Raw genomic sequence first — 54,429 nt, forward strand, 5'->3', positions numbered from 1 at the left:
AGAGCGCCATGGTCGTGCCGAGCGATGGGAGCAGGACCAGCAGCTCGTTCTGCGACGCGGGCTGGGTGCCGGGGGCGAAGGCACCCCTGAGGCGTGGGATCGTCATGCCGTCTCCTCGCTGTTCGTGTCGTCGTCGGTGTCACCGTCGTGGCCGTTGGCCGACTCCCGGTACAGGAACCGGCTGATGGCGGCATTCACGACCCGGTTGGCGGCCTGCAGCGTGACCTGGTCGGCGCCCGCGACGGCGGAGTCGGCGAGGTGGTGGCGTGCCGTCTCCCGCTCGACCGTGACGCGGTCGAGCGACGCGGCAAGCCGCCTGGCGGAGACGCTGGCGAGCTCGAGGAGGCGGCGCAGCGCATCCCACTCGGCATGCCATTCGCCGGCCGGTCGCTCGTCTTGCGAGACCGCAGCGGACGCGACCGTCGCCAGGAGGCCAGGTGCCTGCAGCGCGTTCGAGACGACGACGATGGGGGCGACGGGGTTCTGCTTGTGGGGCATCGCGGACGACGTGCCGCCGCCGCCGAGCGAGAGCTCGCCGACGCGCTCGCCGGAGGCGGTGACGAGGTCGCGGCCGATGCGGCCGAGCGCTGTGCACACGGCCGTGGCTGCGCTGGCGACGGCGAGCACGGGGGTGCGCTCGGCGTGCCAGGCGCGGCGGGGGTCGTCGAGGCCGAGGCCGGCGGCGAGGTGCGCTCGCAGGATGCTGGTGGTCTGCGCACCGGACCCGAGGCGGTCGGCCGCCTCGCCGGTGCCGACCGCTCCCCCGAACTGCACGGGGAAGGCGAGGCCGTCGATGGCGGCGATGGCGGAGGTGACGCCGTCGAGCCAGCCTGCGAACTGCACGCCGATCGTGCTCGCGGCGGCCTGCCGGCCGAGGGTGTAGGCGACGCGGGGCGAGCGGCGTTCGGCGTCGGCGAGGCCTTGGAGGCGGGTGCCGGCGACGACCAGGTCGGCGCGCACGGCCGTGAGCGCGTCGCGCGCGTGCAGCATGCTCGCGGAGTCGACGATGTCCTGGCTCGTCGCGCCGGCGTGCAGGCGCGGGGCCTCGATGCCGGCCGAGGCGAGGGATGCGCGCAGCTGGCGCACGAGCTCCGGCACGATGACGCCGTCGGCTTCGATGCCATCGCGCAGCGCAGCGGCGTCGAGGTCGGCGACTTCGACGGCCGTCGCGGCCGCACTGGCGTCGCGGGACTCGAGGGACGCCCATGCGCGCAGCAGCTCGGCCTCGACGACGAGCATGCCCCGCACGAGGCTCCCGAGCTCGCCGGATGCAGCACCGCCGGTGCCTGGTCCAGGGGCACCTACCTGGCGGGAGCCTGCCTCGACCACGCTCACAGCTCCTGTCCGAAGTCGAAGAACACGGTCTCGCCGTCGCCTTGGAGGCGGATGTCGAAGCGGTAGCTGCCTGGCGCATCCGGGGTCGCGATGAGGGTCGCGCGGCGCTCGGGGGCGAGGCCCGCGAGCACGGCGTCTCCCTCGTTCTCGGTCGACTGGTCCGCGAAGTAGGCGCGGGTGAAGAGGTGGTGGAGGAGGCCGCGCGCGAAGATCGTGACGAGCAGGTAGGGCGCTGCGCCCGCATCCCGTCGTCCTGGCTTGATGGTCGTGAACGAGTAGTGGCCGTCCCGGTCGGCGGGGGTGCGTCCGAAGCCCGTGAACGTGTAGCCGTCGCGCTCGAGGCTGCCGCGCTGCGCGACCGGCTGGCCGTCGGCGTCGAGACCCCAGAGCTCGAGGATCGCATCCGGAACCGCCTCACCCGCTCCGTCGGTGACGGTGCCGTGCAGGCGGATCGAGTCGGGTCGCCAGGGTGCGGCGATCTCGCCGCCGCGCTCGTAGGGCAGGGCGTAGCCGTAGAAGGGGCCGACGGTCTGCGACGGGGTCTGGCCGAGCGGCGTGGGAGTTGTTGCCTCAGGCATGGTCGTCGTCCTCCGGTTCCATCCACGTGGACTTCGAGCCGGTGAGCACGATGTCCCACCTGTAGCCGATCGCCCACTCGTGCTCGCTGACGTCGTGGTCGTAGTTCGCGACGAGCCTCGCGCGCGCGGCGGGGTCGACGATGGACTGGTAGATGGGGTCGAGCGCGAAGAGCGGGTCGCCGGGGAAGTACATCTGCGTGATGAGGCGCTGCGTGAACTGCGTGCCGAAGAGCGAGAAGTGGATGTGCGCGGGCCGCCACGCGTTGCGGTGGTTCTTCCACGGGTACGCGCCGGGCTTGATGGTCGTGAAGCGGTACTCGCCGTCGTCACCCGTGATGATGCGGCCGACGCCCGTGAAGTTCGGGTCGAGCGGGGCGGGGTGCTGGTCGCGTTTGTGCACGTAGCGGCCGGCGGCGTTGGCCTGCCAGATCTCGACGAGCTGGCCGCGCACGGGGCGGCCTTCGCCGTCGAGGATGCGGCCGGAGACGATGATGCGCTCGCCGATGGGTTCGCCGTTGTGCTGGATGGTGAGGTCGGATTCCTCAGCCGCGACGTCCGTATGCCCGAAGGCCGGCGAGACGAGTTCGATCTCCTCGGGGTCGGCGCGCACGAGCTGGTGCGTGGGGTGGCGCAGCGCGACGGAGCGGTACGGGGCGAAGTCGCGCAGCGGGTGGCTGCGGGCATCGTCGGCGTGCGCGGTGTGCATGTCGGCGATCTGCTGGGAGATGAACGATTGCGTGACGAGCGAGCCGACGGGGCCGTCGAGCGTCTCGGGTCGTTCCTGCCCGGCGATCATCGTGCATCCACGAACGGGAGGCCGGCGTACTGCTCGGCGAGGCTGACCTGGGCGGCGTGCGAGGAGGTGACGTAGCGGATCTGTCCGAGCTGGCGCTGGAAGTCGAAGGCGCTCTGCTCGGCGGAGCCGTCGGCGGGGTGCACGTGGAGCATGTCGGTCATCCACTGCGAGAAGTGCTGCACCTTCCACTGCCGGTCGAGGGCCTTGTCGCTGTACTGCTCGAGGCCGGTGTCGTCGCCGGCGTAGTGGGCTTGGAGGGCTTCGGCGAGGAGGGCGACGTCGGCGATGGCCGAGTTGAGGCCTTTCGCGCCGGTGGGTGGCACGATGTGGCCTGCGTCGCCGACGAGGTAGAGGCGGCCGTAGTTGAGGGTGGAGACGACGAAGCTGCGCATGGGCAGGATCGACTTCTCGGTGATGGGGCCCTCGGTGAGGGTCCACCCCTCGGTGCCGAGGCGCGTCTGGAGGGCGGCCCAGATGCGTTCGTCGCTCCAGTTGGCGATGTCGTCGTCGGGGCTGACCTGCAGGTAGAGGCGGGAGACGGTGGTGGAGCGCATGGAGTGCATGGCGAAGCCGTCGCGGTGGAGGGCGTAGATGAGGTCGTCGGTGGAGGGGGCGACGTCGGCGAGGATGCCGAGCCACGCGAAGTCGTAGACACGTTCGGCGACGTCGAGGGTGCCTTCGGGGAAGGTGCGGCGGCAGACGCCGTGGTAGCCGTCGGCGCCGATGATGTAGTCGCAGTCGAGGGTGATGCGCTCACCGTCCGGGGCCGTGTAGGCGAGGGAGGCGCGGTCGCCGTCGTGCGTTGATTCGATGCGGGTCGGCTGCACGTCGGTGGCCTCGAAGATGAGCTGCGAGCCGAGGCGTTCGTGCTCGGCGACGAGGTGGTGGACGAGCGCCTGCTGGCCGTAGACGGTGACGGTGCGGCCGGTGAGCTCGGCGAAGTCGATGTGGTGGCGCTCCCCCTCGTGCTGGAGGTAGATGCCGTGGTGGGTGAGGCCGTTGGCCTTGAGGTCGGCGTCGAGGCCGAACTTGGCGAGGAGGTCGACGGAGTCCTGTTCGAGCACGCCGGCGCGGATGCGGCCGAGCACGTACTCCTTGTCGCGCGCCTCGAGGATGCGGTAGTCGATGCCCGCCTGGCCCAGGATGTGTCCGAGCAGCAGGCCAGCCGGCCCAGCTCCGATGATCGCCACCTGCGTGGACTGGCGTGCGCCGGTTTCCGCGCTCTGGGCGACCTGGCTGGGGCTCTCGTCGCTCGTCATCGAACGCCTCTCGTCGTTGGGAAGGATGAGACGAGTGTGCGGGGCGAGCGAATGCGATGGGCGGGGGTTTCCACTGAGTGGAAGTTTCGAGAAGGCGCAAGGGCGGGCGGATGGCGAGAACGAGGCGTCTTTCATGCCAGCTCAGCGCTGTCGCAAAACCGACGGCGGCTACGCGTTTTCGTCGCCGAAGTTGTGACACATAGTTTTGAGAATCGAGCCGCGCGGACCCGCGCGGAATCTGGGCCGGGGGACACTCCAGGGGTGAGACGTCTCGAAACCCTAGGGTTTTGCGGCTCCGATGGACGCACGTTCGCTGCGTCAGTGAGTTGGGTGCCAGGGGTGGCAGTGCCGGGCTGTGCTCGAATCGCGGACTGCTTCACCTGCTACGTTTCGCGCATGGGAACGAATGGCGAGCACAGTGCGTTGACCAGCTCGGACTTGCCAAAACTTCACACGGTGAATCCGGGCACTGTGTTCACCAGCTCCGATGGCAGGGTCTGGCAAGCGGGGCCGGGTAAGTGGGAGCTCCGAGCAACGGGTGCGGGTTCCGGGTTCGCTAGGAACAGGCGACGCGCTCATGTGCTGTACGGGGTCACGATTGTCTGCCTGGTTGTCCTCATCTTCACTGCACCCCTAATCGATGACTACTGGGGGCGAGTCTTCTTCAGCTCGACCTTCGTAATCCCCTTAGCGTGCGGGTTCTGGTTCAGTCGTCGCGCGTCGAAACCCGGGAGCGACGACTAAACACAGCCAAGTGTGGCCATCCATGGTCGTGGCCGTCGGCATCTGGGGAGTGAGGGCGACGTGCGGATGGAATCGATGTCGCACAGCGAGTCGTTGCTCTCCGGTGAGACATCTCAAAACCCATAGGTTTCGCGAAACGGGGTGCTGTCGGGTTCTCGGTCATGATGTTGTGATGGTGGGCCGCGAACCGAAGAAGCGCATTCTGCGCCTGGCCTCCAGCCCGCCGCGGCAGGGAGATGCGGGCTCGCCGGCATGGCCCCACGACGTCGACTTCGTGCTGAGCGAAGACCGGGTGTGGACTATCGGGCTCAGCGAGGGCGTGGGCCACGGCTCTGCCGGTCGCGTCATCAGCGTCGACGAAGCCCTGCAGACGCGCTCACTGGCGCACGTTGTGAAGGCCGACGGCAGCTGGCTGGTTCCGCACCTGCGGCGACTGCATGCTGGCGGGCGAGTCACCGAAGAGGAGCTCGTCGAGGACTACCTCAGTCGGCACGGCCGCCTTCCGCGAGTAATTGCCTAGTCGGAGCATCACGGCGACGGCCTCGTAGACTCCCACCGACCGAGAACGCTGTGCGAAGGAGGCGCTTGTGCTGCCTGACCGAGATTTTCGTGGTCCCGCGCTGACCTGGATCGAGAATGGGTGCGGGTCTTGCCGTGCCCGGTGGGAGCGTCGCGACGCGCGTGAGCCACGCGAACTCGGCTCGGTTCCCCTCCAGATGTCGGAGTACTTCCGCTGCGCCGTTTGCGGCGCCTACTGGGAATCAGGAGTTTCGAATCCACACGAGATCACCGCCGAGCAGGCCCGCCTGCGAGTCCCGGATCTCGCGGATCGGGAACGAGCCGCGGGGCTCAGGTAACCGCGCGCGCAACCCGGCAGGTCGATGATTGGCAACTTCGTGAGACGGACCGGGAGCCGTGAGTGTTCCACCTCGCGGCGGGCACCAACAGTCGAGTTTCCTCGGCGAGCGCATGAGCTGAGCCCGTATGATCACGCCTCGTGAAGAGCGTGAACGTTTCGATGATCGTCGATTCCAGCTCGTGGTGGGACAAGGCCGTCGAAGTGCCCAACATCGATCACGAACCTGCCGGACACGCGACCTGGCTTCGGGACCATCCATCGGTCTTCGACACCGACCACGACGAGACGCTCCTGTTCGTGGAGACCGGACGCGGGGTCTCCCGGTGCGGAACGGCCGACGACTTCAGGCAGGACGTCCTGTTCGAGAACGTGCCCATGGGGTACACCAGCCTGACGCTGCTCGAGAAGCGCGCGGTTGTCATGGGTGGTCGCGTTGCGCGTCTGTGGCCTGGTGAACGTCGACCGGAGGGATACGTCGCGGGCACGGTGGATGCGGCGGGGCGGCCTCTCGGGGCGGGTCACGATTCGATCCTCTGGCACAGCATCCACCGCGCGCTGCGATGGTCGGCGATCGTCCCGGATCGCCCGTTCACCGTCGGGGCAGTGCGCAGCTCGCAGGCCTGGCACTGATCGCCGTCGGCTCAACTCGACCGCATCCGCATCCGCATGCGGCTGCGGGTCAACCGGATTGGTGAGCCCGTTCGACTCGTCTCAGCTTCTTAGCCTGCGACCCACGGAGCCGTGAGGCCCGCACGGAGGGCACGATCGAGGTCGTCGAACGGACGACCGCTGAGCACGATGAGGGGCGCGTTGCGGGTGGTCTTCCGCCTGCTCCCCCAGGTCATTCCGACGAACGCCAGTTGGTCGGCGTCGGCGGTCCAGATGAAGACGACGCCGTCACCTCCGCGGGTCTGCTCCGGCAGCGGCACGTACCGGGTCGGGTCGCCGGATGTGAACGCCGCGTGGAGCCGCTCGAACGCGTCCGGGCTGAGCGCGTGGTACCCTTCGAAACGCTTTCGGAGTGGCGTGCCGGTCTGCTCGCGAACCCACACGCGCGTCCAGGCCCCAGTGATCGCCCCGACCGCGAAGACTCCGAAGGTCACGGCGAGGATGATGATCGCGATGGGAAGAACCCCCAGCCCCCGCATCGCCTGATATCGCGGGCGCGACGCTTCCTCAGCGCTCTCCTTTGAGTACTCCATCAACCCGGCGAAGTTCACCACCGCGAACACCACCGCTGCCATGCACAGCAGGAGCGCACCCGTCGCCACGATCGTGCGTGGCAGGGAACGCCGAGAGACGAAGCCAGGAATCCGCGAAAACGTCGCGTCGTAGAGAGCCACACCTCAGCATCCCAGGTCTGCAAGCCTGCTGCCTGAGCGCGTCGGTCAGCTGCCGAACGAGCCCAGCGGCGCCTGCTCCCCCACTCGTTCTCGCGTGATCCTGGGGAGGATGCGCACGAGGGCGACCATGCCCACGAGTTCGACGAGCGTCTGCGTCACGACGACCACCGGAGCCAGCGCGAGCGCTGGTGGCAGGGCGAGCGCGAGTGGCAGCACGACGAGGGAGTTGCGAGTGGCACCGCTGAACGCCAGAGCTCGCGTCGCGGGAACGTCGAGGCGGAAGACTCGTCCGACCAGGAGGCCGACGAACACCATGATCACGAGGAACGCGACGTAGATCGGCACGAGCATGAGCAGCTGCGGCCCGGCAGCACCAACCGCTCCGGCTTGGGATGCGACGACCGTGAAGAGGGTCGCCATCATGAGCGGCACCATCAGGTTCAGCATGCTGCGCTCGATCACCCGACCGCTGCGGCGTCGTTTCGCGAGGAGCTGGACGAGTGCGGCGGCACTGAGTGGCACCACGATCAGCAGCAGGAAGGCGCGCACGAACGGGCCGACCTCCACCACGGCCACCCCATCCGGGCCGAGGAAGATCAGCAGGTAGATCGGCAGGAGCAGCATCTGCGCGAGCATCAGCAGCGGGGCGGCTGCCAGCAGTCGGTCGGATGCGCCGCCCGCGAGGCCGGCGAACACGATCACGTAGTCGATGCACGGCGTGAGGAGCACCAGCAGCACCCCGAACAGCAAGGCCGGCTCATCCGCCACGAACCTCGAGAGTCCGTATGCGACGAGAGGCACGATCACGAAGTTCACGACTCCCACGGCCCCGAGGAAGCGACCATCGCGAAGTGACCTGCCGATGGCCGCGAACGGGACGCCCAGGAACGTCGCGAACAGCAGCAGCGCGAGCACCGGCTCAATCGCGAGTTCGAGGTGGTGCGCCCCGGGAGCGAGGAGGCCGAGCGCGCCGCCAGCTGCAATCGCCGCGAGGTACAAGGCGATCTGGTGGCGCTCCAGGACTGCGACGAGGCGCGTCACGAGACGGGGTTCGAGGTGAAGTTGATGGGCACGACCTGACGGTAGACGTTCGAGCCGCTCGAAGGTCAAGCCCGCTCCGCGCTCGTAAGCTCCCGGCATGCGTATCTCTGAGGTCAGCAAGCGGAGCGGGATCAGCGCGACCGCGCTGCGCTACTACGAGAGCATCGGCCTCGTCACACCCCACCGCTCCAGCAACGGCTCATTCGGGCGAGGCCGTGGTCGAGCCCCGGATCACGAAGCAGCTGATAGACCACTACGCCTCCGGAGGCTCGCATCTGCACCCAGAGAGCCCTGCGAGCCCCGTGGACGACGACCCGAGCTATCCGCTCGACCCGCTCAGCCCGCGCGAGCTCGAGGTGTTCGCGTGCGTGGTCGCCGGGCTCTCCAACGGTGAGATCTGCGAGACGCTCCACCTCTCCCCCGCCACGGTGAAGACGCATGTGAACCGCATCTTCGCCAAGCTGCACGTCCGCGACCGAGTTCATGCGGTCATCCTCGGGCACGAGCTGAAAAGGCGACGGTAGGGGCGGGGGCAGCACGGACAACTAGCGAGAAACGATCGTCCCCCGGTGGTATCGCCGGGTTGGGCCTCGCGTGTCCCAGAGCGACGTGTGCCGATGCGGTGCGCACCCATCTCAGTTAAGAAACGCGTGTACACTAACTTCATGGCCCGCCCGCGTCGACTCGAAGATGAACAGCTGCTGGCTCGGATCGTTGAGGCTCTGGAGCAGCGCACCGACTTCAGTCCGTGGTCGCTTGCGGATGTTGCCCCGGCGGCCGGTATCGGCGCCTCGGGCTTGGTCAAGCGCTTCGGCTCGAAGGCGGGGCTCGTCCAGGCCCTCACACGGCGGTGGGTCGAGCTCATCCCACAGGGACCTCCGCCCGCCGGAGTGGACCCTGGCGACGCGCTCCGCGAGTACGTGGGGCGCGAATTCGGCGCTGGCTCGGCGGCAGGCGCCCTGTACGCCCTGTCGGAGATCATCGGGGAACTTCGAGACCCGATGCTCAGCGCGCTGCTGGCGGAGGGCTGGGAGAGACAAGCCACCCGACTCGCTGAACTCCTCGAGGCGATGGACCTTCCGCGCCTCGCCGACGCGCGGGCCGGAGGCGCGGTGCTGCTCGATGCCCTGCACGGGTCCCTGCTGCGCACCGCAGTGAACCGCGAACCGGTTTCTTCCCTGATGACCCTCGATCGATTTCTGGAGATGTGGAAATGAATTCTCGTACTTGGCGCGGCCGCGTCTTCATCGGCGTGAGCGCAGACGGCAAGATCGCGCGGGAGGACGGCACACTCGAGTGGCTGACCGACCCGTCGCCCCGACCGCACGCGGTTAGTGGGAACAGCGACCGCCCCGCACTCGTCTGGGAGACATTCTCCCCGACCATCGACACGATCGTCATGGGGCGTGCAACGTACGAGTCGGTGCTGGGCTTCGACGGGTGGCCGTTCGACGGGAAGCGGGTGATCGTGCTCACCTCACGAGCAGCGGTCGAGGATGCGCGCGTGACGAGGGCCGAGTCCGTCGACGAGGCGACTCGACTCCTGGAGGAAGGCGGAGCGGCGGAGGTGTACATCGACGGTGGCCGCACCATCCAGTCGTTCCTTCGCGCAGGCCTCGTCGACGAGATCACCCTGTCGGTTGCTCCCATCATTCTCGGCTCTGGGCGATCACTCTTCGGTGCCATCGACGCCGACGTACTCCTCACGGTCCGGGGCAGTCATGCCACCGAAGATGGCCTCGTCCGAACCACGTACGACGTGACGACCCGGTGAGCTCAGCCGCTCGAGCCCGCACCGCCCATTCGTGGAACTGAGCAACCCTCACCGACCCGTCACACACCATCCCCCGCTCCCTCACCGAACCGCCTCCGGTAGCTCGACGGGGTGCTCCCGAATGCGGCCGCGAAGTTCTGCCGCAGGGTGACGGGGCTCCCGAATCCGCAGGCGGCGGCGATCTGATCGACGGACAGCTCGCTGGTCTCGAGGAGGGTTCGCGCCTCGTCGAGGCGGCGCGAGCGCACCCACGCGGCCGGCGTCGACCCCGTCTCCTCACGGAAGGCGCGCACGAAGGACCGCTCGCTGAGGTGCGCCGCTTCCGCGAGGCGCGCCACGCTGAGCTCCTCGGTGAGGTGCTCGAGCACGAACGCGCAGGCGACCGCGATCGCTCCCCCACTCGAGTCGGCGGGCACGGGCCGCTCGATGTACTGCGCCTGCCCACCCTCCCGATGAGGCGCGACGACCAGGTGGCGCGCGACGCGGTTCGCGACCGCCGACCCCAGCCGCGTGCGCACGATGTGGAGGCAGGCGTCGATACCGGATGCGGTGCCCGCCGAGGTCATGACGTCCCCATGGTCGAGGTACAGCGCGGACGGCTCCACCGAGATCTCCGGGTGGCGCCGCGCGAGCTCCTCGGTGCTCTTCCAGTGCGTCACGGCGCTGCGCCCGGCCAGCAGGCCCGCATCCGCGAGCGCGTTCGCGCCAAGGCAGAGGCCCACGATCGGCACCGCTCTCGTGTGACGTTCTTGGAGCAGCTCCGCGAGCGCGGGGCTCGGCGCGACTCCATCCTGAATCCAGGAGGGCACCACGATGAGATCAGCGTCGCGAGCACTGTCGAGCCCCTCGATGCCACCGAGCGTGTAGCCCTCCGACGTCGTCACCGAGCCTGCATCCTCGGAGAAGAGGGACGTCTGCCACGGCGCCGCCCCACTGCGCGCGACCTCGTCGAACACCAGATGCGGCACCGAGAGGTGGAACATCGAGGCCCCAGCGAAGGCGTAGACCGCGATCTTCATGCGTTCCCCTTTGCTTGGCGTGATCTCATCGTAAGCGTGCATTCCTGCCAGTGGCACCACGAGTCGCGGCGGCAGAACATGGAGGCACGGCGCGTGCCGTCACCAACGTCTGGAGCAGAAGATCATGACCTCCCCTCGCAGAGCCCTCGTCCTCGTCGACGTGCAGCAGCAGTACTTCTCGGGCCCCCTCGAGATCCAGTTCCCACCGCTGGCCGAGTCCCTGCCCAACATCGCCGCCGCCATCGACGCGGTGGTCGATTCTGGAGTCCCGGTCGTGGCGGTCCAGCACACGGCCGGCGACCAGGCGCCCGTCTTCAACCCCACGACGCCCGAGTTCGCCCTGCACCCAGAGGTGGAGCAGCGTCGGCAGCCCGAGTGGAAGAGCGTCGTCAAGCAGTACGGCTCGGTCTTCGCCGACACGGACCTGCTCCCCTGGCTGCGAGAGCAGGACATCGACACGATCACCCTCGTCGGCTACATGACCAACAACTGCATCATCGCCTCGGCCGTCGAAGCGGAGGCGCACGGGATCGCCGTCGAGGTGCTCTCGGATGCGACCGGCGCCATCAACATCGCGAACAGCGCCGGCTTCGCCCCGGCCAAGACGGTGCACACCACGCTCATGACTCTGCTGCAGTCGAACTTCGCGGCTGTCGCGACCACCCACGACTGGACGCAGGCACTCGCCGACGGCCAGCCGCTCGCGAAGGACAACCTCCCTTCATCGGCGATGTTCGGCGCAGAGCTCGCCGCGCGCGGGTAGATTTCGGTGGTGGATGCACCCAGGACGACCTCACGGCGGGCGGTGTTCCTCGACATCGACGGCACCCTGACGACGGACCTCGGCGAGGTGCCGGAGTCGGCGCACGCCGCCATCAAGGAGGCGCAGGCCAACGGGCATCTCGTGTTCCTCGCGACGGGGCGCAGCCCGCTGGAGATCGACCCGCGGGTCGAGGCGGTCGGCTTCGACGGCATGGTCGCGGGGGCAGGCGCGTACGTCCTCTACGAGGGGTCGTGGATCGTCGACAAGCATCTCAGCGAGGCGGAGGCGACCGCCCTCACGCGCGCCCTCGACGAGCTCGGCGTCGACTACAGCCTGCAGGGTCGGCACGCCATGCACACGACGGTCGGGCACCGGTCGCGGATGCGGCGCATCCTGACCCAGCTCGGGTTCAGCGACTTGGAGGAGTCGGGGCTGAGGCATCACGTCATCGACTCCGGCCCACTGGAGCTCGACCGGACCGCGAAGGTCGTGTTCAGCAGTGACGACCAGACGACGTTCGACCGGGTTCAGGCGCGGCTCGGCACCGAGTACGCGATCGTCGGCGGCACCATGCCCGGTCTCGGCACGGGCGGCGGCGAGATCTCCATGCTCGGGGTGCACAAGGCGGCGGCCATCGAGACACTGTTGCCATCACTGTGCCTCGGTATCGAGGATGCGATCGCCGTCGGCGACAGTGGCAACGACCTCGAGATGCTGCTCGCCTGCGGTGTCGGCGTGGCGATGGGGAACGCGACGCCCGCTGCCAAGGAAGCCGCGGACTTCGTCACCTCGTCCGTCGACGACGACGGCCTGCACGCCGCGTTCGTGCACCTCGGCCTCATCGAGGGCAGCTAACTAGCCAGCAGCGTCGAGCACCTCCCGCAGCTTCGCCGCGAACGCCTCAGGCTGGCCGGCGTAGCCGAACTCGCCACCCATGAACCCACCGTGATGGCTGGGGACGACCGTCGGTTCCTGCCCGGGACGCTCGGCGACGCCAATCGCGGGCCCGATCATCACGATCCTCCACCCTCTGGATGCGTGAGGCGTCGCGTCCGAACCCTGCGGGCGTGCGGCAAACCGCTGAGGCCCCTTCAGCGGAGCGAAGATCCGTCGATCCGACGCGTCGTCACGAGGTGTAGAAGGTGACCTTCGACCAGTAGCGGCCCTTCGCGGCGTCGTATGCGCAGGGCGTGTACAGCGCCGCCCGGTACCCGAAGGACCAATTTCGGATGTACGACTTCGCCGCCTGAGTGCACGAACCCGGAGTGGAACCCCACACATACTGATAGGAGGTCGCCGCTTCTGCGGCGGGGGCCGCTGCGACGTTAGCGCCTGCGCCGACGCCGACTGCTAGGGCGAGGCTGGCGGCGATGGTGAGGATCTTTTTCATCGGGGGACTCCTTCGGCTCGGTGGTCTCGAGTATGCGCCGTGCTGCCGACGCTTGCCATAGTGAGAAGTCCCCAATCCGCCGTGACCACAGCGCGGAACCCGCGGCCGTCGCGGTGTGAACACGCCGGCCGCTGTAGTCGCGCCGGTCAGTACAGCTCGAGAGCGAGTTCCTGCGCGAGCTCCATGCTCCGCCAGCGCGCAGGCGAGAAGTCGTACGGCATCATCTGCACGGCATCGACGAGACTCGTCGACCCGCGCGTCGCACCGGCGACGGGAGCTGGATGCGACTCCTCCCAGGCGTCGAACCGGTCGTTGTCGGCCTGCGCCAGGCCGGAGCTCTCGATGACCCCGTTGAGCTTGGCCTCGAATGCGGCCCGTTCGGCGGCCACCGCTGCCACGCGGGGGTCGTCGACGGCGACCGTGTCGTCGAGCGCCTCTTCGGCGGCGTCGACCCGGTCACACTCGTCCCGCAGATCCGGGTGAGTGGCGAGGGCCATGAAGCGTGAGGCCTGGACGGATGCGCCGAGCTCGCCGAAGATCCGCTCGGTGACGAGCAAGGCGTCCAGGTCGTCCTGCCGCAGAGCCCCGTCCGGCAGGTCAGCGAGGCGGTCGCTCACGACATCGGAGAGCAGCCCCAACCTGCTTCCCTGCGCGCGCATGCGCTGCACGGCCATCCGCTGCCGCTCGAGATCGGCCTGCCGGACGACGAGGGACTCCTCCAGTCGCTCCAGGATGCGCGCGACGTCATCGCCGTCGCCGTCGCCGCCCGCGTTGTCGGCGGAGTCGGCCGTGCCCGCGAAGGCGTCCCGGATGTCATCGAGGGCGATGCCGGCCTCAGCCATCCGGCGGATCCACAGCAGCTGGATCATCTCGTCGTAGCCGTAGCGGCGGCGATCGTCGCTTCCCCGCTCGGGCTCCGAGACCAGGCCGATCTGGTGATAGTGGCGGATCGCGCGCGGAGTGGTGCCGACGAACTCGGCGGCGCCCCCGATCGTGACCTGGCGCGGCGGGATGAACGACGAGAACATGTGCGGCCTTCCTCTGGGTGGGCGGGATTGCATCCACTGCACCACATGACGCTACGGAAGCTGCAAGTCCGGCTCGAGGCGACGGACCATCGTGCCACAGACGACGGGCCTAGAATGAGAACTGTTCTGGTGTTATGGTGTTTATGTACAGTGGAGTGCGCATGCGGAAAGTACTGATCTCGACAAGCGCCTCGGCGCCCATCTACGAGCAGATCAAGACGCAGGTACGGTCGGCGATCCTGTCCGGAGACGTGGCGGCGGGCGAGACGTTGCCGTCACTGCGCCAGCTTGCTGCAGATCTCCGAGTGAGTGTCATCACGGTGACACGCGCCTACAACGACCTCGTCCACGAGGGCCTGGTCCGCAACGAGCACGGCCGCGGATTCGTCGTGCTGGAGGTCGACCCCACGATCGCCTCCGGAGCCCTGGAGCAGCGAGTCGCCGCCGCACTGCAGGAGCTGCTCATCGCAGCCCGAAGCGCCCACATCGACATCGACGAAATGCACCGACGCCTCGATGAGGCTTGGAGGAACAATGACTGACGACGCAGCGCAGATCACGGACCTGCGCATCACCCGCCCCGACTTCACGGTCGAGGACATCTCATTCACCATTCCACGTGGTTCCGTGGTCGGACTCGTCGGCCCGAACGGCGCCGGGAAGACCACGATCATCCGCTCGCTGCTCGGCCTGATCACCCCCGATGCGGGACGTATCGAGGTGCTTGGCGGCCCCGCCGGCGCGAGCGCAGCCCTCGCGAAGACGGGCATCGTGCTGGACCGACCGACGGCCGCCGAAGACTGGCGCGTGACCTCGCTCGGCCGCAGGCTCGCGCCGTTCTACCCGAGGTGGGACCACACCCGCTTCGCGCAGCTGCTCGAGCAGTTCGCCATCCCACAGAAGCGACGAGTCGGTGAGCTCTCGCGAGGCCAGGGCGTGAAGCTCGCACTCTCGTGCGCACTGGCCCAGCGACCCGAACTCCTCATCCTCGACGAGCCCTCGAGCGGCCTCGACCCGGCATCACGCCGAGAGATCACCGACGTGATCCGCGAGTTCATGGTCGACCCGCAGCACGCGGTGCTGTTCTCGACGCACATCACGACCGACCTCGACGAACTCGCCGACGACCTCATCGTGCTCGTGGGCGGGCGCATCGCGCACCGCGGCCCGCTCCCCGACGTCAAGGAGAGCTTCGCCATCGCGCGCGGCACGGGAACGGTACCCGCGAGCGCCCTCGGCCCCCAGCACACCGGCCAGGGATGGTCCGCGCTCATCCGCGTGGACGACTCCCCGCTGTACGGACCTGAGGTCGTGATCGACGAGGCGACCATCGACGACATCATCATCCACCTGAACGCCGCGCACGAGGAGGCAACAGCATGACGCTCGCATTCACTCGCTTCGACCTGATGTCGTGGGCCGTCAAGAAGCAGACGCTCCTGCTGCTCGCGTTCATCGCCCTCGTCGGCATCGTGCTCCCGGTACCGGGAATGGCGATCGCCGCATCCGCGCTCGTCACCTCACTCATCCTGTCCGCCCCATTCCTGGGCGATGAACGCGATCGACTCGACACGCTCTACGGAGTGCTCCCGATCTCGCGGAGCTCAGTCGTCGTCGGCCGCGCGGTCGCAGTGCTCCTGTACGGCCTCGCCGCCGTCGCCGTCGCGACCGTCGTGACCTTCGTCATGGCGTTGGTGCGCAACCGCGAGCTCGCGCCAGAGCTCCTCATCGTGAGCTACGCGGCGGCATTCGCGATCGTCGGCCTGGCGGTCGGCGTGCAGCTCCCCGTGCTCTTCCGCGTCGGCTACACCCGCGGACGCTTCATGGTCTACGCGCCGGTGATCGTCATCGCGGGTGGAGCGTGGGTGGGCCAGGCCGCCGGCATCCTCGGCGACCAGACGTTCTCCGCACTGCCCCTCGAGGGTGTCGTCGCCGCGTGTGCCGCCATCGGCGTCATCGGCATCACCGTCGGCACGGGCCTCGCTGTGCGGTTCTACCGAGCGCGCGAACTGCGCTGACCCGGCCCGCCCCACACGCCATGCATTGCAATACCTTGCATTGCAAAGTAAAGTGCAATGCATGACAACCTCAGTCGGTGCGCAACTTCGCAAGGGTGTCGTCGAGTACTGCGTCCTCGGACTCCTCCAACAGGGGCCCATGTACGGGTGGCTGATCTCAGAACGACTGGTCTCCCTCGGGCTCATCGGCAGCATCGGAACGCTCTACCCGTTGATGACTCGCCTGCGCGAGCGCGGGCTGATCGCCGCGCACGCCGACGACTCCGACTCGGCGCGCCCACGGAAGTACTACGCGCTCACCAGCCAAGGGCATGCCGAGCTGGAGCAGTTCCGATCCCAGTGGGCACCGTTCGCCTCCGCCGTGGAGGAAGTCACCCAACCACGCACGACCACGACCACGACCACGAGCGACAGCATCGGCTCGCGCGATCAGACGGAAGCAGGAGACCAATGAAGCCTTTCGAATCGCAGAACGAAGTCGCAGGCAGCTACCTGAAGGAACTCCAGACCGCTCTCCGCGACGGGGCACCCCAGGTCAGGGACGAAGTGCTCAACGACATCGCGGACACGCTCCGCGGACTCGACATCGACGAGACCCGAGTTCGCATCCGGGAGCTCGGGGCGCCAGGCACGATCGCCGCCGACGCCATGGCGGAGACGGCGTCGCTCGAAGACACCGGGCCGAGCCGCGCGTACCCGATCATCACGTCCGTCGCCCTCATCGTCGGCTGGTACCTGGTGCCGGTCCTCGGCTGGGTGGCCGGCCTCATCATGGTCGGCGCGAGCCAGCACTGGTCGTCGCGCGTGCGCAGGAACGGCATCCTCGCGTCCGTGGCCGTCATCGTCGTCTCGACGATCGGGCTCTTCGCGTTCCGAGGGACAGACGCGTGGCTCGCCGGCGTCATCATCTTCAGCGTGCTGCCGTTCCTCGGCAACATCTTCGTCGCCGACTACCTCCGCCGCCGGTGGGCGCTGCCCGGCCAGGACCTGGTGTCGACCGCGCGATAGCCTGCCCGCATGAGAGGCAGCACGCTCCGATGGGCGACCGAAGCGGATGCGCGCGGTGTCGCGGTCGTGCATGTCGACTCGTGGCGGGCCGCGTACGCGGGCCTCATCCCCGCGGAGGTGCTGGCTGGCCTGAGCGTCGAGCAACGCTCAGAAGTCTGGAAGCGCTGGATCGTCGCATCGTCGCGCGGGGAGACCACGGACCTCGGCGCCCCGCAGCCTCACCGGTTGCTCGTTGCCCAAGAACGGGAACGCATCGTCGGTTGGGTCGCGTTCGGCCCCGGGAGAGACGCCGGTGAGGGCCACCGCGGTGAGCTCGGCGGCTTGTACGTGCATCCGGACCATTGGTCGACGGGGGTCGGCGCGTCGCTCATCGGTCACGCCGAGACGGAACTCCGCGCGGCAGGACACACGGACGCCTATGCATGGGTACTGTCGGGCAACCAGCGCGCGATCGGCTTCTACGAGCGCCAGGGTTGGCTCGCGGACGGCGCCAGCAAGGTCGCGGATGAGGGCAGCGCACGCGCGCTCGTCGAGCTCCGGCACACGAAGCCCCTGCCGTAGCCGCAGCGAACCCGGGCGGGGAAGGACCCTGACATCAACTTCGACACGATCCAGGCACCGCTTTCGATGCAGGCGCTGTGAACAGGGACCGAAGGTGCCCACCTCCAACGAGCCACCGCCCAACGTTCAATCGATGGCACCTAGTTCGGGATGATCGTTCCCTGGTGATATCGGAGCGTGGGACCTCGCGTGTCCCAGAGCGATGCATGCCGACTGTCATGGCCGGGCTCGTGGATCACATAGTTCACCAGCACAAGCTCCGCACTCACCCGATTGAAAAGCCACTCGGATGTGCGTGGGAGAGGGTGCTCCTCCTCGCTTCCCAGGGCGGCCACCGTTTCTGCAGAGGTCCAACGACGCCCTGATCGCCCGATCTCCGCGAAGTCGTCGGAGAGCAACGAGGACACCTGAGTGGAGTCGGTCCTGACGGAGGAAGAGAGCAGCGCGAGTTCAGCGTTCTTGATGTCCGCGAAGTCTTCGCTGTCCGTCTGCCACATGGAGCGACCCTACCGATGCGACGCGTCGTCATTCCTCAGCGGCGACGACTTCCCAGAGACCGAAGGGCGTGAAGCCCGCGGCGCGCGCCAGCGCAACGGACGCCACGTTGTCCACCTGGCAGCGGTACTGCGGCTCGTATCCCCGCGAGAGTGCTGCCGAGCTCGCCGCGCGGACCGTCGTGCGGCCAAGGCCTCGACCGCGGAACTCGGGGAGCGTGATCACGCCGAGGTCTGCCAGTCGAGTGCCGTCCCAGGGGTACATGCTCACGGCGGATGCGAGCCTGCCACCGACGAAGGTTCCGAACACAAGCCAGTGGTCGAGTTCGACGAACGCCTCGTCGAGATCAGCCTCGGGTGCTGCTGCTGTCAGTTCTTCGAAGGCGGGAGCATCCGCTTCCGTCAGCTGCCGGGTTCCCGGGCTGGGTGCCTCGCCGCGAAGCGCGGCCTGCGCGTCGAGCGTCAGATAGAAGAGATGATCCGCGCCGTTGAGCGTCACGCCGGCGCGCTCAAGGACGAGCCCGAGCGCTGCGTCGTCGATGCGGTCCCCCTCAGCAAGCGCGAGTTCACGGGCGCGTGCCGGCGTCAGCGAGACGAGCACCGGGCCTGCCTCCACACGCAGGCGCGCCACCGATCGACGCTCGGGCAGTGTCAGGTCGACCACGACGAGGGCAAGGTCGCTGGCGCCCGCATCCAGCACAGTCGGCATCCACTGGTCGGTCACGAGAGAGGAGAACACGGCATTCATACTGCCCGAGATTGGGGACGACGGCGCCAGCGGCGCTGATCACTCGCGAAGGCCAGCCCCGTCAGCGGCGACGTCCTGCGGCGATCGACGGGGCGGGGTCTACCACTCTCGGACCCTCCACGACGCGCTCCAGAGCACACGGAACCCCCGACCAAACGGCATCCAGGAAGCCTACCGAGCGCGGCTAGCCTGAATCCCTCATCAGGCGGGGCGTCCGCCCGCGTCGCACCTGGGCAGCCAAGTGTTCGTCATCTCAAGTTCTGCGTCGGACCCCCGCTGCTGCTGCGCACCACGAGCTCGGTCGGCAGGATGCGGTGCTCTCCGATCCGCGGCGACTCGCCTTCCGCGTTCGCATCCACTCGCCCGACGACCATCTCGACGGCGGCGGAAGCGAGCTGCGCGGGGTCCTGCGCGAGGCTCGTGAGCTGCAGGTAGGGCAGCTCGGCCTGCTCCGAGTTGTCGAAGCCGACGACGGCGAGATCCTCGGGGACGCGCTTGCCGAGGAGGCGCGCCTGCGCGACAACCCCCTGCGCACTGCGGTCGTTGAACGCGATCACGGCGGTCGTGTCGGGGTAACGCCGCAGCGCATCCTCGATGGCTTCCGCGCCCGCGGCTTCGGACGCTCCCCCAGCGACGATCGCGACCTCGTCTCCGAGCCCGGCCTCGGCCGCGGCTTCGAGGAACGTCTCCGTGCGCACCTCATCCCCCGAGACGCCCGGCGCCCCGAGGTACAGGATGCGCGAGTGACCGCGCTCGTGAAGGTGCTGGACGGCGAGCTCGGTGCCGCGTGCATCGTCCATGGAGACGCTGTCGAAGCGCTCGGACGAGTACTGACTGGCCACCGTCACGACGGGGACCTCGTCGGCGATCCGGTTCAGCTGCTGCTCGTCCAGCGATGCGCCGAGCAGCACGAGCCCCTCGACCCGCTCCCCCAGCAGCGCCTCGACCGCATCCGCCTCACCCCGCCGCTTGGTGACCGCGGCGAGCGACACGTTGTACCCAGCTGTCCGCGCAGCGAGCTGCAGCTCATCGATGAGCTGACCGTGGAACGGCTGCGCCGCATGGAAGACGATGCCGATGAGCCGCGACCGACCCTGCTTCAGCATGCGTGCCCGCTCGTCGCGCCGGTAGCCGAGGCGGGCCGCGACCTCAAGGACGTGCGCTCGCGACTCGGGACTCGCGCCCGGCACATCCCGCATGACGATCGACACGAGCGGCTGCGAGACGCCCGCCGCATCGGCGACGTCGCGCATCGTGACGCGCCTGCCGCCGCCCGGTCGTGCCGGGCGGCGGGCGTCTCGTGCGTCGGCGTCGCTCATACGTCGATGCTAAAGGCCTCCCGGAACCGACGCAGCGCGAGGTCGGAGTCGGCAGACGCAAACGCCTCCATCGCGACGACTCCCGTGTAGCCGAGCTCGTCGAGCGCACGCGCGACCCGCGGGTAGTGGATCTCGCCCGTCCCCGGCTCGCAGCGGCCGGGCACATCCGCCACCTGGATCTCGCCGATGTACGGCAGCGCGCGCCCGCACAGGTCGACGAGATCGCCCTCGCCGATCTGCGCGTGGTACAGGTCGAGGTTGAGGCGGAGGTACGGGCTGTCGACGGCCGCGACCAGCGCGATCGTGTCGCTCGCCCGGTTGAACGGCACCCCGGGGTGGTCGACGGCGTGGTTCAGGTTCTCGAGCGTGAAGACCTTGCCGTACTCCTCGCCGAGCTTCGCGAGCCGCTCGAGCGTGCGCAGCGCGGCGAGCCAGTCGGCCGGGGTCGTGTGCGCGCTCGGGCGTACAGGCAGGCCGTTGTCGTCGAGGCCCGTGCCGTGGATGACGAGGCGCGGCACGTTCAGCACCTGTGCCGCCTCGAGGGACTCGCGCGCCGTCTCTACGATCGCGTCGGCCCCATCCGGATCGATGAGCTCGCCGCGGACGTAGCCCGACATGGAGCCGAACGTCGCGCCGGTCGCGACCAGCGCATCCAGGTCCTTCTCCCACCAGCGCCAGATCTCGACCTCGAACCCGGCCTCATCGATGCGGCGAACGCGCTCCTCGAACGGCAGGTCGAGGAACAGCATCTCCGCGCAGGCGGCGAGCACAAACGGTGACGTGGCGGTGCCGGCATCCGCGTTTGCGCCTGCTCCGCGGCTCACGTCACCTTGACTAGCCGCAGCAGCCCCGCTCATCGGACGACCTCGACCGGTGCACCGGTCTTGACCGACTCGATGCAGGCGAGCGCGATGACCATCGCCTCGAGCGCGGCTTCCGTGCCCGGGCGAGGGCTCTCGACGCCGGCGACGGCGTCGACAAAGGCCTGCAGTTCGCCCGTGTAGGCGGCGCGCATGAGCTGCGTGTCGGCACGCACGGTATCGAAGGATGCGCCGGCCGCGCCGTAGACGCGGAGGCTGGACGCGGCGAGCTCGCCGGCCGTCGCCATGCCGGCGCTGCCGAAGACCTCGGCGCGGGTGTCGTAGCCGTAGGCGGCAGAGAAGTTCGCCTCGGCCGTGGCGATGGCGCCGTTGTCGTAGCGGATCGTGACGACGGAGGTGTCGAGCAGGCCCTTGTCCTTGAAGTCGGGGGCGACGAGCGCATCCGCGACCGCGTAGACCGAGGTCGCACGGGCACCCGGGTTGAAGAAGTTCAGGGTGTCGAAGTCGTGGATGAGGGTCTCGAGGAAGATCGTGAACGGCGGGATCGCGGCGGGGTTCGCGAGGCCAGGGTCGCGGGTCACGGAGCGCAGCAGCTGCGGGGTGCCGAGGGTTCCCGCGTCGAGGGCGGAGCGCAGCTCGGGGAAGCCGTTCGCGTAGCGGCGGTTGAAGCCCACCTGGAAGACGACGTCGTGGCGCTCGACGGCGGCCTCGACGCGGCGCAGCTCCTCGAGCGAGACGCCGGTCGGCTTCTCGCAGAAGATCGCCTTTCCAGCCGCGGCCGCCTGCTCGACGAGCGCGGTGTGGAAGCGCGGCGGGGCCGTGATGACGACCGCGTCGAGGTCGGGGCGGGCCAGCAGCTCGGCGATGTCCGTGTACGACTGCTCGACGCCGAGCGACTCGGCGAGCTTCGCCGCTGCACCCTCGACCGGGTCGGCGATGGCGATGAGCTCGGCGTTCGGGATGTCGCGGGCGATGAGCGCTGCGTGGTTGCTGCCGATGCGGCCGGCACCGATCAGGGCGACGCGGATGAGGGGGTTCGTGGTCATGGTGTTTCTCCTGGGGACGGCGGTGCCGACACGACACTGTGCTGCTGGGTGCGCCCAGCACGCAAAGACTATTACGTACTAGCACTCGGCGTCTAGTACGTATAAGGTTGCCTGCAATCGGCCGGTCGACCCGGCCCAGATCGCGGACAAAGGAGTTCTCATCACTTCCACGCACGGGGCATCAGCGTCAGAGACGGCCCTCCCCAAACTCACGCCAGGCCCGTACCGCAGGCGGCTCGGGCTCATCTCGATCGTCGCCTGCTTCGGCGGCCTGCTGTTCGGCTACGACACGGGCGTCATCAACGGCGCGCTGCGCCCGATGGCCGCCGAGATCGGCCTCGACGCCTTCACCGAGGGCGTCGTCACGAGCTCGCTCGTGTTCGCCGCCGCCTTCGGCGCACTCTTCGGCGGGCGCATCTCCGACGCCATCGGCCGGCGCAGGACGATCATCATCCTCGCCGTCCTGTTCTTCGTCGGCACGGTCATCGTCGTGGCGTCGCCGAACTTCGCCCTGCTGGTCGTAGGCCGCGTCATGCTGGGCCTCGCCGTCGGCGGCGCATCCACCGTGGTGCCGGTCTACCTGGCGGAGCTCGCGCCGTTCGAGATCCGCGGTTCCATCACGGGCCGCAACGAGGTCGCGATCGTCACGGGCCAGCTCTCCGCGTTCGTGATCAATGCGATCCTCGGCAACACGCTCAGCCACATCGACGGGGTCTGGCGCATCATGTTCGCGGTGTGCGCGATCCCCGCGATCTGCCTGTTCTTCGGGATGCTGCGCATGCCGGAGTCGCCGCGCTGGCTCGTCGAGAAGGGCCGCCACGCGGATGCGCTCGCCGTGCTCAAGACGGTGCGCTCCGAGGAGCGTGCGATCGCCGAGCTCGGCGAGGTCGAGCAGGTGGCGGAGGAGGAGCAGAAGGAGTCGAAGGTCGGCCTCGCGGCCGTGCTCACCAACAAGTGGCTCATCCGCATCCTGCTCATCGGCATCGGCGTCTCGATGATGCAGCAGCTCACGGGCATCAACTCGATCATGTACTACGGCCAGGTCGTGCTCATCGAGTCTGGCTTCGAGGCCAGCGCGGCCCTCATCGCGAACATCGCGCCGGGTGTCGTCGCCGTCATCGGTGGCTTCATCGCGTTGTACATGATGGACCGCGTCGACCGTCGGAAGACGTTCGCGATCGGCCTCACGCTCACGACCACGTGCCATCTGCTCATCGGCGCCTCGTCGCTGCTGCTGCCTGTCGGCAACCCGGCGCGCCCGTTCGTGATCCTCATCCTCGTCGTCGCGTTCGTCGCCTCCATGCAGACGTTCCTCAACGTCGCCGTCTGGGTGTACCTCGCCGAGATCTTCCCGCTGCACATGCGCGGCCTCGGCATCGGCGTCTCCGTGTTCTTCGGCTGGATGACCAACGGATTCCTCGCCCTCTACTTCCCGAGCCTCATCGCCGGGATGGGAATCAGCGGGGTGTTCTTCCTGTTCGCCGGCATCGGAGCCCTCGCGCTGATCTTCACGATCACGCAGGTCCCCGAGACCCGCGGCGTGACCCTCGAGAAGCTCGAGGTCGGCATCACGACGGGAGCCATCCACGTGCTCGGCAAGAGCCGCTAGACACCACAGAATTCAAGACTCGGCCGCTTCTGCGAGCGGCCGACCCGCCCGCGGGGATCGGCTTCGATCTGGACGTCCTGGCCGGACCCCGCGGGCTTTTCCTGTGCGCCTACCTGAGCGTCCGCCGACAAGCGCGAAGACGCGCATCCAATGTCGGAACGCTTTCGCCCGCCCGCGTGTTGACCTGATGTTGGAGAGGAAATACCCATGACGCAGTACACGAAAGACCAAGACGCCATCGCTCGCCTCACGCCTGAGCAGTACGCCGTGACACAGCAGTCGGCGACCGAGCGCCCCTTCGACAACGAGTTCTGGCACAACGACGACCGGGGCCTCTACGTCGACATCGTCTCCGGCGAGCCCCTGTTCGCCTCGACCACCAAGTACGACAGCGGATGCGGGTGGCCCAGCTTCACGAAGCCACTGAGCGCGGAGAACATCGTCGAGAACTCCGACACGTCGCTCGGCATGCGGCGCACGGAGGTGCGATCGGCGGCCGCTGACAGCCACCTCGGTCATGTCTTCGACGATGGCCCCGTCGACCAGGGAGGGCTGCGCTACTGCATCAACTCGGCTGCGTTGCGCTTCGTTCCGCTCGAGGACCTTGAGACGGACGGCTACGGCCAGTACATCGGACTGTTCGAGGACAAGGCGGGCATCTGATGACTGACGAGCGCGCGATCCTTGCCGGCGGATGCTTCTGGGGGCTCGAGGAACTCATCCGCGACCTGCCCGGGGTGTTCAGCACGCGGGTTGGCTACGCCGGCGGCACCACCCCGAACGCCACCTACCGGCACCACGGCGACCATGCCGAGGCCGTCGAGGTCGAGTTCGACCCATCGAAGACCTCGTACCGTGATCTGCTCGAGTTCTTCTTCCAGGTACACGACCCGACCACAAAGAACCGGCAGGGCAACGACCGTGGCGCGAGCTACCGCTCGGTGATCTTGACGCTCACCCCCGAGCAGGAGCGAGTGGCACGCGAGACGATCGCTGACATCGACGCATCGGGTCGCTGGCCCGGCAAGGTCGTCACGAAGGTCGAATCGGCCGGCGAATTCTGGGACGCGGAGGAAGAACACCAGAACTACCTCCGCAAGCACCCGGGCGGCTACACGTGCCACTACGTGCGCCCCGGCTGGGTGCTCGAAGACGCGGCTGCGACGAGCTAGCCGCGAGCTCGTCCAGGGGCCAGCTAGCCCGGATGCCCGCCGTCGGTTTCTCTCGACGGCGGGCACTGGACAAGCGCGATGGTTGCCCATCTCGAGCAGGTCGCCGTCAGCCGTTCGAGGATTCCCCATCCACGACCGCAGTGACCCGGTCGAGATACAGCGACACGAGCTTCGCCTCCTGCGGCGAGAGGTCTTCTGAGAGGTGACGGATCTGGCCGGTGACCGGGTCGATCTCATCGGCATCGAGGTCGGTGTCGACCGGGACGATCATCTTGCGTCGACGGTCATCGGGGTCAGGCATGGTGCGGATGAGGCCAGCTTCGGTGAGGCGCTGGACGAGCATCGTGGCCGACGCACTCGTGACGTCGAGGTACTCCGCCAGGGCGCTGGGGCTGGTCGTGATGCCGTCGCTGGTGCGCTCGAGAATGAACCTCATCGCAGACCGGTGGGTTTCGCTCAGCTCGCCGGTCGCTTGGCGCCGGCGGCCGAGGCGAGCTTCCGCGCGACGCAGTTCGTCGACGGCTTCCGAGGCGTCATCGCCCGGAGTGGGTGACGGATGCTCGCGCGTCGTCGAGCGGTTTTCGCGGCTCTTCGAGACGTCAGTCATCGGCGCGGAACCAGTCCGGGCTCAGAGGAAGGCGGAGACCGCGGCGAGGAAGCCGACGCTGAGCGTCGCCCCGATCGCGCAGAGGGCGAGGAACTCCTTGGGTAGCGTCCGCTGCTGGTAGGAGTCCCAGTACGTGTCCGAGGACGACAGCGCGGTGGACTTCTCGGGCGTGGTGGTGGGGGTCGCGGAAGTCATGTAGTTAGCCTAGCTACATTCATTGCCCGCCACAAGGAGCCTGGCCGCGCGAGCGCGAGGACGGACGCTCGAACCTGGCATCCGATCAGCAACAGATCCTCCAGACGTCCGGGGACAACGCAAACCGCCGCACCCCGTGGAGGGTGCGGCGGCTCTTCAGCATGGATCCGGTCTACGCCGTGTTCTTCCGGCGCAGCGCCAGAAGGCTCAGGGCGCCTCCGAGAAGCAGCGTCCCGACTCCGAACGCCATCCACGGGTTGAAGTCAGCGGCACCGGTGGTCGCGAGCTCCGGCGAAGTCGTCTTCACCGGGCCGGGAGCCACGCTGGGCGTTGTCGTCGGGGATGAGCTCGAGGTTGTCGTCGGGGATGCGGTCGGCTGCTCGGTCCCAGTCGGCGGAACCGTCGGCTGCTCCGTCTCCGTCGGAGGGACCGTGGGCTGCTCCGTCTCCGTCGGAGGGACCGTGGGCTGCTCAGTCTCCGTCGGCGGAACCGTCGGCTGCTCCGTCTCCGTCGGAGGAACCGTGGGCTGCTCCGTCTCCGTCGGAGGAACCGTCGGCTGCTCAGTCTCCGTCGGAGGAACCGTCGGCTGCTCGGTCTCCGTCGGAGGAACCGTCGGCTGCTCCGTCTCCGTCGGCGGGACCGTCGGCTGCTCCGTCTCCGTCGGCGGCACCGTCGGCTGCTCCGTCTCCGTCGGCGGCACCGTCGGCTGCTCAGTCTCCGTCGGCGGCACCGTCGGCTGCTCAGTCTCCGTCGGCGGCACCGTCGGCTGCTCAGTCTCCGTCGGCGGGACCGTCGGCTGCTCGGTTTCAGTCTCCGTCGGCGGGACCGTCGGCTGCTCGGTCTCGGTCGGCGGCGCGCAGAGCGCGGGCGTGAACGTGTTGTCGTCCAGAGTGACGGATCCGGATCGTGCGATGGCACGGCCCGCGATGGTCGAGTCGGTGTTCACCGTGACGGATGCGAGCGCGATGATGGTGCCGACGAAGGTCGTGTCCGTGTCGAGCGTCGCGGAGCTCCCGACCTGCCAGAAGACGTTGCACGCCTGCGCACCGTTGACGAGGGCGACGGTGCTGTTCGGCGCGGTGGTCAGGGTCGAACCGATCTGGAAGATGAAGACCGCGTTCGGGTCGCCTTCGGCATCGAGGGTCACCGTGCCGGTCAACCCGGCCGAGGTGTCGGCCTTGTAGACGCCGGCCACGAGGGTCTGGCCGCCGAGGTCCGCGGCGATCGGAGCGTCGGACGCCTGGCTGGTGAGCGCGTTGTACGCGATCGCGGCATCCGACTGAGCGGCGGCGGCATCCTCGAGGGGCCGCGTCTCGCCGAGCACGATGCCGGGCGGGAACCCGGTGATGGCGCTCCCCGGGGCAACACCGAGGTCGCCAGAGAGGATGCTGTCACCGGTGTTGGAGACGGATGCGCCGCCGAGCACCGAGAAGCTCGACGCGGTGCCGAGGTCCACTGCAGTGCCGATGGCTTGCGCGGAGTTGGCTTGCAGCAGCGCGGGCACGAAGGCGAGCACGGCGAGCACGCTGCCGGTTGCAGCCAGGAGAGGGATTCGAGCTCTGCGGGGGGCGGAGTTCGATGGAAGGGTGGGATTTGCCATGAAGGCCTCCTCGTGCCGCACAAGGGCGGCGAGCGCGCGAAGTGCGGGCATGGCTGACAGTACGGCAACGATGTTGCTTAACCTACGGAATCCCGCAATCCGGTATCAGGTGCGACACTCTGGCATGAAACACCCGGGGCAACCGGGCCCATCCACGCGCCTCATCACCTCAGCGCCCCAGTGCACCCGAGATCCCGCGCGCCGCCATCCGCACCCCGAGCGCGAACTGCGGCTCCGCGAGGCGCTCGACGTGCGCGATGATCGAGACCGCCGCGACGACCTCGCCGTGCGCATCCACCACCGGGGCGGCCATCGAGAACGCCCCCGGCGTCATCTCCTCGACAGATTTCGAGAGACCCGTCGCGCGGATCTCCGCGAGCCGACGTCGCAGCGCCTTCGGGTCGGTCATCGTGTTCGGCAGGTACTGGCGCGGTTTCGACGCGACCACCTCGTCGAAGACCTCGAGCGGTGAATGCGCGAGCAGCACGAGCCCGACCCCCGTGGCGTGCAGGGGCAGACGCGCGCCGACGTCGGAGATGACGCGCACCGCGTTCGGGCTCGAGATTCGTTCGAGGTACACAGCACCGAGACCATCCCGCACCGCGATGTGCACGTTCTCCTCCGTCGACTCGAGGAGGTCCTCCAAGTAGGGCCGGGCGATCGCGCGGAGCCGCTCCGCAGTCGTGCGCCGCGCACCGAGGCGCCACAGCTTGATGCCCACGCGGTAGGCGCCGGCATCCGTGCGCTCGAGGCCGCCCCACTCGGTCCAGGATGCGAGCATGCGGTGCGCCGTCGACACCGGCAGGTTCGCCGCGGCCGCGATCTGCGTGAGCGTCAGCTCCTCCCGCGCGGAGAACGCCTCGGCGATCGCGAACAGCTTCTGCGCGACACTGCGCTCGTCACCACCGCCACCGGACATGCCGCAATGGTAGCCGCGAGCAGAACATCCACATCGATGATGCTCGGCATCATGAAGTTCAGCTTCCCTGATATGTGGGTTCGAGACGAAAGTTGTCATGTGCCCAAGACGGCACGCGCACACCGCGGCCGAGAACCGCCACAGACGCACTGCACCAGACGAAAAGGATCGACGATGATCAAACTGCTCTCCCACCTCTCGCACATCGAGATCGCAACGCCAGACGTCGCAGCCTCGGTGAAGTTCTACGAAGAAGAGTTCGGCCTGCGCGTCGTCGCTCGCGAAGACGGCAAGGTCTACCTGCGCTCGTGGGGCGACTACTACACGTACAGCCTCGTCATCGCCGAGGGCCCCGAAGCCGCCCTCAACATCATGGGATGGCGCACCTCCAGCGCCGAAGCACTCGACGAGGCCGCCAAGCGCGTCGAAGCAGCGGGCGTGCAGGGCGAGTGGGCTGACCGGAGCGTCGGCCACGGCAAGTCGTACACCTTCACCGGGCCATACGGCCACACCATGGAGCTCTACTGGGACGTCGAGAAGTACCAGGCAGACGCCGAGCACGCCTCCGTCTTCCCCGACCGCCCCGAGAAGCGGTCGAAGCACGCCGTCGGCCCCCGCCAGCTCGACCACGTCACCGTCGCCGCCTCCGACGTGCGCGGCTTCGCGAAGTGGTACAACGAGGTCCTCGGCTTCCGCATCATGGCCTACACGGTGCTCGACGACCACCCCGTCACGGTCTTCTCCGTGCTCACCACGAACGAGAAGTCGCACGACCTCGGGGTTGTCCTCGACAGCTCGTCGCGCCCCGGCCGCATCAACCACTACGCGTACTGGGTCGACACCCGCGAGGAGCTCCTCCAGGGCGCCGACGTGCTCATGGAGAACAACGTCCCCATCGAGTACGGACCCTCCATCCACGGCATCGGCGAGCAGAGCTTCCTCTACCTCCGCGACCCCAGCGGCATGCGCATCGAGGTCAACACCGGCGGCTACCGCAACTACGTGCCCGACTGGGAGCCCAACGACTGGAAGCCGTCCACCGGTTCCAACAACCTCTACCGCAACGGCGCCATGCCGCTCTCCATGACCGAGTCGTTCCCGCCGGACGCTGGCCACCCCACCGCCACCGAAGAAGGCATCCTCCCCGGCACGGAAGAGGCCATCCTCAACCCGTACGCCGTGCAGGGCCGCGGCTAGAGCGCACCGAACGACGTCGCCGTGTCTCCAGCGGCGACGTGAGATCCGCACGACCGAGATCTGCGCGGGCCCCGCGCATCCACCAGGTCCTCCTTTCCTGGTGGATGCGCGTGGCCCGCGTTCGCGCGCGTGCGCGGCAGGCGGAGTGCCCGTCAGGCCGGGGTGCGCGTCAGCGTTCAGTGAGCGCGACGCCGGTGACGGATGCGAGCTCCTCGAGGAGGCGTGCACGGAACTCCGGGTCGCGCACTCCGCTCGCGGGATGCTGCTGCGCGCCGTGATGCCAGTAGGCGCCCGTGACCTGCAGTTCGGGGTCGGCCGCGAGGCGCTCCTGAGTCTCATGCCCCAGGTCGAAGTCGTCTGGCGCCCCGGCGCCGCCCATCTTCGTCGCCACCCAGCCGGGGTCGACGGAGTTCGCGAGCACGCGAGGAGCCCATCGCTCTGCGACCGCGGCCGAGAAGGCCGCGACGAGCAGCTTCGTGTCGGAGTAGCTCGCAGACACTGATTCACCCGTCCAGTCGAGTCCGTCGAGCGTCGCTCTGCCGTCTCGGTGCATGCTGCTGCTCAGGTAGACGTGCCGGGTCGGGGTGCTCAGCAGCGCGGTGAAGAGGTAGGGCGCGACCACGTTGACCGGCAGGAGGCTGGGGCCCGAGAGAACTCCAGCATTGTGAATGACCGCGTCGATGGCCGCGCCGTCGTTCAGCTCGCGCGTGGCATCCAGCACCGCCTCGCGGTCGGCGAGGTCAGCGACGACGACGTCCGCGCCTCGCCGAACCAGCGTCGCCACCGCGTCCGCTCGCCCCGGGTTGCGCGCGTGCACGATCACCTCGTGCCCCTGGTCGAGCAGCGCCTCGGCCGTCGCGCGGCCAAGACCGTCAGTGGAACCGGTGATGAGGATGCGAGCCATGCGCCCATCCTCACACCCCCGCAGAACGCGCCGGCCTTCCTGGGTGCGCCTAGCGCAAAAGAGAAGCACCGCACAAGGGTCGCGGCGTCCCGAAAAAAGAGCCCTACTCTCAGCGACACCGACGTTCGCACTCGGCTCCAGCATTCCCGTTCGCTGCTGGCCACCAGCCAACGCAGGCAACCTCCCCCACCCCTCTCAAAGGACCCCCATGCCTGCCATCGAACGGCGCTCCATCCTCGCCGCCGCCTGGACGACCCCCGTCATCGCAGTTGCCGCGCTGACACCTTCCGCGAGCGCATCCGCGACAACCCAGATCGCCTCCACTGGCGAGGCCGAATGCCAGATCGAGACGATCACGCCGGCGGCTCGCTTCTCCACGACCGGCACGGCGGGCTTCCCAACCGGCACCGTCTTCGCTGTCGACGGCGGCGCACCGTCGACGTCGATCGAGGTGCGCGCCAACGGCCAGGTCTACCCGCTCCAGGGATTCGGCACGGTCACGCTCCCCGCCCCCGTCGCCGTGGGGGATGACGTCGTCGTCACCTTCACCGTCAACGACAGCGACGTCAGCACGCTTGGGGCGACCTTCACGCTCCCGCAGGGATACTCGCTCGCAACCGACGCGGTCGACACCGTCACCGTGAGCCCATTCGCTTGCCTGGCATAAGGAGAAGGACATGACTCGACAAGAAGGCCTTGCCCTCGGATACCTCGTCGCGGGGCTCGCGCTCGGCGTGATCGCCCTCGTCGCCGACCTCATGGGCGGCCCCGCCTACCTGCACGCGCTCACCTGGGTGGGAGGATTCGCCGGCGGCTACGGCGCCGTCACGATGGTCAAGGGCGCCAGGCAGCGCAGACGGCATCCGCTCGGAACCACCGACTACGAGCCGGACACCAGCAACCCGCCGCACCTCAGCTGAGCGTTCGAAGCGCGCCTACTTCCCGAAGATTCGCCGGGCGATCTCCCCCGCAGCTCCCTCGAGGAGCGTCCGCAGTCGAATCTCGTCCTGCGGACGCTCCTCGGACCAGGTCACGGCAATCGCGGCCGCCGGCCAACCGGCATGGTCGAGCACCGCCATACCCACCGAGCGCATCCCGACCGACACCTCACCGTTCTCCGAGGCGAGCGCGCCGCTGCGGATCGCGTCCAGCAGAGCCCGCAGCTCGGGCGGACGCCGCGGCCCGCGCCCCGTGCGGTCGGCGAACGACGACGCGTCCGGGTACAGCGCCCGCACCTGCTTCTGTGGCATCGCGGCGAGCATCGCGCGACCGGATGCGGTGAGGTGCGCCGGCAGCCGCACGCCCACGTCGGCGACGAGCACCGGGCGGCGCGGCGCGCGCTCGTCGACGATGTAGAGCACGTCGCGGCCGCTCATCACGGCGAGGTGCGCGCTCTCCCCCACCTGGTCGACGAGGTCGGCGACCACCGGATGGCCGACTCGGGCGAGGGGCTCCTGCCGTGCGTATCCGCCGGCGAGCTCGAACGCAGCCGTGCCGAGACCCCAACGGCGCTCACCGCGGAGGTGCACGACGAAGCGCCGCTCGAGGAGCGTCGCCAGCAGGTGGTAGACGGTCGACCGCGGAATACCGAGCTGCGTCGCGATGGTGCTCGCCGCGACGGGGCCACGCTGGTGGCTCAAGAAGCTGAGGATCGCGAGGGTCTGATCGGCCGCCGGCACCTGGGCGCCGACGGATGCTTCGCCGCTGGCCTCGGTCACGCGGTTGCCACTGCCAGGCGACGACGGGACATCGGCCTGGGGGCGCCCGTCGCGGTGGCAGTCGCTGCAGACCTGTCCAACATCAGTGCAGAAAGCGGCCAGAACAGCGCGAAGAGCCCCCAGATGGCGGATATTGCACTGATGTTGGACACCGAGCCGACCGCCAACTGCGCGGCAGGTCTCCGGTCGCCGCCGCCGCCGAGCCAATCGTCTGAGATCACAGACACTGAGTGTCCTCTCCGCGCAGATATTGCGCAACGGGTGGAGTGGAATCGACACATGAGCACAGCAGCACCCGCCACCGGTCACAAGGAGCCGCGCGACGACGTCGGCAGCACCGTCAGCTCCGAGACCGTCGTCCTCGGCGTGCGCCCGCTCGAACCAGCCGAGGTCGTCGCGGTCGCGCGTCACGGCGCTCGCGTCGAGGTTGCACCGTCGGCGCTTGCCGAGGTCGCCCACTCTCGCGAGCTCATCGAGCGCCTCGCCGACGATCCGAACCCGCACTACGGCATCTCGACGGGCTTCGGCGCGCTGGCGACGACGTTCATCGCGCCCGAGCGGCGCGTGCAGCTGCAGGCGAGCCTCGTGCGGTCGCACGCGGCCGGCACCGGCCCTGAGGTGGAGCGCGAGGTGATCCGCGCGCTGCAGCTGCTCCGCCTGCAGACCCTCGCGACCGGGCGGACCGGCGTGCGACCCGTCGTGGTCGAGACGTACGCGGCGATGCTCAACGCTGGCATCACGCCGATCGTGCGCGAGTACGGGTCGCTCGGCTGCTCGGGTGACCTCGCCCCGCTCTCCCACCTGGCCCTCGCCGCGACGGGCGAGGGCACGGTGCGCGACGCATCCGGCTCCGAGGTGGATGCCCGGGACGCGCTCGTCGCGGCCGGCATCATGCCGCTCGTGCTCCGCGAGAAGGAGGGCCTCGCGCTCATCAACGGCACGGACGGGATGCTCGGGATGCTGCTGCTCGCCATCCACGACATCGAGATGCTGCTCACGACGGCGGACGTCGCGGCGGCGATGTCGGTCGAGAGCCAGTTCGCAACCGACGCCGTCTTCGCCGCTGATCTGCAGGCCCTGCGCCCTCAGCTCGGGCAGGGCGACTCGGCCGCGAATCTGCGGCGCTTCCTCGCTGGCTCCCCCATCATCGCGAGCCACCGCGGCGCGGACGACGGCCGAGTGCAGGACGCCTACTCACTGCGCTGCTCCCCGCAGGTGCACGGCGCGGCCCGCGACACGGTCGCACACGCGGCGCTGATCGCCTCGCGTGAGCTCGCATCCGCCGTCGACAACCCCGTCGTGACGGTGGATGGCCGGGTCGCCTCGAACGGCAACTTCCACGGGGCGCCCGTCGCGTACGTGCTCGACTTCCTCGCCATCGCGGTCGCCGACGTGGCGAGCATCTCCGAGCGGCGCACCGACCGCGCCCTCGACCCGGCCCGCAACCGCGGGCTGCCGCCGTTCCTCGCCCACGAAGTCGGCGTCGACTCCGGCCTCATGATCGCGCAGTACGCGGCTGCAGGCATCGTGTCTGAGCTGAAGCGGCTGGCGGTGCCGGCATCCGTCGACTCGATCCCGTCGTCGGCGATGCAGGAGGACCACGTGTCGATGGGGTGGGCCGCGGCGCGGAAGCTGCGCCGCGCCCTCGACGGACTCGGGCGGGTGCTCGCCATCGAGGTGCTCACCGGCGCGAGGGCACTGGAGCTGCGAGCCCCGCTCGAGCCCGGCCGCGCGACCGCAGCCGTCCGTGATCTCGTCGCCACCGTCTCCGCCGGCGCTGGCCCCGACCGCTTCCTCAGCCCCGAGATGGAGGCCGTGGCCGAACTCGTACTGTCGGGCGAAGTCGCGCGGACCGCCCTCGCGAACTCAATCGCGCCTGACCCCGCGAGGTGACAGACGCGGTGTCCTGACCCCGCGCATCCGCTCGCTCGCGCGCAGCCCCCGACCTCAGGATGGGAACCTCACTTCGTTGCGGCAAGTTCCCCACAACGAAGCGAGGTTCCCATCCCGAAACGGAGTTGCGGCAGGCTCGTGGCGGGGCCGAGCTAGTGGCTCGCCTGCCCTTCGTCCCATCCCTGCTGTGGGGTCTCGCAGGTGTCGCGGAAGACGTACTGCGAGGGCAGCTTGCGCTGGTGCGACGACCAGTCGATGGCGGGGCGGCGCTGCTCTTTGGGGAGGTAGCCGAGGCGGTAGACGGCCATGAGCTCGAACTCGTCCGGCACCTTCAGGAGGTCGATGATCTTGTCCCACTGGCCGGGCACCTCCATGGGGAACGACACGAACTGGATGCCCATGCCGATCTCGCCGGTGGTGAGCCAGATGTTCTCCATAGCCGCGCCCATGCTGAAGACCGAGTAGAACGACGACAGCTCCCCCGGCCGGTACTCGGAACGGTCGAGCATGACGCCGAGGAGCAGTGGGGATCCGGCGACGAGCTTCCGGTTCTCCTCGCCGAGCGTGTTGGGCACGCGCAGGGAGTTCATGAGGAACTGGCCTCGCTTCGTGAAGACCTGACTCGTGAACGGCCGCAGGGGCGCGGGGAGCTTGTCGAACAGCATCCCGTCGCGCCGCTGCTCCATCTCCTCCTTGCTGAAGCGGAAGTACGGCTTGTAGCGCTCGAAGAAGGTGCCGTTGCTCATGGCGGTCGTCATGCTCTCGCCGCTGATGCTCGCGATCGCCTCGATCGTCTCGCGCGCCTCGACGACCACGAACCGCCACGGCTGGCTGTTCAGCTGCGAGGGCGCGCGACCGGCGACCTCCATGAGGAGGCGCTGGTGCTCCTCGCTGACGGGATCGGGAAGGAAGGGGCCGTTCGTGGTCTTGCGGCGTCGCAGAACGTCGAGGAATTCCATGCGCTGAGTCTGTCGTATCCGCCTGAAACGTATGCCGAGCGATCACTGCCAGGGAAATGGCCCTCGAGCACTCGCCTTGAAGGGCGATTCGGCTGGCAGCGATCGCCAGGACAAGGCCAAGAAGGGTTGTCTGACTTGCAGGTGTCAGCGGCGCGTGGATGCGCGCACCGCGAGCGCGTAGAAGGGCGCCGCGGTGAGGGCGAGCGACGGGTGGCGCCGCGAGTGGGTGCCAGCGAAGGGGATCGCGGCGAGCGGCACCGCGGTCGGCAGCAGCAGCTTTCCGGCGCGGCGGCGGCCCTCGTCGCGGCTCGTGAGCAGCGCGACGCCTGCGGCGAGTGTCAGCGCGGACGTGCAGATGTAGAGAGCGTGGTGGATCCAGTGCCAGCGTCCAGTCCGCACGACCCCGGTCGCCACCCCGGCGCCGAGCGCGCAGTTGGCGGCGTAGCTCGTCGTCGCGGCGACCAGCAGCGGGGGCACATTCACGACGCCGAAACTACACCGGCGGCCTGAAGCGAAGGCTGGAGCCGTGCAAGAGGCTGGAGGAGCCGTGCGTAAGACAGCTGGAGCCGGTGCAAGAGACTGGAGGAGCCGGAACCAGGAGCTCAACGCGGGACGAGCATCCGCTCACCGTTGCGGCGTGAGCGTCTCGTCTCGGGTCAGGAGCAGCCGGTACGGGAACTGGCGTCGCACGAGCCAGCCTTCCGGGACGGCGTCTCGCAGCTCGGGGGCCGTGTAGCTGCGGCGGATGGACAGCGTCCCGTCGTAGTGCACAAACGACCCGCGGTCGAGGGGTTTCGTCGCGACGTCGAACGCCGCGAGCGCGAGGCGCCCGCGCTCGATGTCACTGTGCAGGGCGAGCGGGGCGAGGGCCGCGCTGTCGGCGAGCAGGCTGTTGAGCGTGTCCGAGTCGAGGTGGTGCAGCAGGTGGTTGGACGTGACGATGTCGAACCGCTCCCCCGCCGCCACGAGCTCGCCGCTCGACGCCGCCCGGAAGTCGACGCCGCGCCGCGTGAGCCCGCGCGTCTCGACGAACTCGTGCGCCCGCTCGTCCGGGTCGATGGCGGTGACCTCGAGCCGGAGCCCGTCGCGCGCCGCCCACCGGGCGAGGGCGAGCGGGATATCGCCGCCCCCGAAGCCGATGTCCAGCAGCCTGGATGCGCGCCGCCGGTCGAGCACGGGCCGCACGTCCCGCAGGTACACGCGCCGCCACCCTGCGACGAGCGCGTTCACTGCGCGGAACTGGGCATATGTCGCGAAGAGGTGGTCGCGGTCGCAGTCGGGGTCGTCCATGAGCTCGAGCGAGGTCGTGTCGCGCGGCAGGGGACGAAGCGACGGGAGCGTGGGAGGCCTCACAGCCCGGGCCCGCCCTGCGCGACTGCGGCGAAGACGACGTCGCGGACCGCAGCGCGGCCGGCCTCTGCCCAGGTCGCGACGCTCACGCGCGCATCCGCGTGAACCGCCCGACCTCGACCGTCAGACCGGGTCCGAACGCCATCGCGCAGAGCGCCTCGCCGGCCCCTTCGAGGTAGGTGTCGTCGGCACCGTCGCTGAGGAGTCGCTCGAGGATGAACAGCACGGTCGCGCTCGACATGTTGCCGTAGTCGCGCAGCACGCCGCGCGACGGGGCGAGCTGCGCCTCGGTGAGCCCGAGCGACTGCTCGACCTTGTCGAGGATGCTCCGCCCGCCGGGGTGGATCGCCCACAGCGGCGTCTCCGACGGCACGGTCGGCGCGAGAAGCGGCTCGACGACGTCGCCGATGGAGGCGCCGATGATGCTTGGCACGTACCCGGAGAGGCGCATCCGGAACCCGCTGTCGCCGATGGTCCACGCCATCTCCGACTCGCCCTCGTCGGTGATGGTGCTCTCGAGGGCATCGATGGTCAGGATGCTCGCGCCGGCCGGCGCGGGACGCGCGGTCACGAGCGCGGCAGCGGCCCCGTCGGCGAAGACGGAGGTCGCGACGATCTGCTCGGGGTCGTTGGAGCTCGTCAGGTGGATGGTGCACAACTCGACGCACACGATGAGCACAACCGCGTTCGGGTCGGCGCGGGCGAATGCATCCGCTGCCCGGAGTGCCGGGAAGGCACCGTAGCAGCCCATGAAGCCGAGGTGGAAGCGCTGCACGCGAGGAGACAGGCCGAGGCTGCGCACGATCTCGTAGTCGGGGCCGGGCGCGTAGAAGCCGGTGCAGGAGACGGTGACGACATGCGTGATGTCGCTCGCGTCGAGGCCGCTGCCGTCGAGTGCGGCACGGGCGGCGCCGAGCAGCAGCTCGGGGACACGCTCCGCGTAGAGCTGGTTGCGAGCGCCGGTGGACGCGTCGAGGACCTGGCCGTCGGCGACGAGCGCTGAGGCCTCTCCGCCCGCGAGCGCATCCACGACCGTGTGCCTGCGGTCGATCGCCGAGCCGTCGAATGCTGCGCCGATGAGGCGGGCACCGAGGCGGTTGATGCCTGGCTGACCTGCGAACAGGTCACGGGCCTGGGTCTGCGGCAGCTCGGTCGGGGGCACTGCGGTGCCGATGCTGCGGATGTGCACGCTCACGCAACGACGGTACGCCTCGCATCCTGAGAGCATCCGCGAGGCGCGGCCGCGCGAGCCAGCACGATCGCTGCCAGAGAGATGGCCCTTTTCGCCAGCCCATAGGGGCACATCGACTGGCAGCGATCCCGGACGGAGGAAGCCGTCAGAGAGGAAGCGCCCCCTCGCCCGCGCTACTCGCCGGGGTAGGTCATGAGGTCCCCGGTGAGCGGCACCTGGCCGCTTCGATCTCCCGCGTTCGCTTCGTCGACCTTGTAGGCCTTGCCCTGCTCGCCGGCGTCGAGGGCGGCCTGCGAGGTGACCTGCCCGTCGAGCGTGAACGTGTCGAAGACGAACGGCAGCCCGTTGGAGGCGAGTGGGTTCGGGGAGTCCATGAGGTGGAAGTGGAGGTGCGGGGCGTCGGTGTTGCCGGTGTTGCCGAGCAGGCCGAGGCGGTCGCCGCGGGTGAGCTGCTGTCCGACTCGGAGGTCGAATGGGTTGCCGGTCTTGAGGTGCGCGTAGAAGGCGTAGTTGCCGCCGCCGATGTCCTGCACGACGTAGTTGCCGCCGTATTCGTCGAGGGTGAGGGTTGGGCCGGGTGCGGTGCCGGGTTCCTGTTCGGGGCGGTCGGTGGTGATGGCGACGATGGGGCCGTCGGCGACGGCGATGACGTTCTGCCCGTAGCCGGGGTAGCTGCGTGCGTTGTCGCGGGCGCCGTCGTCGGAGAGCTTCATGGTGGGGGTGAGCTTGACGTAGTCGATGGCCCACCGTTCGGGCGCCCAGTAGGTGCCGTTGATGGGGCTGACGGCGCCGCGGTGCGCGGTGAGTCCGCAGCAGCCGTTGGCGTCCAGCCAGTTGTCACCGGTGAGGGGTGGGCCGATGACGGCGACGTCGCGCTTGTCGACGCTCACGGCCTGCGTGCTCTGCTGAATGGTCTTCTCGTAGAGGGGCGGCTGGGCTTTGGGCATCTCGACGGTGACGGTGTGCTCGATGCGGTCGGGGACGTCGGCGTCGGCTGCGATGGTGGCGTCCATCCACACGGTCGCGTTCTGCCCGGGGCCGAGCTCGAGCCCCCCGCCGTCGGTGGTGCCGGCGACGCGCATCACATCGTCGAGGTCGCCGCCCTCGAGCTCCTGCAGCGCCGTGCCGCTCGCGCTCGCCTCGACTCCCGTGATCTTCACCTTGGACGGCGACCCGTTGGTGAGCTGCAGCTCGTAGGCGAGGTGGATGCGCTCGTCAGTTCCGAGCACGGGGATCGGGTCGGCGAGCGCGGAGACGACCACAGGGGTGAACTGCTCGCCGATGACGCCAGGGCCCGTCTCGACCGGCGCCGTCTCACTGACGGACGGGGGTGCATCCGCACCGATGGTGAGGGCCGGGCTCGCCGAGCAGGCGCTCAGAGCAAGGAGGCCCGCGACCGCGACGGCGACCGCGAGGACGCGCGCGTTCCCCGCCGTGATGCCGTTCATGGCTTGAGCTTAGGCCCGCGGATGGAGGCCCGCCAGGCCGCATGCGCCCCGGTTCGGCAGTACCCAGGCTGGACGGGCGACCCCCTACTGAGATCTGCGTTTCCTGGAGGTCACGGCCCGCTGCAGCAGCACGAACACGAGCAGGATGCCACCCGTGATGATGGTCGTCGCTTCCGGTGGGATGCTGCCGTCGCGAGTGATGAGGACGTTCATGAGCCCGAGTACGAGGGCGCCGACGACCGAGCCGAGCACGAACCCGCCGCCACCGGTCAGCAGCGTGCCGCCGATGATGACTGCGGCGATCGCGTCCAGCTCCCAGCCGACGCCCGTGATGTTCTGCGCGATGCCGAGCTTCGACGTGTAGAGCACGGCGGCGATGCCCGCGAGGGTGCCGCTGATGACGTAGATCGCGACCTTCGTTCGTGCGACCGGGAGGCCCATGAGGAGCGCGGACTGCTCCGAGCCTCCCATGGCGTAGACGGTCCTCCCGAAGCGGGTGCGGTGCAGGATGAAGAAGGCGACCGCGATGATGGCGACCGCGATGATGACGGCCGGGGTGACGACGAGGTCGTTGATCTTCGGGCCATCGATGATCTTGATCTCGGCGGAGAGGCCGCGGATGGGCGAGTCGTCGGCGAGTCGCTGTGGTTCGGTGCTGAGCATCGAGGCGAGCCCTCTGGCGAGGAACATCATGGCGAGCGTCGCGATGAACGGTTGCACTCGGAAGTAGTGGATGAGGATTCCGGAGGCGAGGCCGAAGAGGGAGCCGACGCCGATCATCAGCACGATCACGAGGATCGCGGGCAGTCCTGCGCTCGAGAGCATGACCCCGATGAGGCTGCTGACGGCGATGACCGCGCCGACGGACAGGTCGATGCCGCCGGTCAGGATGACGAACGTCAGGCCGATGGCGAGCACGATCAGGTAGGCGTTGTTGATGAGGAGGTTGGAGAGCGTGCTGAACTGCAGGATGCCGCCGTAGGCGAGCTCCCCGTATGCGAGCATGCCGACGAAGATGACGACGGCGGCGAGTGTCGGGAGGGAGTCGAGGTTCGGCTTGAACTTCGCGAGCCGGGTGACTTCGCTGGTCTGTTCGACGATGGTGGTCATGCGGCAACCGCCTCTGGTGCTGGTGCGGGACTCGCGGGCCCGGTGGGGGTCTGCGCTCGTCGTCGCTTGAAGAAGTCGCGGACGCGCTGCGACTGCAGCAGGCAGACGATGACGATGACGATGGCCTTGAAGGCCGGTGTCGCGGAGGATGGGATCGAGAGGAAGACGACGGTCTTGTCGAGCGTCGCGATGAGGAGCGCGCCGATGACGCTGCCGGTGAGGGAGAACTTGCCGCCGGCCAGCGAGGTCCCGCCGATGACGACGGCGAGGATCGCATCCATCTCCGACGCGGATCCGGTCTTGGCGACCTCGACCGTCATGACGGTGGCCGTGCTGAGGATGCCCGCGACTCCCGCGAGGATGGCGCTCGAGACGTAGACGAAGAACAGGAGTCCGATGGGGCGGATGCCCGCCATGCGGGACGCCTTCGGGTTGATGCCGATGGACTCGATCATGAGGCCGAGCGCGGTGCGTCGCACGAGCAGTGCGACGAGGACGACGATGCCGACGGCGAGCAGGAAGATCACGGGGAATCCGGCGATGGTGCCGTTCGCGATCCAGCGGAACGAGTCGTTGGTGGCTGACGTGTTCTGGCCGGCCGTGATGACCTTGGCGAGCCCGCGCCCCGCGAGCATCATGATGAGCGTCGTGATGAAGGGCTGCAGGCCGACCACCGAGACGAGCAGTCCGTTGACGGTGCCGAGGAGTGCGCTGATGAGCAGCGCGAGGGCGATGGCGGTGAGCGCCGAGCCGAACGAGTTCTGGGCGGATGCCATGAACTCCATCGAGACGGCGCCGGCCACGGCCATGACAGAGCCGACGGAGAGATCGATGCCGCGAGTGGCGATCACGAGGGTCATGCCGACGGCGATCATCATGACCGGGGCGCTGGCGCGGAGGATGTCGATGAGGTTGCCGTTGAGGTCACCGGTGGCCTGATTGACGGAGACGCCGAGGTAGCCCGGGTCCTTGATCAGGTTGATGACGATGAGGAGGACGAGTGCGACGACGGCCCAGATGTAGGGCTGCCGGAATGCGCCTCGTGCCGCCTGGATGGCGTCCGGTGCCCGCCGAGGATCCTGGGGCGAGGGGCCCGCGGGCGACGTGGTGTGCGGGGCCGTGGACTGGCTCATGCGCGTGCTCCCTCGGCGTTGGCGGATGCGGGTGGTGTGGTCGGGGCGTCAGGCGTGTCTGGAATGACCGGGTCGATGCCCTCCACTCCGTCGGCGGCGATGGTCTGGACGATGAGGTCCGCGGTGACGTCCGGCCCGTTCGCGATCTCCGCGATCTTCCGGTGGTCTTTGAGGACGACGATCCGCTCGCTGAGCCTGACCACCTCGTCGAGCTCCGACGAGATGAAGATGACCGACATGCCGTCTTCGGCGAGTTGCGCGATGGTCTCCTGAATCTCGGCTTTGGCTCCCACGTCGATGCCGCGGGTCGGCTCGTCCAGGATGAGCAGCTCGGGCTTCGTAGCGAGCCAGCGCCCGAGGAGCACCTTCTGCTGGTTGCCACCGGAGAGGTTGCGGATGGCGCGCTCCGGGTCAGCGGGGCGCACGTTGAGTTCGGTGAGGTACTTCGCGCAGAGCTCGTTCTGCTCGCGGCGGGATAGGGGCCGTGCCCAGCCTCGCCGCGCTTGGACGGCGAGGATCAGGTTCTCGCGCACCGTGAGGTCGCCGACGATGCCTTCATCCCGCCGGTTCTCGGTGGAGAAGGCGATGTGCTTCCGCAGCGCTGCGGAAGGAGAGTGCACCTCGACGTCATTCCCGTTGAGCTGCGCTGATCCGGAGTCCGGCTTGTCGGCACCATAGATCAGGCGCCCGAGCTCGGTGCGTCCGGAGCCGAGGAGCCCCGCGAAGCCGACGACTTCACCGCGGTGCACTTCGATGTCGACGGGGTCGATCGATCCCTTCCTGCCGACGCCCTGCGCCCGGTAGAGGGGAATGTCTGCGGAATCTCGAGCGTCGACGCGTCGGTTCGCCCCGAGCGACTCGAGGGTGGAGAACTCCTTGCCGATCATCTTGGAGATGAGGTCGCCTCTGCTGAGCTCGGCGGTGGCGTACTCGCCCACGAACTGGCCGTTGCGGAGCACGGTCAGCCGGTCGCTGATCGCGTAGACCTGGTCGAGGAAGTGGGAGACGAACAGAATCGCGACCCCCTGCTCGCGAAGCTGGCGGATGACGGCGAACAGGCCCTCGACCTCCTGTGCGTCGAGGCTGGACGTGGGTTCGTCGAGGATCAGCACCTTCGACTTGATGACCATGGCCCGGCTGATCGCGACGAGCTGTTGCATCGCGAGCGAGATGCTGGAGAGTGACCGCTTCGGGTCGAGGTGGTCGAGGCCGAGCGCGCCGAGTGCCTCTCGGGCCGCGGCGTTCGTCTTGCGCCAGTTGATCCCGAGGGGCCCTCGGATCTCGTGTCCGAGCATCACGTTCTCGCCGATGGAGAGGTTGTCGCAGAGATTGACTTCCTGATAGACGGTGGAGATGCCCGCGGCCTGCGCGTCCGCCGTGCCCTTGAGCTGCCGCTCGTCACCGGCGATGCGGATGGCGCCGGCGTCGATCTTGTAGACGCCGGTGAGGGCCTTGATGAGCGTGGACTTGCCTGCGCCGTTCTCGCCCATGAGCGTGTGCACTTCGCCGGGGTAGAGCCGGAAGTTGACGTCTTGGAGTGCTTTGACTCCTGGGAACTCGATTGAGATGCCGCTCATCTCAACGATTGGCTGATTCGCTGCCATGATCGCCTAGCGTTCTGCCGGTGGCCGGCGTCGAGTGTCTGGGGTGGGGTTCATCGGTGCGCCGCCGAGAGAGCGGTGGCGCACCGATGAACGTGATTCGAGTCAGTACTTGCGGTCTGGGAGCGCGGCCGTGGCTGCGTCCGGGGAGTCGAAGGTGACGCTCTCGACGACGATGTTCTTCTCGACGGTCTCTCCGGCGACTGCGGCCTTGACGACGTCGACGGCGACGTCTCCGAAGAGCGGGTTGTACTCGGCGACGAACGAGAGGCGGCCGGCGGCAAGCGCTTCCAGTGCAGCCTTGGTGCCGTCGATCGTGATGATCTTGACGTCGGTGCCCGGCTTGAGGCCGGCTTCCTCGACGGCGAGGGCGGCGCCGAGGCCCATCTCGTCGTTCTGGGCGAAGACGAGCTGCACGTCATTGCTGTTCGACTTGAGGATCGTCTCGAAGACGCTCTTCGCCTCTTCCGTCGACCAGTTGGCCGACTGGCTCTCGAGCTTCGTCAGGTTCGAGTCGATGCTCTCGTCCCAGCCCTTGTTGCGGTCGTTGACCACGGAGAGGCCGGGAGGGCCCTCAAGCACGACGTAGTTGCCGCCGTCCGCGAACTGGCCGTTCGCCCATTCGGCGGCAGCCGAGCTGATTCCCACGTTGTCCGGGGCGATGTGGCTCGTGTAGAGCGCCTCGTCGTTCGGCTCGATTCCGCGGTCCAGGAGCACGACGGGGATCTCGGCTTCCTGGGCCCGTTCGAGGACGCTCTCCCAGCCTGTTGCTTCGGTTGCCGAGAGCAGGATGGCGTCGACGCCTTCGTCGATGAAGGAGGTGAAGGCGGTGATCTGGGAGTTCTGGTCTCCGTTGGTGGCGGGGGCGTATTTGAGCTCGAAGCCGTTCTCGGTCGAGAACGAGTCCTGGATGTTCTGCTCGTTCGCTGTGCGCCATCCGCCTTCCGGTCCGACGGCGACGAAGCCGACGGTGATGAGCTCGCCGTCGCTCCCGGCGGGGGCGTCACCCGATCCGCCGGAGCAGGCCGCCATGCTCAGGGTGAGTGCCCCTGCCATCGCGATTCCGGCGATGGTCCTGATGGTTGTCTTGTTCACGCTGGTCTCTCCTCGTTGAGAGCAGTTCACTCGTGCCGTGGCCGGTCGTGACGCTGCGCAGTTGAATGCTTCCTCGCATCTGTCGGGAATGTTATCGATCACATCCGGTGGGCGCAACCGTCAATCTGAATTGTTATTCGGGCGGCGCAGCGTCGCGCGTGCGGGCATAATTGCCGAATGACGAGCGGACCTGTGGATGCGACGAAACCGAAGCGGGCTGCCAGCGTGTTCGACGTGGCCCGGGCGGCGGGAGTCTCGCACCAGACCGTCTCGAGAGTGCTGAACGACCACTCGAGCGTGCGGCCCGCGACCAGGCAGAAAGTTCTCACCGCGATGGGCGAGCTCAACTACCGCCCCAACCTCGCCGCGAGGGCACTTTCCTCGAAGCGGAGCCGGACACTCGGCGTCCTCTCGACCGCCAGCGGCGAGTACGGCCCGTCCTCGAGCATCATCGCCATCACCGAGGCCGCACGAACGCGCGGATACACGACGATCGTCGAGCAGACGGACGGCCTCGATGTCGCGTCGATCGAGGAGGCGCTGGGAAACCTGGCGAGCCTCAACGTCGAGGGCATCGTCGCCGTCGCGCCGCAGACCCCCTTGCTCGAGGTGCTCGGCAACATGACCTCGGGCATCCCGTTCGTGACCCTGCAGACCTGGACGAGCGATGGGGGCGTCGATCTGGCCGAGGATCAGCTCGAAGGCGCGCGGGTCGCGACCGCGCACCTGCTCGACCTGGGCCACGTCGACGTGGTGCACCTGGCCGGCCCCGGCGACTGGATCGATGCCACGTCCCGCCTCCGGGGCTTCCGCCTCGAGATGGAGTCTCGCGGACTGACGCCCCGGCACGTCGACGCTCGGGACTGGTCCCCGGAAGCCGGCTACGCCGCTGCCGCCACCATCTTCGAGTCGAACGCGACGGCCGTCTTCTGCGCAAACGACCAGACTGCCCTCGGAGTGCTCCACGCCGCGCATGACGCCGGAGTCTCCGTGCCGGAGCAGCTCAGCGTCGTGGGGTTCGACGACATCCCCGAGGCCGCGCACTTCTGGCCCCCGCTGACCACCGTGCGCCAGCACTTCGCCGCGACGGGAGCCCAGTGCGTTGCCCGACTCCTTGACGGAGCCCAGGGCGCCCCGGACGTGCTGCCGGAGCTCATCGTGCGCGCCTCGACCCGCCGACTGTAGCTCTGGAATCGGCGCACCCGCCCGCGCGCCTCGCCGACAGACTCGGGCTTGCGCATCCCGGCTCCTCCGTGGTGTGATCGATCACATTACGTCCGGTCGAGCCAAAGGAGACCGCCAGGATGAGCCATGCGACGAACTCGGAATCGCGCGCCAACGACGCAGCCCACGCAGGGCCAGGCGAGCGCGACACCTACGTCATCGGCGTCGACTACGGCACCCTCTCGGGCCGTGCCGTCGTCGTTCGTGTGCGGGACGGCGCCGAGCTCGGCGTCGGCGAGCTGCCCTACCCGCATGCTGTGGTCGACAGCTTCCTCCCGGCAACCGGGGAGAAGCTCCCGCCCGAGTGGGCGCTGCAGGTGCCGAGCGACTATGTCGACGTGCTCAAGGTCGCCGTGCCCGCCGCCATCGCCGACGCGGGCATCAACCCGGCGGATGTCATCGGCATCGGCACCGACTTCACGGCCTGCACGATGGTGCCGACACTCGCCGACGGCACGCCCCTCAACGAGGTCGCTGGCTTCGAGACGCGCCCCCACGCCTACGTGAAGCTGTGGAAGCACCACGCCGCGCAGCCCCACGCCGACCGCATCAACGAGCTCGCCGCACTCCGTGGTGAGACGTGGCTCGCCCGGTACGGCGGCCTCATCTCGAGCGAGTGGGAGTTCGCGAAGGGCCTCCAGCTCCTCGAGGAGGACCCCGAGGTGTACGCCGCCATGGATCACTGGGTCGAGGCGGCCGACTGGATCGTCTGGCAGCTGACGGGCACCTACATCCGCAACGCCTGCACGGCCGGCTACAAGGGCATCCTGCAGGACGGCGAGTACCCGAGCCGCGAGTTCCTCACCGCCCTCAACCCCGACTTCGCGGGCTTCGCGGACGACAAGCTCGCGCACGAGATCGGCCAGCTCGGCGACGCCGCCGGCACGCTCTCGACGGAGGCCGCAGCCTGGACCGGCCTGCCTGAAGGCATCGCGGTCGCGGTCGGCAACGTCGACGCGCACGTCACCGCCCCGGCCGCCGCGGCGACCGAACCCGGCCAGATGGTCGCCATCATGGGCACCTCCACCTGCCACGTCATGAGCTCCGACACCCTCGCCGAGGTGCCGGGGATGTGCGGGGTCGTGGACGGCGGCATCGTCGCGGGCCTCTACGGCTACGAGGCCGGCCAGTCCGGCGTGGGCGATATCTTCGCCTGGTACGTCGAGAACCAGGTGCCAGCTCGCTACGAGCGGGCAGCGGCCGAACTCGGCGTCTCGGTGCACGAGCACCTCACGAACCTCGCCGCCACGCAGCCGGTTGGCGCGCACGGCCTCGTCGCGCTCGACTGGCACAGCGGCAACCGCTCGGTGCTCGTCGACCATGAGCTCTCCGGCCTGCTCGTCGGCGCGACGCTCGCGACGAAGGCGGAGGACGTCTACCGTGCGCTGCTCGAGTCGACCGCGTTCGGGACGCGCAAGATCGTCGAGACCTTCAACGCCTCCGGAGTACCCGTCACCGAGTTCATCGCGGCAGGCGGCCTGCTCAAGAACTCGTTCCTCATGCAGACCTACAGCGACATCCTCGGCATGCCGATCTCCACGATCGACAGCGCGCAGGGCCCGGCACTCGGCTCGGCGATCCACGCCGCGATCGCCGCGGGTGCGTACCCGGATGCGCGCGCAGCGGCCGCCGCCATGGGCCGGGTGACCCGCGCGCGGTACGTCCCGAACCCCGACGCCGTGGCCGCCTACAACGAGCTGTACGCCGAGTACGACCTGCTGCACGACCACTTCGGGCGGGGCGCGAACCAGGTCATGAAGCGCCTCAAGCGCCGCCGCCGCGAGGCGCTCGCCGACGCATCCGCTGCCCCGGCATCCGCTCCCGCGTCGCCCGAAGCGGCGCCCGCATCCGCCCCCGCGATCCACGAGGAGGTCAGCGCGTGAGCATCCAGACCCAGACCATCACAGCCGAGGTGCAGGCGAGCATCGACACCATCCGCGCCGAGGTCGCCGCCCTGCATGACGAGCTCGTGCGCTACGGGCTCGTCGTCTGGACGGGCGGCAACATCTCCGGCCGGGTGCCGGGCACGGACCTGTTCGTCATCAAGCCGTCCGGCGTCAGCTACGACGACCTGGCCGCCGACAACATGATCCTCTGCACCCTCGACGGGCAGGTCGTCCTGGGCACGCCAGGCTCGGAGCGCTCTCCCTCGAGCGACACGGCGGCGCACGCGTACGTGTACCGGAACATGCCGGAGGTGGGCGGGGTCGTGCACACGCATTCTGACTACGCGGTCGCGTGGGCGGCACGCGGCGAGCCCATCCCCTGCGTCATCACGGCCATGGCGGATGAGTTCGGCGGGGAGATCCCGGTCGGCCCGTTCGCGATCATCGGCGACGACTCGATCGGGCGGGGCATCGTCGAGACGCTGCGCGGGCACCGCTCGCGGGCCGTGCTCATGAAGAACCACGGCCCGTTCACGATCGGCAAGGACGCCCGCGACGCCGTGAAGGCCGCCGTCATGGTGGAGGACGTCGCTCGCACCGTGCACATCTCCCGCCAGCTCGGCAGCCCGGACCCCATCCCCCAGCAGGCCGTCGACTCGCTGTTCGACCGCTACCAGAACGTCTACGGACAAGACCCGACAGGAGCCCTCAGTTGAGCGCACTCACCACTTCCTTCGACACGGCTGAGATCTGGTTCTTCACAGGCAGCCAGGGCCTCTACGGCGAGGAGACGCTGCGTCAGGTCGCCGAGCAGTCGCAGGCCATCGTCGAGACTCTCAACGAGTCGTCGAACACGCCCGTGAAGATCGTCTGGAAGCCGGTGCTCACCGACTCCGACGCCATCCGCCGCGCCGCGCTCGAGGTCAACTCGAACGACAACGTCATCGGCATCGTCGCGTGGATGCACACGTTCAGCCCCGCGAAGATGTGGATCCAGGGCCTCGACGCGCTCGCGAAGCCCCTCCTGCACCTGCACACGCAGGCCAACGTGGAGCTGCCGTGGGCCGACATCGACTTCGACTTCATGAACCTCAACCAGGCGGCGCACGGCGACCGCGAGTTCGGGTACATCCAGACGCGCCTCGGCATCCCCCGCAAGACGGTCGTCGGCCACGCGTCGAGCGCCAGTGTGACGCGGCAGATCGACAGCTGGTCGCGCGCCGCGGCGGCCTGGCAGGCGGTGCGCACCATGAAGCTCGCCCGCTTCGGCGACAACATGCGCTTCGTCGCCGTCACGGAGGGCGACAAGACGGAGGCCGAGCTGCGCTTCGGCGTGCAGGTCAACACGTGGGGCGTCAACGAGCTCGCCGACGCCGTCGCCGCGGTTGATGACGCGGCGGTGGATGCGCTGGTCGCCGAGTACGAGGAGCTGTACGACGTCGCCCCCGAGCTGCGTCTCGGCGCGGAGCGCCACCAGTCGCTGCGCGACGGCGCGGCCATCGAGCTTGGCCTGCGGTCGTTCCTCGAGGCTGGCGGCTTCAGCGCCTTCACGACGAGCTTCGAGGACCTCGGCGAGCTCAAGCAGCTCCCGGGCCTCGCCGTTCAGCGACTCATGGCGGAGGGCTACGGCTTCGGTGCCGAGGGCGACTGGAAGACGGCCATCCTCGTGCGGGCCGCGAACGTCATGGGCGCCGGCCTGCCAGGTGGCGCGAGCCTCATGGAGGACTACACGTACGACCTCACGGAGGGCAGCGAGCTCATCCTGGGCGCGCACATGCTCGAGGTGAGCCCCTCACTGACGACGGCCAAGCCGACCCTCGAGGTTCATCCGCTTGGCATCGGCGGCAAGGACGACCCGGTGCGCCTCGTCTTCACGGCCGACCCCGGCCCCGCGGTGGTCGTCGCGCTCAGCGACATGCGCGACCGGTTCCGCCTCGTTGCGAACGTCGTCGAGGTCGTCGAGCCGACCGCTCCCCTGCCGAAGCTGCCCGTCGGGCGCGCCGTGTGGAAGCCGGAGCCCTCGTTCGAGGTGTCGGCCGCCGCCTGGCTGACGGCAGGTGCCGCGCACCACACGGTCATGTCGACCGCGGTTGGCATCGACGTGTTCGAGGACTTCGCGACCATCGCGCAGACCGAGCTGCTGCGCATCGACGCCGACACCACCCTCCGCGAGTTCAGCAAGGAAGTGCGCTGGAACCAGGCCTACTACCGCCTCGCGCAGGGGCTGTAAGCGGGCCTCGAGCCCCTGATCGGGTTGCCGCCGCTGCGCCTCCTTGTGGCGGCGGCAACCACACGATGACCACGTGGTGGCGCCACTCTTCACAGGAGAGGGCCAACGGCGCCACCCCGTGGCACCCTCTCCCCTGTCTCCCGCCGCCCCTCCGCGCCTCCGCGCTCTCTCCCTCTCCCGCGCAGGACAGACCTGGGCCTCACGCATCCACTCCCCGCCACGCGGATGCGCAACCCCCAAGGTCTGCAGAGGGGCCGGGCTCAGACCTGGGGCTTCTGCAGCCAACTTGCGCGGAGTGGATGCGTGAGGCCCAGGTCTGCAGAGGGCGGCACTGCGCAGGCTAGGCGCAGAGGAACAGCGGAACAGAGGAGAACGGCAGAGGAGAACGGGAGAAGGAGAGCAGAGAGACCTTCTCCTACTCCGCCCACACCCCTTCGCGGGGGATCACGAGCGGCGTGCCCGTCTCGGGGTCGTCGATGATGCGGCAGGGCAGCGAGAAGACGTCCTCGACGAGCTCCGCCGTGAGCACCTCGCCTGGCTTCCCCTGCGCGACGATCTCGCCGTCGCGCATGACCACGAGGTGCGTCGCGAAGCGGGCCGCCTGGTTGAGGTCGTGCAGCACGGCGACGAGCGTGCGCCCCTCGCCGCGGAGCCGGCGGAACAGCTCGAGCAGCTCGTACTGGTGGGAGATGTCGAGGAACGTTGTCGGCTCGTCGAGCAGCAGCATGGGCGCCTCCTGCGCGAGCGCCATGGCAACCCACACGCGCTGCCGCTGACCACCGGACAGCTCGTCGACGAAGCGCGACGACAGCGCATCCACTCTCGTCGCGGCCATCGCCTCGGTCACGGCTCGCTCGTCGGCCGCCGACCATCGGTCGAACATGCCCTGGTGCGGGAACCGGCCGCGCGCGACGAGGTCGGCGACGCGGATGCCCTCCGGGGCGAGCGACGTCTGCGGCAGCAGGCCGAGGCGTTTGGCGACGTCCTTCGTCTGGAGGGTGAAGATGTCGGTGCCGTCGAGCAGCACGCTGCCGTCGCTCGGCTTGAGCAAGCGCGCGAGGGCCTTCAGCAGCGTCGACTTACCGCACGCGTTCGGGCCGATGATGACCGTGAACGAGTGCGCGGGCACCTCGAAGTCGAGGCCCTCGATGATGCGCTGCTCGTCGTAGCCGACATGCACGGAACGGGCCCGCAGGTCGGCGGTGCCGGCAGCACTGGAGACACCCGCAGCGCTGGCAGCACCGACTGTGCTCGCAGCGGATGCGGCCGGCTTCGCCTGGGTGGTGTCCGGAACGGTGTGAGCTTCGATCGTCATCACTGACGTCCCTTCTTCGTGGTCTGCTCGTGGACGAGCAGCCAGGCGAGGTAGATGCCGCCGACGCACACGGTGAGCACGCCGACGGGGAGGTCGACCATCTGCGCGACGAGGTCGGCCGCGACGAGGAGCAGCGCGCCGACGAGCGCGGATGGGAGCAGCTGCAGGCTCGCCCCGTTGGTGAGGCGCCGCGCGATCTGCGGCGCGGAAAGCGAGATGAACGCGATCGGGCCAGCCGCGGCCGTGACCAGTGCCGTGAGCGCGACGCCGACGAGCGTCGAGAACGCGCGGGTCCGGTTCGCGTGCACCCCGAGCGAGAGCGCCGCGTCGTCACCCACCTCGAGGGCCGCGAGCGGCCGGCCGAGAAACCCGCACCCGACGATGAGGGCGGCGAGGATGAGCGTGGCTGGCAGCAGCTGCGCGTAGCCGAGCGCGCTGAGCGAGCCGGACCCCCAGACGGCGGCGAGCATCGCCTCCTCCTGGCTGACCCTCATCATCATGAGCGAGTTCACGGAGGCGAGCATGGCGCTCGCCCCGATGCCCACGATGATGAGGCGGAACGGGCGGAGCCCCTTCCTATACGCGAGCAGGTAGACGGCCAACGCGACGGCGGCCCCGCCCAGCAGAGCGCCCGCCCCGATCGCGTAGTAGGAGGTCGAGCCGATCCACAGCATCACGATGATCGCGCCCGTGTAGGAGCCAGTCGAGAAGCCGATGATGTCTGGGGAGCCAAGCGGGTTGCGGGTGATCGACTGGAAGATCGCGCCGCTCGCGCCGAGGGCGAGGCCCGCGAGCACGGCGAACAGGAACCGCGGGAGGCGCCACTCGAACACGACGAGCCGGTGCGCGCGCGACGCATCCGCGTCGAAGAGCGCCGCCAGCACCTCGCCGGGCGAGAGTGCCAGCGTGCCGTAGCCGAGCGAGACGACGCCGAGGGCCAGGATGGCGACGACGATCGCGCCGCACACGATGACGGCGCGGCGGCGGTGCAGGTTCGAGAACCGGCCGAAGCGCACCGCGTAGGTGCGGTCGCCGAAGTCGATGCCACCGGCCGCTGGGCCACTCATCGGTCGGCGGGCTCCGCCGAGCGCAGCGCTTGTGGGGTTCGGCGCGGATGCGGTTCCTGGCTTCTCCTCGCGCGTCGCGGTCACAGCCCGCTCACCTTCTTGCGGCGCACGAGCCCGATGAGCACGGGCGCGCCGACGATGGCCGTCACGAGCCCGACCCGCAGTTCGCCGGAGGGCAGCACGATGCGACCGAGAATGTCGGCGGCCAGCAGCAGGATCGGGGATATGACGATCGACATGACGAGGATCCAGCGCTGGTCGGGGCCGACGAACCAGCGCACGACGTGCGGCACCATGAGGCCGACGAAGCCGATGGGGCCCGCGATGGCGACGGCCGTGCCGGCGAGCAGCGTCACGGCGATGACCACGAGCACTCTGGTCGAGCGGATGCGCACCCCGAGCGAGGCGGCGAGCTCGTCGCCGAGAGACAGGGCGTTGAGGGAGCGCGCGCAGAACAGCGCGAGCACCACGCCGATGAGGATGAGGGGCAGGCAGGTGAGGAGCACGTCCATGGACCTGCCGCCGATCGACCCGACGCCCCAGAAGCGAGTGACATTGAGGGCGTCGATGTTCTTCAGCACGATCGCCGAGGTGAACCCGCCCAGCACGGCGCTGATCGCGACCCCCGCCAGGGTGAGGGTCAAGGGTGTCGCCGTGCCGCCGCCGACGGATCCCATGGCGTAGACGAGCATGGTCGCGAGGAACGCGCCGATGAGCGCGAACCACACGTACTGGCCGGGCGCGGTGAAGCCGAAGATGCCGACCGCGAGCGTCACGACGAAGCTCGCCCCAGCGTTGACGCCGAGGATGCCGGGGTCGGCGAGCGGGTTGCGGGTGAACGCCTGGATGAGGGCGCCGCACAAGCCGAGCGCGGGACCAACGACGAGCCCCACGACGGTGCGGGGGATGCGCAGGTCCAGCACCATGATGTGCTCCTCCGTCGCCCGCGAACCGAGGATGCTCTCCCAGACGACCTCGGGCGAGATGGCGCGGGCGCCCACGAAGATGCTCAGCGCGACCGTTCCGGCCAGCACCACGAGCGCGATGACCAGGGCCAGGGTGCGCTTCGCGTTACTGCTCGCCAGGCCGCTGCCACGAGCATCCTGGCCTCTGCCGCGGGAATCCGGGCGGCTGCCGCGCGCGCCCGAGCTTGGACGAGGCCCTGCTGCCCGCGGCCCTGCAGTGCTGACTGCGACCACGACGCGGCTAGAGCCCAACCGTGGCGTAGATGCGGAAGACCTCGTCGATGCGGGCCTCCTCGTCCATCTCGGGCTCGCCGTCCTCGTTCTCTCCGTAGAGGTCCATGATCTGCTGCTTGATCGACTCGTCGAGCGCCTCCCACTTTGCCGTCCAGGCTTCGACCTCGTAGGTCCAGTAGCCGACGACCTTGTACGCGGAGCCGGGCAGGCCAAGCGTGTGGCGGAGGTGGTTGCGCACCTCACGGGTCACGCGCGTCTCCCCGGCGACCCACACGTAGACGCTGCCGTCGCTCGGGATGTCCAGGCGCTTGACGGTCTCGACGAGGCGGCTCGGGCGGTGGCCGTTGCCGGAGCCGCGCACCCAGTTCGCCGCCTTGAGGCCTGTGGACGGGAACAGCTCGTAGCCCGCATCCCGGATCTCGCAGACGATCTCCGTCTCGACGTCCGGCGTCAGCTCCGCCACCCGCAAGGCGGCGGGGAGGGCGGGCTCGTCGCAGATGAGCACCTGCTTCGTGACGCTCTCCGGAAGCGCGTAGAGGTCGCGCGGCGGGTTGATGCCGAGCACGTGGCCCGGTTTCGCGCCGAGCACCCACGTGCTTGCGATGCCACCCTCGTGGATCACGAAGTCGATGTCGATCTCGCCCGGCCGGTGGTCGCGGATCGTGTACGTGCGCATCTGCGATGGCTCGACGCCCTCTTCGTAGTCCCAGCCGCGGCCGGAGACGAACGGCAGGCGAGGTTCGAGGTGCGCCTCGTCCGGGAAGAAGAGGCGCACGTACTCGTCGCCGATCCCCGTCGTGGGGTAGTCGTGCAGGTCGTCGCCGCCGAGCGTGACCCGGATCATCCCGGGTCCGAGCTGCCTGACACCGGTGACGACAGCACGGTGGATGCGCTCGACGTAGTCGCTCGCCTCGGTTCCGTACGCGGTGCGATAGGTCATTCTGCGCCGCCTACTCCGTTGCCGTCGATCGCCGAGTTGAGCATGGGGACGAACTCGTCGAGGGCCCATGGGATGGAGAGGGGCGTCGGCGCGTTGGTGGCCATGGCAAGCGGCTCGCTCTCGAGGAACAGGTAGTGGCCGGTGGCGATGGGCTCCCACAGCTTGAACGTGGGGTGGTTCAGCGTGTACTCGAGCTCTTCCGGGCTGTTGGACCAGGCGACGAAGAGGTCGGCGGGGATGGTGTCGAGCTCTTCGAGGCTGACGGCGCCGTACCAGTTGTCGCCCTCGACGGTGCCGAGGACGGTGTCCATGGCTGGCGTGTTCTGCAGGCCGAGGTCGGTGAGGAACTGCACGCGCAGGTCGGTCGGAATGTAGATACCGGCTTCCGTCCCACCGTCGCTGAGGGTGAGGCCGTACGCGAAGGTCGTGTCCGCGAACTTGGGGTTCTCCTCCTTCACGGTGTCGAGCTGACCCTGGGTCTCCGCAATGATCTCGTCGGCCTTCGCGGGCTGCCCGAGGCTGTCGCCGACGATCTCGACAAGCGACTGCCACGACTCGGAAGCCCACGGCTTCTCGGGGTACGCAACGGTGGGGGCGATCTCGGTGAGGCGGTTGTACTCGACCTCGGTGAGGCCGGAGTGCGGGGCGAGGATGACATCGGGTGCGAGCGCGAGCACCTGCTCGAAGTCGAGGTCCCCGGCGTCGCTGTAGTTGAGGATCTCGGGCATCGTGCCGCCGAGGTCTTCGACCTCGGCGCGGAACCACGGCGAGTAGCCCTCTTCATCGCCACCCCAGGTCTCAGGGATCCCGACGGGGACAGTGCCGAAGGCGGCGACGACATCCTGCGTCGCCCAGCCGACGGTCACGACGCGCTCGGGGGCCTCCGTGATCGTCGTCTCGCCGAAGGCGTGGGTCATCGTCA

General features: G+C 68.8%; 59 protein-coding genes and 1 pseudogene (2 of these 60 cut by a window edge). 25 read left to right on the forward strand and 35 right to left on the reverse strand.

Annotated features, from left to right (window positions below; genetic code table 11):
- The 5 genes in view from pcaC to ACQFZP_RS08775 are tightly spaced (at most 2 nt apart) and all read right to left on the reverse strand, a layout consistent with a single transcriptional unit that may run on beyond the window.
- Positions 1-106: the start of a 4-carboxymuconolactone decarboxylase gene (gene pcaC, locus ACQFZP_RS08755; RefSeq protein WP_283245165.1), read on the reverse strand. Its footprint begins 1,142 nt before the window's first position; only the first 106 of its 1,248 coding nucleotides appear in the window; it begins with the start codon at positions 104-106; its stop codon lies off the left edge, out of view.
- Positions 103-1,329: a lyase family protein gene (locus ACQFZP_RS08760; RefSeq protein WP_211891067.1), complete on the reverse strand. Its 1,227-nt coding sequence runs from the start codon at positions 1,327-1,329 to the stop codon at positions 103-105. Before ACQFZP_RS08760 ends, pcaC begins: the two co-directional genes overlap by 4 nt.
- Positions 1,330-1,331: 2 nt before the next feature.
- Positions 1,332-1,913, reverse strand: a complete 582-nt coding sequence (gene pcaG, locus ACQFZP_RS08765) for a protocatechuate 3,4-dioxygenase subunit alpha (protein ID WP_211891068.1) — start codon at positions 1,911-1,913, stop codon at positions 1,332-1,334.
- Positions 1,906-2,709: a protocatechuate 3,4-dioxygenase subunit beta gene (pcaH, locus tag ACQFZP_RS08770; protein ID WP_211891069.1), complete on the reverse strand. Its 804-nt coding sequence runs from the start codon at positions 2,707-2,709 to the stop codon at positions 1,906-1,908. The genes pcaG and pcaH overlap by 8 nt, the downstream gene beginning before the upstream one ends.
- Positions 2,706-3,968, reverse strand: a complete 1,263-nt coding sequence (locus ACQFZP_RS08775) for a 4-hydroxybenzoate 3-monooxygenase (RefSeq protein ID WP_211891070.1) — start codon at positions 3,966-3,968, stop codon at positions 2,706-2,708. Before ACQFZP_RS08775 ends, pcaH begins: the two co-directional genes overlap by 4 nt.
- Before the next feature lie 916 nt (positions 3,969-4,884).
- Here ACQFZP_RS08775 and ACQFZP_RS08780 point away from each other — a divergent pair.
- Both ACQFZP_RS08780 and ACQFZP_RS08785 read left to right on the forward strand, forming a co-directional pair.
- On the forward strand, positions 4,885-5,232 hold the full coding sequence (locus ACQFZP_RS08780; RefSeq protein ID WP_211891071.1) for a hypothetical protein: 348 nt from the start codon (positions 4,885-4,887) through the stop codon (positions 5,230-5,232).
- Positions 5,233-5,709: 477 nt separating this feature from the next.
- Complete coding sequence (locus ACQFZP_RS08785) at positions 5,710-6,201, forward strand: hypothetical protein (protein WP_211891072.1); 492 nt, start codon at positions 5,710-5,712, stop codon at positions 6,199-6,201.
- A gap of 89 nt (positions 6,202-6,290) precedes the next feature.
- Here ACQFZP_RS08785 and ACQFZP_RS08790 read toward each other — a convergent pair whose 3' ends face one another.
- Positions 6,291-6,914, reverse strand: a complete 624-nt coding sequence (locus ACQFZP_RS08790; protein WP_211891073.1) for a hypothetical protein — start codon at positions 6,912-6,914, stop codon at positions 6,291-6,293.
- A 45-nt stretch (positions 6,915-6,959) separates the two neighbouring features.
- Positions 6,960-7,955 carry an arsenic resistance protein gene (locus ACQFZP_RS08795; protein ID WP_307852797.1) on the reverse strand — a complete coding sequence of 332 codons (996 nt, stop codon included), beginning with the start codon at positions 7,953-7,955 and terminating at the stop codon, positions 6,960-6,962.
- 97 nt (positions 7,956-8,052) lie between these two features.
- On the opposite strand from ACQFZP_RS08795, the pseudogene ACQFZP_RS08800 reads away from it, so the two are divergent.
- From ACQFZP_RS08800 to ACQFZP_RS08815, 4 genes and pseudogenes are all read left to right on the forward strand, one after another.
- Positions 8,053-8,142, forward strand: a pseudogene (locus ACQFZP_RS08800) (MerR family DNA-binding transcriptional regulator); the annotation flags it as partial.
- Positions 8,143-8,170: 28 nt separating this feature from the next.
- On the forward strand, positions 8,171-8,479 hold the full coding sequence (locus ACQFZP_RS08805) for a helix-turn-helix domain-containing protein (RefSeq protein WP_307852798.1): 309 nt from the start codon (positions 8,171-8,173) through the stop codon (positions 8,477-8,479).
- Between the two features lie 141 nt (positions 8,480-8,620).
- Positions 8,621-9,172 (forward strand): TetR/AcrR family transcriptional regulator, encoded by a 552-nt coding sequence (locus ACQFZP_RS08810; protein WP_146080702.1) that lies wholly within the window; start codon positions 8,621-8,623, stop codon positions 9,170-9,172.
- Positions 9,169-9,729, forward strand: a complete 561-nt coding sequence (locus ACQFZP_RS08815) for a dihydrofolate reductase family protein (protein ID WP_104310623.1) — start codon at positions 9,169-9,171, stop codon at positions 9,727-9,729. The genes ACQFZP_RS08810 and ACQFZP_RS08815 overlap by 4 nt, the downstream gene beginning before the upstream one ends.
- A gap of 59 nt (positions 9,730-9,788) precedes the next feature.
- On the opposite strand, the gene ACQFZP_RS08820 is transcribed toward ACQFZP_RS08815, so the two are convergent.
- Positions 9,789-10,748 (reverse strand): GlxA family transcriptional regulator, encoded by a 960-nt coding sequence (locus tag ACQFZP_RS08820; protein ID WP_211891077.1) that lies wholly within the window; start codon positions 10,746-10,748, stop codon positions 9,789-9,791.
- A gap of 124 nt (positions 10,749-10,872) precedes the next feature.
- Between ACQFZP_RS08820 and ACQFZP_RS08825 the strand changes: the two genes are divergently transcribed.
- Positions 10,873-11,511, forward strand: a complete 639-nt coding sequence (locus tag ACQFZP_RS08825) for an isochorismatase family protein (protein ID WP_211891078.1) — start codon at positions 10,873-10,875, stop codon at positions 11,509-11,511.
- A gap of 9 nt (positions 11,512-11,520) precedes the next feature.
- The gene (locus ACQFZP_RS08830; RefSeq protein ID WP_211891079.1) at positions 11,521-12,366 is read left to right on the forward strand and encodes an HAD family hydrolase; all 846 of its coding nucleotides are present in this window, start codon (positions 11,521-11,523) and stop codon (positions 12,364-12,366) included.
- On the opposite strand, the gene ACQFZP_RS08835 is transcribed toward ACQFZP_RS08830, so the two are convergent.
- The 3 genes from ACQFZP_RS08835 to ACQFZP_RS08845 all read right to left on the reverse strand — a co-directional run bounded on the left by ACQFZP_RS08835 (position 12,367) and on the right by ACQFZP_RS08845 (position 13,929).
- Positions 12,367-12,525 carry a hypothetical protein gene (locus ACQFZP_RS08835; RefSeq protein ID WP_211891080.1) on the reverse strand — a complete coding sequence of 53 codons (159 nt, stop codon included), beginning with the start codon at positions 12,523-12,525 and terminating at the stop codon, positions 12,367-12,369.
- 112 nt (positions 12,526-12,637) lie between these two features.
- Positions 12,638-12,901, reverse strand: coding sequence for a hypothetical protein (locus tag ACQFZP_RS08840; RefSeq protein WP_211891081.1), 264 nt, complete (start codon positions 12,899-12,901; stop codon positions 12,638-12,640).
- Positions 12,902-13,047: 146 nt separating this feature from the next.
- Positions 13,048-13,929, reverse strand: a complete 882-nt coding sequence (locus ACQFZP_RS08845; protein ID WP_211891082.1) for a MerR family transcriptional regulator — start codon at positions 13,927-13,929, stop codon at positions 13,048-13,050.
- Positions 13,930-14,090: 161 nt separating this feature from the next.
- On the opposite strand from ACQFZP_RS08845, the gene ACQFZP_RS08850 reads away from it, so the two are divergent.
- The 6 genes from ACQFZP_RS08850 (at position 14,091) to ACQFZP_RS08875 (ending at position 17,516) form a co-directional block, all read left to right on the forward strand.
- Positions 14,091-14,471: a GntR family transcriptional regulator gene (locus ACQFZP_RS08850; protein ID WP_104310633.1), complete on the forward strand. Its 381-nt coding sequence runs from the start codon at positions 14,091-14,093 to the stop codon at positions 14,469-14,471.
- A complete protein-coding gene (locus tag ACQFZP_RS08855) occupies positions 14,464-15,312 on the forward strand; it encodes an ABC transporter ATP-binding protein (protein WP_211891083.1) in 849 nt (282 codons plus the stop codon). Before ACQFZP_RS08850 ends, ACQFZP_RS08855 begins: the two co-directional genes overlap by 8 nt.
- Positions 15,309-15,947, forward strand: a complete 639-nt coding sequence (locus ACQFZP_RS08860; RefSeq protein ID WP_104310635.1) for an ABC-2 transporter permease — start codon at positions 15,309-15,311, stop codon at positions 15,945-15,947. Before ACQFZP_RS08855 ends, ACQFZP_RS08860 begins: the two co-directional genes overlap by 4 nt.
- Before the next feature lie 61 nt (positions 15,948-16,008).
- A complete protein-coding gene (locus ACQFZP_RS08865) occupies positions 16,009-16,401 on the forward strand; it encodes a PadR family transcriptional regulator (protein ID WP_211891084.1) in 393 nt (130 codons plus the stop codon).
- Positions 16,398-16,955: an HAAS signaling domain-containing protein gene (locus tag ACQFZP_RS08870; protein WP_211891085.1), complete on the forward strand. Its 558-nt coding sequence runs from the start codon at positions 16,398-16,400 to the stop codon at positions 16,953-16,955. Before ACQFZP_RS08865 ends, ACQFZP_RS08870 begins: the two co-directional genes overlap by 4 nt.
- Before the next feature lie 9 nt (positions 16,956-16,964).
- Positions 16,965-17,516 (forward strand): GNAT family N-acetyltransferase, encoded by a 552-nt coding sequence (locus tag ACQFZP_RS08875; protein ID WP_211891086.1) that lies wholly within the window; start codon positions 16,965-16,967, stop codon positions 17,514-17,516.
- A gap of 525 nt (positions 17,517-18,041) precedes the next feature.
- Here ACQFZP_RS08875 and ACQFZP_RS08880 read toward each other — a convergent pair.
- From ACQFZP_RS08880 to ACQFZP_RS08895, 4 genes are all read right to left on the reverse strand, one after another.
- Positions 18,042-18,749 (reverse strand): GNAT family N-acetyltransferase, encoded by a 708-nt coding sequence (locus ACQFZP_RS08880; RefSeq protein ID WP_211891087.1) that lies wholly within the window; start codon positions 18,747-18,749, stop codon positions 18,042-18,044.
- Positions 18,750-19,006: 257 nt separating this feature from the next.
- Complete coding sequence (locus ACQFZP_RS08885; protein WP_211891088.1) at positions 19,007-20,077, reverse strand: LacI family DNA-binding transcriptional regulator; 1,071 nt, start codon at positions 20,075-20,077, stop codon at positions 19,007-19,009.
- Entirely contained in the window at positions 20,074-20,826 is a 753-nt protein-coding gene (locus ACQFZP_RS08890) for a TIM barrel protein (protein ID WP_211891507.1), read from the reverse strand. The genes ACQFZP_RS08885 and ACQFZP_RS08890 overlap by 4 nt, the downstream gene beginning before the upstream one ends.
- A gap of 104 nt (positions 20,827-20,930) precedes the next feature.
- Positions 20,931-21,944, reverse strand: a complete 1,014-nt coding sequence (locus tag ACQFZP_RS08895) for a Gfo/Idh/MocA family oxidoreductase (protein ID WP_211891089.1) — start codon at positions 21,942-21,944, stop codon at positions 20,931-20,933.
- Between the two features lie 139 nt (positions 21,945-22,083).
- Between ACQFZP_RS08895 and ACQFZP_RS08900 the strand changes: the two genes are divergently transcribed.
- The 3 genes from ACQFZP_RS08900 (at position 22,084) to msrA (ending at position 24,725) form a co-directional block, all read left to right on the forward strand.
- Positions 22,084-23,553: a sugar porter family MFS transporter gene (locus ACQFZP_RS08900; protein ID WP_211891508.1), complete on the forward strand. Its 1,470-nt coding sequence runs from the start codon at positions 22,084-22,086 to the stop codon at positions 23,551-23,553.
- 207 nt (positions 23,554-23,760) lie between these two features.
- Positions 23,761-24,216, forward strand: coding sequence for a peptide-methionine (R)-S-oxide reductase MsrB (msrB, locus tag ACQFZP_RS08905; RefSeq protein WP_104310650.1), 456 nt, complete (start codon positions 23,761-23,763; stop codon positions 24,214-24,216).
- The gene (msrA, locus tag ACQFZP_RS08910; protein ID WP_211891090.1) at positions 24,216-24,725 is read left to right on the forward strand and encodes a peptide-methionine (S)-S-oxide reductase MsrA; all 510 of its coding nucleotides are present in this window, start codon (positions 24,216-24,218) and stop codon (positions 24,723-24,725) included. Before msrB ends, msrA begins: the two co-directional genes overlap by 1 nt.
- Positions 24,726-24,831: 106 nt before the next feature.
- On the opposite strand, the gene ACQFZP_RS08915 is transcribed toward msrA, so the two are convergent.
- The 4 genes from ACQFZP_RS08915 to ACQFZP_RS08930 form a co-directional block, all read right to left on the reverse strand.
- Positions 24,832-25,332, reverse strand: a complete 501-nt coding sequence (locus ACQFZP_RS08915) for a MarR family winged helix-turn-helix transcriptional regulator (RefSeq protein ID WP_211891091.1) — start codon at positions 25,330-25,332, stop codon at positions 24,832-24,834.
- Positions 25,333-25,353: 21 nt separating this feature from the next.
- Positions 25,354-25,527 (reverse strand): hypothetical protein, encoded by a 174-nt coding sequence (locus ACQFZP_RS08920; RefSeq protein ID WP_181028462.1) that lies wholly within the window; start codon positions 25,525-25,527, stop codon positions 25,354-25,356.
- Positions 25,528-25,699: 172 nt separating this feature from the next.
- Entirely contained in the window at positions 25,700-27,127 is a 1,428-nt protein-coding gene (locus ACQFZP_RS08925; RefSeq protein WP_211891092.1) for an ice-binding family protein, read from the reverse strand.
- 169 nt (positions 27,128-27,296) lie between these two features.
- Positions 27,297-28,046 (reverse strand): IclR family transcriptional regulator, encoded by a 750-nt coding sequence (locus ACQFZP_RS08930; RefSeq protein WP_181026883.1) that lies wholly within the window; start codon positions 28,044-28,046, stop codon positions 27,297-27,299.
- Positions 28,047-28,220: 174 nt separating this feature from the next.
- On the opposite strand from ACQFZP_RS08930, the gene ACQFZP_RS08935 reads away from it, so the two are divergent.
- Positions 28,221-29,243 carry a VOC family protein gene (locus ACQFZP_RS08935; RefSeq protein ID WP_211891093.1) on the forward strand — a complete coding sequence of 341 codons (1,023 nt, stop codon included), beginning with the start codon at positions 28,221-28,223 and terminating at the stop codon, positions 29,241-29,243.
- A gap of 169 nt (positions 29,244-29,412) precedes the next feature.
- Here the strand turns inward: ACQFZP_RS08935 and ACQFZP_RS08940 are convergent, their stop codons facing one another.
- Positions 29,413-30,147 carry an SDR family NAD(P)-dependent oxidoreductase gene (locus tag ACQFZP_RS08940; RefSeq protein ID WP_211891094.1) on the reverse strand — a complete coding sequence of 245 codons (735 nt, stop codon included), beginning with the start codon at positions 30,145-30,147 and terminating at the stop codon, positions 29,413-29,415.
- Between the two features lie 208 nt (positions 30,148-30,355).
- Between ACQFZP_RS08940 and ACQFZP_RS08945 the strand changes: the two genes are divergently transcribed.
- Together ACQFZP_RS08945 and ACQFZP_RS08950 are read left to right on the forward strand one after the other, a co-directional pair.
- Positions 30,356-30,814 carry a hypothetical protein gene (locus tag ACQFZP_RS08945; RefSeq protein WP_211891095.1) on the forward strand — a complete coding sequence of 153 codons (459 nt, stop codon included), beginning with the start codon at positions 30,356-30,358 and terminating at the stop codon, positions 30,812-30,814.
- A 10-nt stretch (positions 30,815-30,824) separates the two neighbouring features.
- Positions 30,825-31,067, forward strand: coding sequence for a hypothetical protein (locus ACQFZP_RS08950; RefSeq protein WP_211891096.1), 243 nt, complete (start codon positions 30,825-30,827; stop codon positions 31,065-31,067).
- Positions 31,068-31,082: 15 nt separating this feature from the next.
- Here the strand turns inward: ACQFZP_RS08950 and ACQFZP_RS08955 are convergent, their stop codons facing one another.
- The gene (locus ACQFZP_RS08955; protein ID WP_307852799.1) at positions 31,083-31,865 is read right to left on the reverse strand and encodes an IclR family transcriptional regulator; all 783 of its coding nucleotides are present in this window, start codon (positions 31,863-31,865) and stop codon (positions 31,083-31,085) included.
- Positions 31,866-32,144: 279 nt separating this feature from the next.
- Here ACQFZP_RS08955 and hutH point away from each other — a divergent pair, with 279 nt between their 5' ends.
- Positions 32,145-33,758 (forward strand): histidine ammonia-lyase, encoded by a 1,614-nt coding sequence (gene hutH / locus ACQFZP_RS08960; protein ID WP_211891097.1) that lies wholly within the window; start codon positions 32,145-32,147, stop codon positions 33,756-33,758.
- 152 nt (positions 33,759-33,910) lie between these two features.
- Here hutH and ACQFZP_RS08965 read toward each other — a convergent pair whose 3' ends face one another.
- From ACQFZP_RS08965 to ACQFZP_RS09005, 9 genes are all read right to left on the reverse strand, one after another.
- Positions 33,911-34,717 carry a nitroreductase family protein gene (locus ACQFZP_RS08965; protein WP_211891098.1) on the reverse strand — a complete coding sequence of 269 codons (807 nt, stop codon included), beginning with the start codon at positions 34,715-34,717 and terminating at the stop codon, positions 33,911-33,913.
- Between the two features lie 144 nt (positions 34,718-34,861).
- Positions 34,862-35,200 carry a hypothetical protein gene (locus ACQFZP_RS08970; RefSeq protein ID WP_104310661.1) on the reverse strand — a complete coding sequence of 113 codons (339 nt, stop codon included), beginning with the start codon at positions 35,198-35,200 and terminating at the stop codon, positions 34,862-34,864.
- A gap of 141 nt (positions 35,201-35,341) precedes the next feature.
- A complete protein-coding gene (locus tag ACQFZP_RS08975; RefSeq protein ID WP_307852800.1) occupies positions 35,342-36,070 on the reverse strand; it encodes a class I SAM-dependent methyltransferase in 729 nt (242 codons plus the stop codon).
- A gap of 82 nt (positions 36,071-36,152) precedes the next feature.
- On the reverse strand, positions 36,153-37,262 hold the full coding sequence (locus ACQFZP_RS08980) for a type III polyketide synthase (protein WP_211891099.1): 1,110 nt from the start codon (positions 37,260-37,262) through the stop codon (positions 36,153-36,155).
- 170 nt (positions 37,263-37,432) lie between these two features.
- The gene (locus ACQFZP_RS08985) at positions 37,433-38,707 is read right to left on the reverse strand and encodes a M23 family metallopeptidase (RefSeq protein ID WP_211891100.1); all 1,275 of its coding nucleotides are present in this window, start codon (positions 38,705-38,707) and stop codon (positions 37,433-37,435) included.
- A gap of 84 nt (positions 38,708-38,791) precedes the next feature.
- On the reverse strand, positions 38,792-39,817 hold the full coding sequence (locus ACQFZP_RS08990) for an ABC transporter permease (RefSeq protein WP_211891101.1): 1,026 nt from the start codon (positions 39,815-39,817) through the stop codon (positions 38,792-38,794).
- The gene (locus tag ACQFZP_RS08995; protein ID WP_211891102.1) at positions 39,814-40,950 is read right to left on the reverse strand and encodes an ABC transporter permease; all 1,137 of its coding nucleotides are present in this window, start codon (positions 40,948-40,950) and stop codon (positions 39,814-39,816) included. The genes ACQFZP_RS08990 and ACQFZP_RS08995 overlap by 4 nt, the downstream gene beginning before the upstream one ends.
- The gene (locus tag ACQFZP_RS09000) at positions 40,947-42,554 is read right to left on the reverse strand and encodes a sugar ABC transporter ATP-binding protein (RefSeq protein WP_104310667.1); all 1,608 of its coding nucleotides are present in this window, start codon (positions 42,552-42,554) and stop codon (positions 40,947-40,949) included. The genes ACQFZP_RS08995 and ACQFZP_RS09000 overlap by 4 nt, the downstream gene beginning before the upstream one ends.
- Before the next feature lie 102 nt (positions 42,555-42,656).
- Positions 42,657-43,646, reverse strand: a complete 990-nt coding sequence (locus tag ACQFZP_RS09005) for an ABC transporter substrate-binding protein (RefSeq protein ID WP_307852801.1) — start codon at positions 43,644-43,646, stop codon at positions 42,657-42,659.
- Positions 43,647-43,823: 177 nt separating this feature from the next.
- Between ACQFZP_RS09005 and ACQFZP_RS09010 the strand changes: the two genes are divergently transcribed.
- The 4 genes from ACQFZP_RS09010 to araA all read left to right on the forward strand — a co-directional run bounded on the left by ACQFZP_RS09010 (position 43,824) and on the right by araA (position 48,986).
- The gene (locus ACQFZP_RS09010; protein ID WP_104310668.1) at positions 43,824-44,831 is read left to right on the forward strand and encodes a LacI family DNA-binding transcriptional regulator; all 1,008 of its coding nucleotides are present in this window, start codon (positions 43,824-43,826) and stop codon (positions 44,829-44,831) included.
- A 119-nt stretch (positions 44,832-44,950) separates the two neighbouring features.
- A complete protein-coding gene (araB, locus tag ACQFZP_RS09015) occupies positions 44,951-46,753 on the forward strand; it encodes a ribulokinase (protein ID WP_211891103.1) in 1,803 nt (600 codons plus the stop codon).
- The gene (locus tag ACQFZP_RS09020) at positions 46,750-47,472 is read left to right on the forward strand and encodes an L-ribulose-5-phosphate 4-epimerase (protein ID WP_374100756.1); all 723 of its coding nucleotides are present in this window, start codon (positions 46,750-46,752) and stop codon (positions 47,470-47,472) included. Before araB ends, ACQFZP_RS09020 begins: the two co-directional genes overlap by 4 nt.
- Entirely contained in the window at positions 47,469-48,986 is a 1,518-nt protein-coding gene (gene araA, locus ACQFZP_RS09025; RefSeq protein WP_211891104.1) for an L-arabinose isomerase, read from the forward strand. The genes ACQFZP_RS09020 and araA overlap by 4 nt, the downstream gene beginning before the upstream one ends.
- 415 nt (positions 48,987-49,401) lie before the next feature.
- Here the strand turns inward: araA and ACQFZP_RS09030 are convergent, their stop codons facing one another.
- The 5 genes in view from ACQFZP_RS09030 to ACQFZP_RS09050 are tightly spaced (at most 7 nt apart) and all read right to left on the reverse strand, a layout consistent with a single transcriptional unit that may run on beyond the window.
- Entirely contained in the window at positions 49,402-50,301 is a 900-nt protein-coding gene (locus tag ACQFZP_RS09030; RefSeq protein WP_211891105.1) for an ABC transporter ATP-binding protein, read from the reverse strand.
- Entirely contained in the window at positions 50,301-51,452 is a 1,152-nt protein-coding gene (locus tag ACQFZP_RS09035) for a FecCD family ABC transporter permease (RefSeq protein WP_307852802.1), read from the reverse strand. Before ACQFZP_RS09035 ends, ACQFZP_RS09030 begins: the two co-directional genes overlap by 1 nt.
- Positions 51,449-52,567 carry a FecCD family ABC transporter permease gene (locus ACQFZP_RS09040; protein ID WP_211891106.1) on the reverse strand — a complete coding sequence of 373 codons (1,119 nt, stop codon included), beginning with the start codon at positions 52,565-52,567 and terminating at the stop codon, positions 51,449-51,451. Before ACQFZP_RS09040 ends, ACQFZP_RS09035 begins: the two co-directional genes overlap by 4 nt.
- A 7-nt stretch (positions 52,568-52,574) precedes the next feature.
- Positions 52,575-53,507: a siderophore-interacting protein gene (locus ACQFZP_RS09045; protein ID WP_211891107.1), complete on the reverse strand. Its 933-nt coding sequence runs from the start codon at positions 53,505-53,507 to the stop codon at positions 52,575-52,577.
- On the reverse strand, positions 53,504-54,429 hold the 3' portion of the coding sequence (locus ACQFZP_RS09050) for an ABC transporter substrate-binding protein (RefSeq protein ID WP_211891108.1). 193 nt of this gene lie beyond the right edge of the window; 926 of the gene's 1,119 nt are visible here — the last part of the coding sequence; its start codon lies off the right edge, out of view — the gene reads right to left on this strand; the stop codon is at positions 53,504-53,506. Before ACQFZP_RS09050 ends, ACQFZP_RS09045 begins: the two co-directional genes overlap by 4 nt.

Origin of the sequence: Pseudoclavibacter sp. Marseille-Q434 (genome assembly GCF_050315415.1) — a bacterium.
Classification (GTDB): domain Bacteria; phylum Actinomycetota; class Actinomycetes; order Actinomycetales; family Microbacteriaceae; genus Pseudoclavibacter.

What these genes read in the sequence shown, in the direction of transcription:
- ACQFZP_RS08940 (WP_211891094.1), bottom strand. Translation starts at nt 30,147, where the DNA reads ATGGCTCGCATCCTCATCACCGGTTCCACTGACGGTCTTGGCCGCGCG.
- ACQFZP_RS08845 (WP_211891082.1), bottom strand. Translation starts at nt 13,929, where the DNA reads ATGTTCTCGTCGTTCATCCCGCCGCGCCAGGTCACGATCGGGGGCGCC.
- ACQFZP_RS08850 (WP_104310633.1), top strand. Translation starts at nt 14,091, where the DNA reads ATGCGGAAAGTACTGATCTCGACAAGCGCCTCGGCGCCCATCTACGAG.
- ACQFZP_RS08820 (WP_211891077.1), bottom strand. Translation starts at nt 10,748, where the DNA reads ATGAAGATCGCGGTCTACGCCTTCGCTGGGGCCTCGATGTTCCACCTC.
- ACQFZP_RS08815 (WP_104310623.1), top strand. Translation starts at nt 9,169, where the DNA reads ATGAATTCTCGTACTTGGCGCGGCCGCGTCTTCATCGGCGTGAGCGCA.
- ACQFZP_RS08920 (WP_181028462.1), bottom strand. Translation starts at nt 25,527, where the DNA reads ATGACTTCCGCGACCCCCACCACCACGCCCGAGAAGTCCACCGCGCTG.
- ACQFZP_RS08860 (WP_104310635.1), top strand. Translation starts at nt 15,309, where the DNA reads ATGACGCTCGCATTCACTCGCTTCGACCTGATGTCGTGGGCCGTCAAG.
- ACQFZP_RS08985 (WP_211891100.1), bottom strand. Translation starts at nt 38,707, where the DNA reads ATGAACGGCATCACGGCGGGGAACGCGCGCGTCCTCGCGGTCGCCGTC.
- msrA (WP_211891090.1), top strand. Translation starts at nt 24,216, where the DNA reads ATGACTGACGAGCGCGCGATCCTTGCCGGCGGATGCTTCTGGGGGCTC.
- ACQFZP_RS08930 (WP_181026883.1), bottom strand. Translation starts at nt 28,046, where the DNA reads ATGTCCGGTGGCGGTGGTGACGAGCGCAGTGTCGCGCAGAAGCTGTTC.
- ACQFZP_RS08775 (WP_211891070.1), bottom strand. Translation starts at nt 3,968, where the DNA reads ATGACGAGCGACGAGAGCCCCAGCCAGGTCGCCCAGAGCGCGGAAACC.
- msrB (WP_104310650.1), top strand. Translation starts at nt 23,761, where the DNA reads ATGACGCAGTACACGAAAGACCAAGACGCCATCGCTCGCCTCACGCCT.
- ACQFZP_RS08870 (WP_211891085.1), top strand. Translation starts at nt 16,398, where the DNA reads ATGAAGCCTTTCGAATCGCAGAACGAAGTCGCAGGCAGCTACCTGAAG.
- ACQFZP_RS08810 (WP_146080702.1), top strand. Translation starts at nt 8,621, where the DNA reads ATGGCCCGCCCGCGTCGACTCGAAGATGAACAGCTGCTGGCTCGGATC.
- ACQFZP_RS08965 (WP_211891098.1), bottom strand. Translation starts at nt 34,717, where the DNA reads ATGGAATTCCTCGACGTTCTGCGACGCCGCAAGACCACGAACGGCCCC.
- pcaG (WP_211891068.1), bottom strand. Translation starts at nt 1,913, where the DNA reads ATGCCTGAGGCAACAACTCCCACGCCGCTCGGCCAGACCCCGTCGCAG.
- ACQFZP_RS08780 (WP_211891071.1), top strand. Translation starts at nt 4,885, where the DNA reads ATGGTGGGCCGCGAACCGAAGAAGCGCATTCTGCGCCTGGCCTCCAGC.
- ACQFZP_RS08990 (WP_211891101.1), bottom strand. Translation starts at nt 39,817, where the DNA reads ATGACCACCATCGTCGAACAGACCAGCGAAGTCACCCGGCTCGCGAAG.
- ACQFZP_RS08950 (WP_211891096.1), top strand. Translation starts at nt 30,825, where the DNA reads ATGACTCGACAAGAAGGCCTTGCCCTCGGATACCTCGTCGCGGGGCTC.
- ACQFZP_RS08840 (WP_211891081.1), bottom strand. Translation starts at nt 12,901, where the DNA reads ATGAAAAAGATCCTCACCATCGCCGCCAGCCTCGCCCTAGCAGTCGGC.
- ACQFZP_RS09010 (WP_104310668.1), top strand. Translation starts at nt 43,824, where the DNA reads ATGACGAGCGGACCTGTGGATGCGACGAAACCGAAGCGGGCTGCCAGC.
- ACQFZP_RS08895 (WP_211891089.1), bottom strand. Translation starts at nt 21,944, where the DNA reads ATGACCACGAACCCCCTCATCCGCGTCGCCCTGATCGGTGCCGGCCGC.
- ACQFZP_RS08945 (WP_211891095.1), top strand. Translation starts at nt 30,356, where the DNA reads ATGCCTGCCATCGAACGGCGCTCCATCCTCGCCGCCGCCTGGACGACC.
- ACQFZP_RS08925 (WP_211891092.1), bottom strand. Translation starts at nt 27,127, where the DNA reads ATGGCAAATCCCACCCTTCCATCGAACTCCGCCCCCCGCAGAGCTCGA.
- ACQFZP_RS08875 (WP_211891086.1), top strand. Translation starts at nt 16,965, where the DNA reads ATGAGAGGCAGCACGCTCCGATGGGCGACCGAAGCGGATGCGCGCGGT.
- ACQFZP_RS08935 (WP_211891093.1), top strand. Translation starts at nt 28,221, where the DNA reads ATGATCAAACTGCTCTCCCACCTCTCGCACATCGAGATCGCAACGCCA.
- ACQFZP_RS08995 (WP_211891102.1), bottom strand. Translation starts at nt 40,950, where the DNA reads ATGAGCCAGTCCACGGCCCCGCACACCACGTCGCCCGCGGGCCCCTCG.
- hutH (WP_211891097.1), top strand. Translation starts at nt 32,145, where the DNA reads ATGAGCACAGCAGCACCCGCCACCGGTCACAAGGAGCCGCGCGACGAC.
- pcaH (WP_211891069.1), bottom strand. Translation starts at nt 2,709, where the DNA reads ATGATCGCCGGGCAGGAACGACCCGAGACGCTCGACGGCCCCGTCGGC.
- araB (WP_211891103.1), top strand. Translation starts at nt 44,951, where the DNA reads ATGAGCCATGCGACGAACTCGGAATCGCGCGCCAACGACGCAGCCCAC.
- ACQFZP_RS08835 (WP_211891080.1), bottom strand. Translation starts at nt 12,525, where the DNA reads ATGATCGGGCCCGCGATTGGCGTCGCCGAGCGTCCCGGGCAGGAACCG.
- ACQFZP_RS08890 (WP_211891507.1), bottom strand. Translation starts at nt 20,826, where the DNA reads ATGCTGTTCCTCGACCTGCCGTTCGAGGAGCGCGTTCGCCGCATCGAT.
- ACQFZP_RS08825 (WP_211891078.1), top strand. Translation starts at nt 10,873, where the DNA reads ATGACCTCCCCTCGCAGAGCCCTCGTCCTCGTCGACGTGCAGCAGCAG.
- ACQFZP_RS09000 (WP_104310667.1), bottom strand. Translation starts at nt 42,554, where the DNA reads ATGGCAGCGAATCAGCCAATCGTTGAGATGAGCGGCATCTCAATCGAG.
- ACQFZP_RS08885 (WP_211891088.1), bottom strand. Translation starts at nt 20,077, where the DNA reads ATGAGCGACGCCGACGCACGAGACGCCCGCCGCCCGGCACGACCGGGC.
- ACQFZP_RS08865 (WP_211891084.1), top strand. Translation starts at nt 16,009, where the DNA reads ATGACAACCTCAGTCGGTGCGCAACTTCGCAAGGGTGTCGTCGAGTAC.
- ACQFZP_RS09030 (WP_211891105.1), bottom strand. Translation starts at nt 50,301, where the DNA reads ATGACGATCGAAGCTCACACCGTTCCGGACACCACCCAGGCGAAGCCG.
- ACQFZP_RS08855 (WP_211891083.1), top strand. Translation starts at nt 14,464, where the DNA reads ATGACTGACGACGCAGCGCAGATCACGGACCTGCGCATCACCCGCCCC.
- ACQFZP_RS08915 (WP_211891091.1), bottom strand. Translation starts at nt 25,332, where the DNA reads ATGACTGACGTCTCGAAGAGCCGCGAAAACCGCTCGACGACGCGCGAG.
- ACQFZP_RS09045 (WP_211891107.1), bottom strand. Translation starts at nt 53,507, where the DNA reads ATGACCTATCGCACCGCGTACGGAACCGAGGCGAGCGACTACGTCGAG.